Annotated in this window: 55 protein-coding genes and 1 pseudogene (1 of these 56 only partly in view); 23 read left to right on the forward strand and 33 right to left on the reverse strand. The window is 70.6% G+C overall.

Features of this window, described 5'->3' with window-relative positions; all coding sequences use genetic code 11:
* Positions 1 to 27 precede the first annotated feature (27 nt).
* A complete protein-coding gene (locus ABZT04_RS11015; RefSeq protein WP_356055347.1) occupies positions 28 to 771 on the forward strand; it encodes a GntR family transcriptional regulator in 744 nt (247 codons plus the stop codon).
* A 62-nt stretch (positions 772 to 833) separates the two neighbouring features.
* Here ABZT04_RS11015 and helR read toward each other — a convergent pair whose 3' ends face one another.
* Positions 834 to 3,008 (reverse strand): RNA polymerase recycling motor ATPase HelR, encoded by a 2,175-nt coding sequence (helR, locus tag ABZT04_RS11020; RefSeq protein WP_356055349.1) that lies wholly within the window; start codon positions 3,006 to 3,008, stop codon positions 834 to 836.
* 90 nt (positions 3,009 to 3,098) lie between these two features.
* Positions 3,099 to 4,343, reverse strand: a complete 1,245-nt coding sequence (locus ABZT04_RS11025) for a glycosyltransferase (protein WP_356055351.1) — start codon at positions 4,341 to 4,343, stop codon at positions 3,099 to 3,101.
* Positions 4,344 to 4,602: 259 nt separating this feature from the next.
* On the opposite strand from ABZT04_RS11025, the gene ABZT04_RS11030 reads away from it, so the two are divergent.
* The gene (locus ABZT04_RS11030; protein ID WP_356055354.1) at positions 4,603 to 5,022 is read left to right on the forward strand and encodes a YciI family protein; all 420 of its coding nucleotides are present in this window, start codon (positions 4,603 to 4,605) and stop codon (positions 5,020 to 5,022) included.
* Complete coding sequence (locus ABZT04_RS11035; protein WP_356055707.1) at positions 5,019 to 6,170, forward strand: DUF6596 domain-containing protein; 1,152 nt, start codon at positions 5,019 to 5,021, stop codon at positions 6,168 to 6,170. The genes ABZT04_RS11030 and ABZT04_RS11035 overlap by 4 nt, the downstream gene beginning before the upstream one ends.
* A gap of 22 nt (positions 6,171 to 6,192) precedes the next feature.
* On the opposite strand, the gene cynS is transcribed toward ABZT04_RS11035, so the two are convergent.
* From cynS to ABZT04_RS11050, 3 genes are all read right to left on the reverse strand, one after another.
* Positions 6,193 to 6,639 (reverse strand): cyanase, encoded by a 447-nt coding sequence (gene cynS / locus ABZT04_RS11040; RefSeq protein ID WP_356055356.1) that lies wholly within the window; start codon positions 6,637 to 6,639, stop codon positions 6,193 to 6,195.
* Positions 6,640 to 6,720: 81 nt separating this feature from the next.
* On the reverse strand, positions 6,721 to 7,446 hold the full coding sequence (locus ABZT04_RS11045; protein ID WP_356055358.1) for a class I SAM-dependent methyltransferase: 726 nt from the start codon (positions 7,444 to 7,446) through the stop codon (positions 6,721 to 6,723).
* A 5-nt stretch (positions 7,447 to 7,451) separates the two neighbouring features.
* Positions 7,452 to 8,015 carry a PadR family transcriptional regulator gene (locus tag ABZT04_RS11050; protein WP_356055360.1) on the reverse strand — a complete coding sequence of 188 codons (564 nt, stop codon included), beginning with the start codon at positions 8,013 to 8,015 and terminating at the stop codon, positions 7,452 to 7,454.
* 70 nt (positions 8,016 to 8,085) lie between these two features.
* Between ABZT04_RS11050 and ABZT04_RS11055 the strand changes: the two genes are divergently transcribed.
* Positions 8,086 to 8,484, forward strand: a complete 399-nt coding sequence (locus ABZT04_RS11055; RefSeq protein ID WP_356055362.1) for a nuclear transport factor 2 family protein — start codon at positions 8,086 to 8,088, stop codon at positions 8,482 to 8,484.
* A gap of 19 nt (positions 8,485 to 8,503) precedes the next feature.
* On the opposite strand, the gene ABZT04_RS11060 is transcribed toward ABZT04_RS11055, so the two are convergent.
* The 5 genes from ABZT04_RS11060 to ABZT04_RS11080 form a co-directional block, all read right to left on the reverse strand.
* The gene (locus tag ABZT04_RS11060; protein WP_356055364.1) at positions 8,504 to 10,414 is read right to left on the reverse strand and encodes a hypothetical protein; all 1,911 of its coding nucleotides are present in this window, start codon (positions 10,412 to 10,414) and stop codon (positions 8,504 to 8,506) included.
* A 302-nt stretch (positions 10,415 to 10,716) separates the two neighbouring features.
* On the reverse strand, positions 10,717 to 11,487 hold the full coding sequence (locus ABZT04_RS11065) for an SDR family NAD(P)-dependent oxidoreductase (protein ID WP_356055366.1): 771 nt from the start codon (positions 11,485 to 11,487) through the stop codon (positions 10,717 to 10,719).
* On the reverse strand, positions 11,484 to 12,785 hold the full coding sequence (hisD, locus tag ABZT04_RS11070; RefSeq protein WP_356055368.1) for a histidinol dehydrogenase: 1,302 nt from the start codon (positions 12,783 to 12,785) through the stop codon (positions 11,484 to 11,486). Before hisD ends, ABZT04_RS11065 begins: the two co-directional genes overlap by 4 nt.
* A 41-nt stretch (positions 12,786 to 12,826) precedes the next feature.
* Complete coding sequence (locus tag ABZT04_RS11075; RefSeq protein ID WP_356055370.1) at positions 12,827 to 13,762, reverse strand: VOC family protein; 936 nt, start codon at positions 13,760 to 13,762, stop codon at positions 12,827 to 12,829.
* Entirely contained in the window at positions 13,759 to 14,733 is a 975-nt protein-coding gene (locus ABZT04_RS11080; RefSeq protein WP_356055372.1) for a fumarylacetoacetate hydrolase family protein, read from the reverse strand. The genes ABZT04_RS11075 and ABZT04_RS11080 overlap by 4 nt, the downstream gene beginning before the upstream one ends.
* Before the next feature lie 253 nt (positions 14,734 to 14,986).
* Between ABZT04_RS11080 and ABZT04_RS11085 the strand changes: the two genes are divergently transcribed.
* The 8 genes from ABZT04_RS11085 to ABZT04_RS11120 all read left to right on the forward strand — a co-directional run bounded on the left by ABZT04_RS11085 (position 14,987) and on the right by ABZT04_RS11120 (position 22,762).
* The gene (locus tag ABZT04_RS11085) at positions 14,987 to 15,292 is read left to right on the forward strand and encodes an antibiotic biosynthesis monooxygenase (protein ID WP_356055374.1); all 306 of its coding nucleotides are present in this window, start codon (positions 14,987 to 14,989) and stop codon (positions 15,290 to 15,292) included.
* A gap of 45 nt (positions 15,293 to 15,337) precedes the next feature.
* Positions 15,338 to 16,462, forward strand: a complete 1,125-nt coding sequence (locus ABZT04_RS11090; protein ID WP_356055376.1) for an FAD-dependent monooxygenase — start codon at positions 15,338 to 15,340, stop codon at positions 16,460 to 16,462.
* Positions 16,459 to 17,466 carry an amidohydrolase family protein gene (locus tag ABZT04_RS11095; RefSeq protein ID WP_356055377.1) on the forward strand — a complete coding sequence of 336 codons (1,008 nt, stop codon included), beginning with the start codon at positions 16,459 to 16,461 and terminating at the stop codon, positions 17,464 to 17,466. Before ABZT04_RS11090 ends, ABZT04_RS11095 begins: the two co-directional genes overlap by 4 nt.
* Positions 17,463 to 18,443 (forward strand): cyclase family protein, encoded by a 981-nt coding sequence (locus tag ABZT04_RS11100; RefSeq protein ID WP_356055380.1) that lies wholly within the window; start codon positions 17,463 to 17,465, stop codon positions 18,441 to 18,443. The genes ABZT04_RS11095 and ABZT04_RS11100 overlap by 4 nt, the downstream gene beginning before the upstream one ends.
* Before the next feature lie 8 nt (positions 18,444 to 18,451).
* Complete coding sequence (locus ABZT04_RS11105) at positions 18,452 to 19,858, forward strand: FAD-binding oxidoreductase (RefSeq protein WP_356055382.1); 1,407 nt, start codon at positions 18,452 to 18,454, stop codon at positions 19,856 to 19,858.
* A gap of 3 nt (positions 19,859 to 19,861) precedes the next feature.
* The gene (locus ABZT04_RS11110) at positions 19,862 to 20,818 is read left to right on the forward strand and encodes a fumarylacetoacetate hydrolase family protein (RefSeq protein WP_356055384.1); all 957 of its coding nucleotides are present in this window, start codon (positions 19,862 to 19,864) and stop codon (positions 20,816 to 20,818) included.
* Positions 20,819 to 20,975: 157 nt separating this feature from the next.
* Complete coding sequence (locus ABZT04_RS11115; RefSeq protein WP_356055386.1) at positions 20,976 to 21,956, forward strand: LysR family transcriptional regulator; 981 nt, start codon at positions 20,976 to 20,978, stop codon at positions 21,954 to 21,956.
* 38 nt (positions 21,957 to 21,994) lie between these two features.
* Positions 21,995 to 22,762: an SDR family oxidoreductase gene (locus tag ABZT04_RS11120; protein WP_356055388.1), complete on the forward strand. Its 768-nt coding sequence runs from the start codon at positions 21,995 to 21,997 to the stop codon at positions 22,760 to 22,762.
* A gap of 82 nt (positions 22,763 to 22,844) precedes the next feature.
* Here ABZT04_RS11120 and ABZT04_RS11125 read toward each other — a convergent pair whose 3' ends face one another.
* The 6 genes from ABZT04_RS11125 to ABZT04_RS11150 form a co-directional block, all read right to left on the reverse strand.
* A complete protein-coding gene (locus ABZT04_RS11125; RefSeq protein ID WP_356055390.1) occupies positions 22,845 to 24,101 on the reverse strand; it encodes an RNA polymerase sigma factor in 1,257 nt (418 codons plus the stop codon).
* Positions 24,098 to 24,439 carry a YciI family protein gene (locus ABZT04_RS11130; RefSeq protein ID WP_356055392.1) on the reverse strand — a complete coding sequence of 114 codons (342 nt, stop codon included), beginning with the start codon at positions 24,437 to 24,439 and terminating at the stop codon, positions 24,098 to 24,100. The genes ABZT04_RS11125 and ABZT04_RS11130 overlap by 4 nt, the downstream gene beginning before the upstream one ends.
* Positions 24,436 to 25,164 carry a nuclear transport factor 2 family protein gene (locus ABZT04_RS11135; protein ID WP_356055394.1) on the reverse strand — a complete coding sequence of 243 codons (729 nt, stop codon included), beginning with the start codon at positions 25,162 to 25,164 and terminating at the stop codon, positions 24,436 to 24,438. The genes ABZT04_RS11130 and ABZT04_RS11135 overlap by 4 nt, the downstream gene beginning before the upstream one ends.
* A gap of 128 nt (positions 25,165 to 25,292) precedes the next feature.
* Complete coding sequence (locus ABZT04_RS11140) at positions 25,293 to 26,825, reverse strand: MFS transporter (RefSeq protein ID WP_356055396.1); 1,533 nt, start codon at positions 26,823 to 26,825, stop codon at positions 25,293 to 25,295.
* 11 nt (positions 26,826 to 26,836) lie between these two features.
* A complete protein-coding gene (locus tag ABZT04_RS11145) occupies positions 26,837 to 27,250 on the reverse strand; it encodes a VOC family protein (RefSeq protein WP_356055398.1) in 414 nt (137 codons plus the stop codon).
* A 6-nt stretch (positions 27,251 to 27,256) separates the two neighbouring features.
* Entirely contained in the window at positions 27,257 to 28,027 is a 771-nt protein-coding gene (locus tag ABZT04_RS11150) for an SDR family NAD(P)-dependent oxidoreductase (protein ID WP_356055400.1), read from the reverse strand.
* Between the two features lie 167 nt (positions 28,028 to 28,194).
* Between ABZT04_RS11150 and ABZT04_RS11155 the strand changes: the two genes are divergently transcribed.
* The 3 genes and pseudogenes from ABZT04_RS11155 to ABZT04_RS11165 form a co-directional block, all read left to right on the forward strand.
* Complete coding sequence (locus ABZT04_RS11155; RefSeq protein WP_356055402.1) at positions 28,195 to 29,022, forward strand: class I SAM-dependent methyltransferase; 828 nt, start codon at positions 28,195 to 28,197, stop codon at positions 29,020 to 29,022.
* A gap of 290 nt (positions 29,023 to 29,312) precedes the next feature.
* Positions 29,313 to 30,452, forward strand: coding sequence for a transcription termination factor Rho (gene rho / locus ABZT04_RS11160; protein ID WP_356055404.1), 1,140 nt, complete (start codon positions 29,313 to 29,315; stop codon positions 30,450 to 30,452).
* A 96-nt stretch (positions 30,453 to 30,548) separates the two neighbouring features.
* A pseudogene (locus ABZT04_RS11165) lies at positions 30,549 to 31,430 on the forward strand (D-alanyl-D-alanine carboxypeptidase); the annotation flags it as partial.
* An 11-nt stretch (positions 31,431 to 31,441) separates the two neighbouring features.
* Here ABZT04_RS11165 and ABZT04_RS11170 read toward each other — a convergent pair.
* The gene (locus ABZT04_RS11170) at positions 31,442 to 32,836 is read right to left on the reverse strand and encodes a glycosyltransferase 87 family protein (RefSeq protein WP_356055406.1); all 1,395 of its coding nucleotides are present in this window, start codon (positions 32,834 to 32,836) and stop codon (positions 31,442 to 31,444) included.
* Positions 32,833 to 34,227, reverse strand: a complete 1,395-nt coding sequence (gene mptB, locus ABZT04_RS11175; RefSeq protein ID WP_356055408.1) for a polyprenol phosphomannose-dependent alpha 1,6 mannosyltransferase MptB — start codon at positions 34,225 to 34,227, stop codon at positions 32,833 to 32,835. Before mptB ends, ABZT04_RS11170 begins: the two co-directional genes overlap by 4 nt.
* 164 nt (positions 34,228 to 34,391) lie before the next feature.
* Here mptB and ABZT04_RS11180 point away from each other — a divergent pair, with 164 nt between their 5' ends.
* On the forward strand, positions 34,392 to 35,162 hold the full coding sequence (locus tag ABZT04_RS11180) for an alpha/beta hydrolase (RefSeq protein ID WP_356055708.1): 771 nt from the start codon (positions 34,392 to 34,394) through the stop codon (positions 35,160 to 35,162).
* A gap of 6 nt (positions 35,163 to 35,168) precedes the next feature.
* On the opposite strand, the gene ABZT04_RS11185 is transcribed toward ABZT04_RS11180, so the two are convergent.
* From ABZT04_RS11185 to ABZT04_RS11230, 10 genes are all read right to left on the reverse strand, one after another.
* Positions 35,169 to 36,101 carry a glutaminase gene (locus tag ABZT04_RS11185; RefSeq protein WP_356055409.1) on the reverse strand — a complete coding sequence of 311 codons (933 nt, stop codon included), beginning with the start codon at positions 36,099 to 36,101 and terminating at the stop codon, positions 35,169 to 35,171.
* A gap of 35 nt (positions 36,102 to 36,136) precedes the next feature.
* On the reverse strand, positions 36,137 to 37,546 hold the full coding sequence (gene aspA / locus ABZT04_RS11190) for an aspartate ammonia-lyase (protein ID WP_356055411.1): 1,410 nt from the start codon (positions 37,544 to 37,546) through the stop codon (positions 36,137 to 36,139).
* Positions 37,547 to 37,596: 50 nt separating this feature from the next.
* Positions 37,597 to 38,616 (reverse strand): asparaginase, encoded by a 1,020-nt coding sequence (locus tag ABZT04_RS11195; RefSeq protein WP_356055413.1) that lies wholly within the window; start codon positions 38,614 to 38,616, stop codon positions 37,597 to 37,599.
* Between the two features lie 32 nt (positions 38,617 to 38,648).
* Positions 38,649 to 40,091 carry an amino acid permease gene (locus tag ABZT04_RS11200; RefSeq protein ID WP_356055415.1) on the reverse strand — a complete coding sequence of 481 codons (1,443 nt, stop codon included), beginning with the start codon at positions 40,089 to 40,091 and terminating at the stop codon, positions 38,649 to 38,651.
* Positions 40,088 to 40,765, reverse strand: a complete 678-nt coding sequence (locus ABZT04_RS11205; protein WP_019068931.1) for a FadR/GntR family transcriptional regulator — start codon at positions 40,763 to 40,765, stop codon at positions 40,088 to 40,090. Before ABZT04_RS11205 ends, ABZT04_RS11200 begins: the two co-directional genes overlap by 4 nt.
* 172 nt (positions 40,766 to 40,937) lie before the next feature.
* Positions 40,938 to 41,774, reverse strand: a complete 837-nt coding sequence (locus tag ABZT04_RS11210; RefSeq protein WP_356055417.1) for an undecaprenyl-diphosphate phosphatase — start codon at positions 41,772 to 41,774, stop codon at positions 40,938 to 40,940.
* 88 nt (positions 41,775 to 41,862) lie between these two features.
* Positions 41,863 to 42,237, reverse strand: a complete 375-nt coding sequence (gene crcB / locus ABZT04_RS11215; protein ID WP_356055419.1) for a fluoride efflux transporter CrcB — start codon at positions 42,235 to 42,237, stop codon at positions 41,863 to 41,865.
* Complete coding sequence (locus ABZT04_RS11220; RefSeq protein ID WP_356055422.1) at positions 42,234 to 42,605, reverse strand: DUF190 domain-containing protein; 372 nt, start codon at positions 42,603 to 42,605, stop codon at positions 42,234 to 42,236. The genes crcB (ABZT04_RS11215) and ABZT04_RS11220 overlap by 4 nt, the downstream gene beginning before the upstream one ends.
* Positions 42,602 to 43,063 (reverse strand): fluoride efflux transporter CrcB, encoded by a 462-nt coding sequence (crcB, locus tag ABZT04_RS11225; RefSeq protein WP_356055425.1) that lies wholly within the window; start codon positions 43,061 to 43,063, stop codon positions 42,602 to 42,604. Before crcB (ABZT04_RS11225) ends, ABZT04_RS11220 begins: the two co-directional genes overlap by 4 nt.
* A 164-nt stretch (positions 43,064 to 43,227) precedes the next feature.
* Positions 43,228 to 44,190, reverse strand: coding sequence for an SMP-30/gluconolactonase/LRE family protein (locus ABZT04_RS11230; RefSeq protein ID WP_356055427.1), 963 nt, complete (start codon positions 44,188 to 44,190; stop codon positions 43,228 to 43,230).
* Positions 44,191 to 44,395: 205 nt separating this feature from the next.
* Between ABZT04_RS11230 and ABZT04_RS11235 the strand changes: the two genes are divergently transcribed.
* Positions 44,396 to 45,256, forward strand: coding sequence for a ribonuclease BN (locus ABZT04_RS11235; RefSeq protein WP_356055429.1), 861 nt, complete (start codon positions 44,396 to 44,398; stop codon positions 45,254 to 45,256).
* 83 nt (positions 45,257 to 45,339) lie between these two features.
* Here the strand turns inward: ABZT04_RS11235 and ABZT04_RS11240 are convergent, their stop codons facing one another.
* On the reverse strand, positions 45,340 to 47,361 hold the full coding sequence (locus ABZT04_RS11240) for a beta-galactosidase (protein ID WP_356055432.1): 2,022 nt from the start codon (positions 47,359 to 47,361) through the stop codon (positions 45,340 to 45,342).
* 167 nt (positions 47,362 to 47,528) lie between these two features.
* On the opposite strand from ABZT04_RS11240, the gene ABZT04_RS11245 reads away from it, so the two are divergent.
* The 3 genes from ABZT04_RS11245 (at position 47,529) to ABZT04_RS11255 (ending at position 50,036) form a co-directional block, all read left to right on the forward strand.
* Positions 47,529 to 48,560, forward strand: coding sequence for a LacI family DNA-binding transcriptional regulator (locus ABZT04_RS11245; protein WP_356055434.1), 1,032 nt, complete (start codon positions 47,529 to 47,531; stop codon positions 48,558 to 48,560).
* A gap of 362 nt (positions 48,561 to 48,922) precedes the next feature.
* Positions 48,923 to 49,066, forward strand: coding sequence for a hypothetical protein (locus ABZT04_RS11250; RefSeq protein WP_356055436.1), 144 nt, complete (start codon positions 48,923 to 48,925; stop codon positions 49,064 to 49,066).
* Positions 49,067 to 49,388: 322 nt separating this feature from the next.
* The gene (locus ABZT04_RS11255) at positions 49,389 to 50,036 is read left to right on the forward strand and encodes a GntR family transcriptional regulator (RefSeq protein WP_356055439.1); all 648 of its coding nucleotides are present in this window, start codon (positions 49,389 to 49,391) and stop codon (positions 50,034 to 50,036) included.
* Here the strand turns inward: ABZT04_RS11255 and ABZT04_RS11260 are convergent.
* The 3 genes from ABZT04_RS11260 to ABZT04_RS11270 are packed head-to-tail and all read right to left on the reverse strand — an operon-like array spanning position 50,033 to position 52,607.
* On the reverse strand, positions 50,033 to 50,410 hold the full coding sequence (locus tag ABZT04_RS11260; protein ID WP_356055441.1) for a cupin domain-containing protein: 378 nt from the start codon (positions 50,408 to 50,410) through the stop codon (positions 50,033 to 50,035). The two genes, ABZT04_RS11255 and ABZT04_RS11260, sit on opposite strands and share 4 nt — an antisense overlap.
* Positions 50,407 to 51,210 (reverse strand): carbon-nitrogen hydrolase family protein, encoded by an 804-nt coding sequence (locus ABZT04_RS11265; protein WP_356055443.1) that lies wholly within the window; start codon positions 51,208 to 51,210, stop codon positions 50,407 to 50,409. Before ABZT04_RS11265 ends, ABZT04_RS11260 begins: the two co-directional genes overlap by 4 nt.
* A 38-nt stretch (positions 51,211 to 51,248) precedes the next feature.
* Positions 51,249 to 52,607 carry an MFS transporter gene (locus ABZT04_RS11270; protein ID WP_356055445.1) on the reverse strand — a complete coding sequence of 453 codons (1,359 nt, stop codon included), beginning with the start codon at positions 52,605 to 52,607 and terminating at the stop codon, positions 51,249 to 51,251.
* A gap of 132 nt (positions 52,608 to 52,739) precedes the next feature.
* Between ABZT04_RS11270 and ABZT04_RS11275 the strand changes: the two genes are divergently transcribed.
* The 3 genes from ABZT04_RS11275 (at position 52,740) to ABZT04_RS11285 (ending at position 54,384) form a co-directional block, all read left to right on the forward strand.
* Positions 52,740 to 53,426, forward strand: a complete 687-nt coding sequence (locus ABZT04_RS11275; RefSeq protein WP_356055447.1) for a DUF2848 domain-containing protein — start codon at positions 52,740 to 52,742, stop codon at positions 53,424 to 53,426.
* Between the two features lie 123 nt (positions 53,427 to 53,549).
* Positions 53,550 to 53,900, forward strand: a complete 351-nt coding sequence (locus ABZT04_RS11280) for a VOC family protein (RefSeq protein ID WP_356055449.1) — start codon at positions 53,550 to 53,552, stop codon at positions 53,898 to 53,900.
* An 82-nt stretch (positions 53,901 to 53,982) separates the two neighbouring features.
* A complete protein-coding gene (locus tag ABZT04_RS11285; RefSeq protein WP_356055451.1) occupies positions 53,983 to 54,384 on the forward strand; it encodes a MarR family transcriptional regulator in 402 nt (133 codons plus the stop codon).
* A gap of 22 nt (positions 54,385 to 54,406) precedes the next feature.
* Here ABZT04_RS11285 and pqqB read toward each other — a convergent pair whose 3' ends face one another.
* Positions 54,407 to 55,286, reverse strand: the 3' portion of a protein-coding gene (gene pqqB, locus ABZT04_RS11290; protein WP_356055453.1) for a pyrroloquinoline quinone biosynthesis protein PqqB. Its footprint extends 2 nt past the window's final position; the window shows 880 of its 882 coding nt (coding positions 3–882); only part of the start codon is in view: it crosses the right edge, with 1 base visible at position 55,286; the stop codon is at positions 54,407 to 54,409.

Below are 55,286 nucleotides of genomic sequence, written 5' to 3' on the forward strand. Positions count from 1 at the left end.
AGTCTTGTCACCAACAGGAGGCGCGGCATGGCCCGCACCACCCCCCACGACCACCCGACCGCCGACGACCAGCCCCTCTACGGGAAGGTGGCCACCCGACTCCTCGCCGAACTCCACGACGGCACCATCCCGCCAGGTGAACGCCTGCCCGGGGAACGGCAGTTGGCCGAGCACTTCCGGGTCAGCCGGGAGACCGTACGGCAGGCGCTGGAGGTGCTGCGCAGGGACGGTCTGGTCGCCACCGACCGGCGCGGCAGCCACGCCACGCTGACCGGCCTGCCGGTGGAGACGCCCTCGTCCCTCACCTTCCCGGTCGGCGCCCGGAGCACGGACCCGACCGGCTTCGACCGCACCTCGGTGGCCTGGGAGACTCCGCCGCCCGAGCACGCCGAGGCCCTGGGCATCGCGCCGGACCGCCCGACGCTGGTGCACCGGTACGCGTCCGCAGCGGCGGACGGCAGCGGACTGCGTACGGCCGTCACGTCCTTCTCGGCGGTGGCCCTGGCCGAGGTGGAGGAGCTGGCCCGCTACCGCGACCGGGCCGACGGCTCCGCCTCCGCCCAACTCCGGCGCACCTACGACTGGATGCGCCGAGCCGGTCTGACACTGCACCACCGGGACGCCATCACCCAGGTCGCGAACGCGCCCTCGGTGCGGGTGACCCGCCGCGTGCACGACCAGTACGCCCGTCCGCTGGAGATCACCGACCTGGTCGTGGAGGCCCAACAGGACGCCCTGATCTACGAGTTCACGGTGCCCTCGGCGGGCTGAACCCGGCCCGGGCTGTGGTGCGCGGCGGGCTCGATGCCGAACCCGCCGCGCGCCGACCGGCGTTACACGCTCGTGAGGACCACGAGCTGCTGGGTCGCCCGGGTCATCGCGACATAGTGGTCGACCGCTCCCTCGATGCCCTCGCCGAACGACTCAGGGTCGACGAGGACGACCAGGTCGAACTCAAGTCCCTTGGACAGCTCGGGAGTCAGCGACCTGACACGGGGCGTCGCCCGGAACGTCGGATCGCCGATGACACAGGCGATCCCGTCGTCGTGTGCGGCGAGCCAGGTGTCGAGGACCGATTCCAGGTCCGAGGCGGGGCCGTGGACGACGGGGATACCGCTGCTCCGGATGGAGGTCGGCACGTTGGCGTCCGGAAGCACGGCGCGGATGACCGGCTCGGCCTCCGTCATGATCTCTTCCGGGGTGCGGTAATTCACGGTCAGGGAGGCCAGGTTGATGCGGTCGAGCCCAATACGCTTCAGCCGTTCCTGCCACGACTCGGTGAATCCGTGCCGGGCCTGGGCACGGTCACCGACGATGGTGAAGCTGCGGGACGGACAGCGCTGGAGCAGCATCTGCCATTCAGCGTCGGTCAGTTCCTGGGCCTCGTCCACGACGATGTGCGCGAACGGACCGGCGAGCAGGTCGGGTTCGATGCCGGGCTGGGCAGCCTCGTCGATGAGGGCGTCGCGCAGGTCCTGCCCGTGCAGCATGCCCATCGCGCCCTCGCTCTCGTCGATCTCGACGTTCTGGAGCAGACTGTCGATGACATCGGTCCTGCGGGCGTGTTCGGCGGCGACGGCGGCCTCCTGCCGGCGCTTGCGCCGTGCCGCTTCCGGATCGCCGAGTCGCTGGCGCGCCGCGTCGAGCAGCGGCAGGTCGGACACCGTCCAGGCCTGGGCGTCCGCGCGCTGCAAGCGCTGCACCTCGTCGCGGCTCAGCGAGGGGGCGCACTTGCGCAGATAGGCCGGTACCGTCCACAGGTCTCCGACGAGGTCGGCCGCTTCGAGCAGCGGCCACGCGCGGTTGAAGGCGGTGAGCAGTTCGCGGTTCTGGCGCAGCGACTTGCGGAGCAGTGCGGGGGTGACCGCGCCGTCCTGGGCGTTGGTGGTGTCCTCGTGCTTGTCGACGAGGATGGTGAGCAGTTCCTGCCAGACCTGCTCGCGTCCCTCGTTGTGCGGGGTGCCCGGTTCGGCCGCCTCGAACGCCACGGACCAGTCCTCGGCGCTCAGCCAGATGTCGGACCAGTGCGTGGTGACATTCATGCCCTTGGTGGGCGGCTCCTCGTAGAACCGCACGGCCGGCTCGATCGCCCGCACCAGCTCCACGGACGATTTGAGACGGGCCACCTCCGGGTCGGCCTCCACGGCTGCGGCGGCTCCCTCGGTGACGAGGTCGCGCAGGATGCAGGTCTGTACACCCTCCTCGCCGAGGCTGGGGAGGACATCGGCGACGTAGTCCAGGTAGGGCCGGTGCGGACCGACGAACAGCACGCCGCCCCTGCGGTGCCCGAGGCGCGGGTCGGAGTAGAGGAGGTAGGCGGAGCGGTGCAGGGCGACGACGGTCTTGCCGGTGCCCGGGCCGCCGTCCACGACGAGCGCACCCCGGGATCCCGCGCGGATGATGGCGTCCTGGTCGGCCTGGATGGTGCCGAGCACATCGCGCATGCGGCCCGACCGGTTGCCGCCGAGGCTGGCGATGAAGGCGGACTGGTCGTCGAGGGCGGCGTGGCCGACGAACCCGTCCGCCGTGAACACCTCGTCCCAGTAGTCGCTGATCCGCCCGCGGGTCCAGCGGTACCTGCGACGGCTCGCCAGGCCCATCGGGTTGGCGTGGGTGGCCCCGAAGAACGGCTCGGCGGCGGGCGAGCGCCAGTCGAGCAGCAGACGGCGGCCCGTGCTGTCGGTGAGACCGAGCCGCCCGATGTACACGGGCTCGGCTGTGTTGGTGCCGACCATGTGGCCCAGACACAGGTCCAGGCCGAAGCGACGTAGGGTGCGCAGCCGTGTGGTCAGCCGGTGGATCTCCGTGTCCCGGTCCATCGCCGCCCGGCCGATGCCTCCGGGCGCCCTGCGCTCGGCGTCGAGCTGCTCGGTCAGGTCCGCGATCGACTGGTCGAGGCATTCCGCGATGGCCGCGAAGTGCTGCTCGTCGGCGGCGATCAGCGTCGGGTCGGCTTTGGCGGAGAGCCGGTCGGGAAGGTCGAAGGCGCTGGTGGTCAGGGGGTTCACGGCATCAATTCCGATCTGGGGTCCGCTCACGGCCGTGCGGGCGGCAGGGCGTGTGGACCAGTGCGTACGGGTTCTCGTGTTCCTGCTCGTTCACGCGGGTACGGACGGCACGGACGGCCGCTCTCCGCCGGTCGGGTCGAGGAGCATCTTCGCGGCCACCGTCGTCCCGTCGGTGCGGAGCGTGCCGGCCACCGCCTTCGCCCGGGCCCTCATTTCGGGCGCCAGGACGGTGGTGAGTGCGGCCGACAGGGAGTCGTAGGTCGGTGTCGGCCCGTCGTGTGCCACGCCGATGCCCAGTTCGGCCACCCCTGCGGCCCAGTATGGCTGGTCCACGATCTGAGGTACGACCACCTGCGGCACGCCGGCCAGGGAGGCGGTCTGCGTGGTGCCCGCGCCGCCGTGGTGCACGACGGCGGCGACGCGCCCGAAGAGCGCCTGATGGTTGACCTCTCCCACGACAAAGCAGTCGTCCCGGTCGTCGATCGGGGTCAGGTCCGCCCAGCCCCGGGCGAGCAGGACGCGGCGGCCCTGCGCTCGGATCGCCTCGATGGCTGTGCGGGCGAAGTCCGGCGAGGTGCTCAGGGCCATGCTGCCGAAGCCGACGTGCACCGGCGGCTCGCCGGCCTTCAGGAACGCCTCCAGGTCGTCCGGGAGCGGGCGCTCGTCGGGGAGGATCCACGGTCCGGTCGTCACGACGTCGAGATCCGTCAGGTCCTGCCACGGGACGAGGGCCGGTTCCGCCGCGAGCCACGGCCGGTCGGTGAAGACGTAGTCCCGGACGTTGCCCACCGGCGGCAGGCCGATCGCCGCCCGATGCCTGTTCTCCGCCTCGCCGTACAGGGCGTTCACGCGCTCGGCGTCCTGCTCCCACAGCACCTTGTTGTCGGTCTCCTCCGGCGGGGACGGCGTGCCCGGCCGCGCCGGGGGACGGCGCTGCAGCGACGGTAGGCCGACCGTGTGGAAGCAGGCGAAGACGTAGCGGATGCCCAGTTTCTCGGCCACCGAGCGGGCGCCGGCCGGCATCAGGCCGGTTGCCAGCAGCACGTCACAGCCCTCGGCCGCCACCATCAGCGTCTCGTACCGGGCGGCGACCAGCTCGGGCGCGAGCTGGAACGCGGCCCCCGGCTTCGGCGGCCGCGCGGCATTGACCACCGACCGCACCGAAGGACCGAGCGGCACCAGCGGCACCCCGATCCGGGCCAGCAGCTCGATGAACTCCTCGTCGGGCGGCGCGCAGACCCGTACCTCCGCGCCGAGTTCCAGCAGGCGCGACGCAAGGCCCGTGAGCGGTTCGACATCCCCGCGTGAACCCCACGTCGACAACAACACACGCATTCCGCGACTCCCGTTTCCGCAGGTCATGACCTCAGGCCGGACATTCTGCGACACAACGGGGGCCTTGCCGCAAGCCCCCCGGTGCGCTATACGTTAAGAAGGGAGGAGGAGTGAGTACACCTCCCTTCCCACCCTCTCCCGCGGATCTCGCGAAACTCGCTGAAGACAATCCGCCGACGATGTCGAGATCCCGTGCCCGGCTCCGTCCCCGAGGTGAACGCGTCCACAATGGGTCGCACCAGCACCGAGGAGATCGACCATGGCCAAGTACCTGCTGCTGAAGCACTACCGCGGCGCTCCTGCCGCCGTGAACGACGTCCCCATGGACCAGTGGACCCCCGAGGAGATCACGGCCCATGTGCAGTACATGAACGACTTCGCGGCCCGGCTGGAGCAGACCGGGGAGTTCGTCGACAGCAAGGCCCTCTCCCCCGAGGGGACGTTCGTCCGCTACGACGGCGAAGGGCGGCCGCCGATCACCGACGGCCCGTTCGCCGAGACCAAGGACGTCATCGCCGGCTGGATGGTGATCGACGTCGACAGCTACGAGCGCGCGGTGGAGCTTGCCGGTGAGCTGTCGGCCGCTCCCGGAGCCGGTGGCAGGCCGATCCACGAGTGGCTGGAGCTGCGCCCGTTCCTCGGCGCGCACCCCACCGTCACGGAGTGCACTCTGAAGTGAACGAGGTCCTGCTGAGAAGCCTCACGCCGAGTGTGCTCGGGATCCTCGTCCGTCGCGGAGCGGACTTCGCGGCGGCCGAGGACGCCGTACAGGACGCGTTGGTGGAGGCGGTCCGGGTCTGGCCGGACGATCCGCCGCGCGATCCGAAGGCCTGGCTGGTCACGGTGGCCTGGCGGCGGTTCCTCGACGCGACGCGGGCGGACACCGCGCGCCGCAGGCGGGAGGATCTGGTCGACGAGGAGCCGGTTCCCGGGCCCGCGTCCGCGACGGACGACACGCTCCAGCTCTATTTCCTGTGCGCCCACCCGTCGTTGACCCCGTCGTCGGCGGTCGCGCTCACGCTGCGCGCCGTCGGCGGGCTCACCACCCGGCAGATCGCCCAGGCCTATCTGGTGCCCGAGGCGACCATGGCGCAGCGCATCAGCCGGGCCAAACGCACGGTCTCCGGCGTGCGCTTCGACCAGCCCGGCGATGTGGCCACCGTGCTGCGCGTCCTCTATCTGGTCTTCAACGAGGGCTACTCCGGTGACGTCGACCTCGCCGCCGAGGCCATCCGGCTCACCCGGCAGGTCGCCGGCGCGATCGACCACCCCGAGGTCGCGGGGCTGCTCGCGCTCATGCTGCTCCACCACGCCCGGCGCGCCGCCCGGACCACACCCGACGGCACCCTGGTGCCGCTCGCCGAGCAGGACCGCGGCCAATGGGACACCACGTTGATCGCCGAGGGCGTCACGATCCTCCAAGCCGCCCTCGCCCGCGACCGGTTGGGCGAGTTCCAGGCCCAGGCAGCCATCGCGGCGCTGCACGCGGACGCGCCCACCGCCGAGGAGACGGACTGGGTGCAGATCGTCGAGTGGTACGACGAACTCGCCGGCCTGACCGACAACCCGGTCGTACGCCTCAACCGCGCGGTGGCGGTAGGCGAGGCCGACGGCCCGCGCGCCGGCCTTGCGATACTCGCCACCCTGGACGACTCACTGCCCCGCCACACGGCGGTGGCGGCCTATCTCCACGAGCGCGACGGCGACCTGACAACAGCGGCACGCCTCTACGCCGAGGCGGCGCACAAGGCCCCCAACCTCGCCGAACGCGACCACCTGACCCGCCAGGCAGCCCGACTCAACTCCCGCCGGACTCAAGGGCGTTGATACGCGCCGTCGTCCCTCTCCGTCACTCCCACTGATACGGGAGGTACTTGCCGTCGAGGGTGATGACGACCCGGTCACCTGCGGGGTCGGGCACGCGGCGGACGTCGAGACGGAAGTTGATCGCGCTCATGATGCCGTCGCCGCACTGCTCGTGGATGAGTTCCTTGATGGTGGGGCCGTAGACCTGGACGACTTCGTAGAGCCGGTAGATCGTGGGGTCCACGGGGACCGCCGCGTCCAAGGCACCACGTGTGGGCTGGAGTTGGAAGGCGAGGGCGGCATCTTCACCGAGTTCCAGGAGGGCCGCGGCCGTCGCCGCCTCGTCCTTGTCCATCGGGTGCTGGCCCAGCAGGGCCGCGGTGGTCCAGGCGAGCGGGCGGCCCACCGCCTCCGCCAACTGGACCCATGTGACACCGGTCTTCACCTTGGCCTGCCGGACGGCCTCGGCGGCTTCACCCTTGCTGAGCATGCACAACTCCGTTCCCGGACAGCGTGCTTGACCACACGCCGCTCAGCGTAGGAGATCACCCATGGCGCGACAATGGCACCACTACGGCAGCCGTCGCGCCGCGACCATCCGGACCCGGGGGCTGCCGTCGCCGCGATGCCCGAACTCGGGCAGGGCGTAGAGGTCGACATCGAAGCCGGTCCGCTCCAACTCCTGGCGCACGAGACCGAGTTGGAAGTCCCGGTAGTACATGACGAACGGCGGTCGCCAGACGGCGTTGCGTACCTTCATCACCGCGTCGAAGCCGGCCAGCATCCAGTACGCGGGAGTGGTGGGGCGCGGCGGTGCGATGAGCGGGAACGCGAAGCAGCCGCCGGGCCGCAACACGGAGTGCACCTGGTCGAACAGCCCCGGCAACTCGCCGGGCAGGAAGTGACCGAACGCCCCGAAGCTGACCACCAGGTCGAAGGCGGGTGCGAACGGCAGGGCCCGGGCATCGCCGCGCACCCATGCCGCATGCGGTTCGGCACTCCCCACCCGCCCCTGCGCGACCGCGAGCATGCCCGCGCTGAAGTCGACGCCGGTGACACTCTCCCGGCACACCTTGGTCAGCGCCTCGGCGCCCGCGCCGGTGCCGCAGCACAGGTCGAGTCCGTGGTCGAAGGGGCCGATGCGGCGCAGCATGGAGGCGACCGCGTCGAGCAGCGGGGCCGGGGTCCGGAAGGGGGTGTGGTCGAACTTGGGCGCGAGGAGGTCGTAGCCGTGCTCGACGGACGACAGTGCCTGGACGGCGAGTTCGCGCAGACTGGGGCCTTCGGGGCTGAACATCCGGGTCAGCCTAGGGCAACCCGCTGCTTCAGGACCGTGAGAACGCGCTCGCACCAGCGCAGGTTCTCCTCCTCGAAGGTGATCCCGGCCATCAGGGTGAGATACGGCCCGATGCGGTCGGCGTCCCGGAGGTACTCGTCCTCGGTCCGGCCGTCGAGGAGCCGGTCGCGCACCCACTCGTAGCGGTCGAGCTTGCCGCGCGCCCATGACCTGCGCTCCTCGATCAGCTCGCGGGTCACGGCGGGGTCCGTGCCGTCCATGGCCTGGATCTTGATGAGGAGTTCGTCCCGGATGGCGGTGGGGCGTCGCGGCGGCTCTGCGGCGAAGGTGTCGAGGTCGCGGCGGCCGGCCTCGGTGAGCGTGAACATCCTTTTGTTCGGCCTGCGTTCCTGCTGGACGACCCGTGCCTCGATCAGCCCGTCCTGCGCGAGGCGCTCCAGTTCGCGGTAGAGCTGCTGCGGTGTCGCGGGCCAGAAGTTCGCCAGCGACACGTCGAACACCTTGGCCAGTTCGTAGCCCGAGGCCTCCCCTTCCAGGAGAGCCGCGAGGACCGCGTACTTGAGGGACATGTGGACACGCTAACAGCCGTTGATTAGTCTCATCCACACCTACTCAACTAATTGACTATGAGGTGAGCCGATGCGTGCGTTCCGTGAGGCGGTCGAGGCGCAGGACATGGACGCCGTCGAGGCGCTGCTGGCAGAGGACGTGGTCTTCACCAGCCCGGTCGTGTTCAAGCCGTATCCCGGGAAGGCGATCACCGCGGCGATCCTGCACGCCGTCGCGCGGGTCTTCGAGGACTTCCGGTATCTGCGGGAGATCGGCGACGCGGACGGCGCCGACCACGCGCTGGTGTTCAGCGCGCGGGTCGGCGACCGTGAGCTGACCGGCTGCGACTTCATCCATGTCAACGAGGAGGGCCTGATCGACGACCTGATGGTCATGGTCCGTCCCCTGTCCGGCGCCCAGGCCCTCCAGGCGGCCATGGCGGCGCAGTTCGAGCAGATCGCCAAGGAGGCGGAAGCGCGGCTCGGTTGAGACCCGGCTCCGCCCTGGCTCACGCGATGCTCAGGGCGAGAGCTCCCGTGTAGGTCTGGCCGGGCGTGATGGCCGTGACCGTCCCGTCGACCGTCAGGGTGACCTTCTTGCCGCGGGGTGCCTTGACGGTCGCGTCGGCGGCCAGGGCGAGGCGCGTCAGGTACGAGGTGCTGGTGACCGTCCACGTCGAGCCACTGTCGAGCTGCACGATCGCGCCGTTGTTGACGGCCGCCTGCGTGGTGTTGGTGACGATGCCCAGCTCGTAGAAGGTCGACGCGTCGATGCTGGACACCCGGTGCTTGGCCCTGGTCGCTGAAATGACGCCCTCGACACGGGAGTTCTCGAAGGTGAGGACCATGTTCCTGCCGGTGCGCATGCCGTTGTAGAAGTCGCCCTTGAGGGCGATGGAGGTGAAGACGGCGGCTCCGTCGGTGGTGTGGACGGCGGTCGGGTCGAAGGTCGTGTCCTTGGCCGGGTCTCCGACGGGCTCGGTGTAGACGCCGATGTTCATCATCTTGCCGTTGACATTGACGGGGCCCGGGTCGTCGAGCTCGATCATCTGGAGGATGATCCCGTCGCGCGGGTTGAGCCGTGCGCCCTGGGAGCCGTCGACGCTGATCGTGGTCTGCTGGCCCTTGTTGAGGAAGGTCGCCCGCTCGGAGTTGATCACCGTGCCGCCGTCGAGGGTGAGTTGGCCGGCACCGAAGAACATATAGCCGAAGTGGCCGGAGTTCACGACGGTGTTGCGCACCGGAATCGACGCCAACTCGGCCTTGGACAGCCCGAGTTCCAGCTCGGTGTTGAGCGCGGATACGGCGGCCCCGCTGCTGTCGCCGTAGTGCACGACGGCCGCCGGGCCCGCGATGATGGTCGCGTAGCTGCCGACGTCGAGCCGGGAGCCGAGCACGCGCACGGTCGCGTCGCCGATGGCGTAGGTGCCGTAGCCGTACTCCCCCGTGTTGCCGAAGTGGCTGTTGATCACGGTCAGTTTGAGCCCGCTGCCGCCCTCCACCGACAGTGCACCCCAAGTCTCTGAGAACACGGTTGAGTTGAGGTAGGTGGCCTTGCTGTTCTTGCCGATCAGGTTGGTGGCGCGGACGTTGCCGTCGAGGCCGAGCATCCAGGGCACGGACTCCATGTAGGGCGTCTCGACGGTGGCCTGGTAGTCGGCGGGCAGTACGCCGTTGCGGGCGCGGAGGACGGAGTCCTTGACGATGACGTTGGCGCCGTCGTCGGCGATGACGGCGGTGCGGACGACTCCCTTGGTGTCGATCCGGGCGCCGTCCACGACCAGGGTGGTGGCCGGGCCGTCGCCGACGACCGCGGCACCGTAGCCCGCGAAGTCACAACGGCCGTTCCCGGTAAGGGAGATGGAGGGCCGGTCGAGCGTGTAGGTGGCGTCCTGGACGTACACGGCGTCGAAGCACTCGCCCGTCGAGGTGATCCTCACGTTCCTGGCACAGGCGTCGGTGAGCTTGCCGCCGAGCGCGGCCGCGAGGACGGACTTGTCCTTGACCACGCCGTCAGCGTCGACGTACAGCGCCTGCCGGAAGGGGAAGGTGAGCGTCTCGTACGTCACCTCGTTGGCCGCCGCGACGGTCAGGACGACATCGCCCCGGTAGGTACCGGGCTGGACGAGGGTGGCGGTGGCGCCGGTGGCGGTGAGCAGTTGGCCGGTCTCCACGCCGTCCACGGTCAGCGAGAGGCTGAAGCCGTCCGGGGCGACCATCTTCCCGCCGGACGCGATGGACAGCTCGCTCACGCGGGTGGTCGCGGAGACCTCGTACGTCTCACCGGATCCGACCGAGATCCGCGTGCCGGAAGCCTTCTCGGCCGTCGGCGCGGCGCCGGCGGAGACCGCCGGCACCAGTACGGCTCCGGCCGTGGCGGTACCGGCGATCAGGACCGAGCGTCGGGTGATCAGCGTCATTGCTTGCCTTCCCAGGGATCGATGCGCCGTCGCGCAGTGTGACCGGCCGGCCGTCGAACGCGCGATGCGGACGGCCCGGCGGAGGCACCGAAGGTGCGCACGAGGGAGTGAAGCAGCCTTGGGAACAAGGCAATAGGCGGCTAGCACACACATATGGGAGTCCGATGCCTCGGATCACGCCGACCATTTCATGGCGGTCACACAGAGTCGTCATAGCGGGTGGAAGTCCGCGGACACAACGGCGAGGCGGGCGGGCGGCCGGTCGGCCGTCCACCTCGCCGTTCACGTGCACGACTTGGTCGCTACGCCGGGGCGATCATCCCCGCCGACAGGTCGATGTCGGCCCCGCACAGACCGGGCATCGCGAGCATCGCCACCAGGGCCCGCGCGACCTCGTGCTCCTCGACGAGCCGGCCGAGGGCGGCCCGGGAGGCGAAGTCGCGTTCGGCCTCGGCCACGGTGCAGCCGGTCAGTTCCGCGGTGAGCCGGAAGTTGCGGTCCATGCGCGGGCCCCGAACCGGGCCCGGGGAAAGGGAGTTGACCGCGATCCCTTGCGGTCCGACCTCCCCGGCCAGGGTCCGGGTCAGGCCGAGCAGCGCCATCTTGGAGGCGGTGTACGGGGTGCGGTTGAGCAGCGGACGCTTGCCGCTGACCGAGGCCACGTTGACGATGTCCCCGTGCCCGGCCGCGATCATCGGCGGCAGGAAGGCCCGGCACATCAGATAGACGCCCCGGACGTTGGCGGCGAACACGTCGTCCCACTCGTCCGGCTCGATGTCGACGAGGGGGCGGACGGGGCCCGCGACTCCGGCGTTGTTGACGAGCAACGACACGTCCTCGTGCGCGAGTTCGGCGGCCAGGGTGCCGACAGCCGCAGGGTCGGAGACGTCACAGGAGGCCGTACGGGCCTGTCCGCCGTCCTTGACCACCCGTGCCGCCGACTCAGCGAGCGTCGCCTCGTTGCGCCCGACCAGGATCACCCGGGCTCCGGCGTCCGCGAGGGCCAGCGCGAAGGCGCGCCCCAGTGGCCCGCCGCCACCGGTGATCAGCGCCGTACGGCCGTCCAGGCTCATGGGGTGTTCCAGGGCAAGCCGTCGCCCGCGGCCTTCGCCGCCCGCACGTCACCCGAACGCGCGTGCCCCTCGAACAGCTCGACGCGGGCCGCCCGCCCGCACAGCCGGCCCAGCAGCGCCTGGGAGTCGGTGTCGGTGACCTCCTGATAGGTCACCGTCTTGAGGTACTTCCCCACCCACAGGCCGCCGGTATAGCGCGCGGCACCACGTGTCGGCAGCACATGGTTCGTGCCGATGACCTTGTCGCCGAACGACACACACGTGCCCTCGCCGAGGAACAGAGCGCCGTACTGGGTCATGCGCTCCAGCGCGAGGCGTGGTTCGGCGGTCAGCACCTCGACGTGTTCGAAGGCGAACTCGTCGGCGAGGGCGTACAGCTCGTCGAGGGTGTCGACGACATGGACCTGACCGTGGTCTCGCCAGGCGGGCTCGGCGAAGTCCCGGGTGGGCATGCCGGGCAGGAGCCGTTCCACCTCGGCGATGGTCTTCTCGGCGACCTCGCGGGAGGTGGTGATGAGGACGGCCGGGGAGTCCGGGCCGTGCTCGGCCTGGGAGAGCAGGTCGACGGCGCACACGAACGGGTCCGCCTGCTCGTCGGCGAGGACGAGGATCTCGGTCGGCCCGGCGAACAGGTCGATGCCGACCTCGCCGAAGAGCTGCCGCTTGGCCTCGGCGACATAGGCGTTGCCCGGCCCGGCGATCAGGTTGACGGGCCGCATCGAGTCGGTGCCGACGGACATGGCGGCCACCGCCTGCACTCCGCCGAGCAGCCAGATCTCGTCGGCGCCCGCGAGATGCATGGCGGCGACGGTGGCGGCCGGTATCTCACCGTGGATGGGCGGCGTACAGGCGACCACGCGCGGTACACCGGCGACCTTGGCGGTGACGATGGTCATGTGGGCGGAGGCGGTGAGCGGGTAGCGCCCGCCCGGGATGTAGGCGCCCGCCGCCTGCACGGGGATGTGCTTCTGACCGAGGCGCACACCCGGAAGCGTCTCCACCTCGAACTCCCGCAGGGAGTCCAGCTGATGGCGGGCGAAGCCGCGTACCTGGTCCTGGACGAAGCGGATGTCGTCGATGACCTGCTGCGGCACCGACGCGACGATCTTCTCGACCTCCTCGTCGGTCAGCCGGAAGGAGTCGGGGCTCCACCTGTCGAACTTCTCGGAGTAGGCGCGCACGGCGTCGTCACCGCGCCCACGGATGTCCGCGATGACGCCGGTCACGGTCTCGCGCACCTGGTCGAGGGAGGCGGCGACCTCCGCCCCGGGCACGGCATGCTTCAGGATCGTTGCCACAACTGCGGCCTTTCTGCGGGTGGTTGATCAGGAGGGGGCGCTCAGACAGGGGGCGCCACGAACAGCACATCGGGGTCGTTGAACTGCTCCTTGGCGACCGACTCGCTCATCGGGTCGGCGGTGCCCCACTGGTCCTGGGTGATCGGGTCGTCGACGTCATGGCGGCCCGGGTGCCACAAGTCCTCTTCGAGGACGGCGAGTTCGGTCGTGTACTCGACGGTGTTGCCGTGCGGGTCGTGGAAGTAGGAGAAGGTGTTGTCGCCCGCGAGATGCCGGCCGGGACCCCAGGTGAGCCGGGTCCCGGCGCGCAGCGCCCGCCCGGTGCCCCGCATGTACTCCTCGACGCCCCGCATCTCGAACGAGGCGTGGTGCAGGGAGACATGAGGTCCGCGGGCGATGGCGAACGAGTGATGCAGCGGGCTGCACCGCAGGAAGTACATGAGGTCGCCCATGTGCGTCGAGTACAGGGTGTCGGTGAGCCGGAACCCGAGGTGCTCGACGTAGAAGTCCCGAAGTCCTTCCGGGTCCTGGGAGTTGACCACACAGTGCGAGAGCCTGACCGGGATCGCCTCGCGCTCCTCGATCTTGCGGTGGATGCGGGTGGCGACGTCCGCAGAGACCTCTACGACCCGCCCGTCGGGATCGAAGAACCGGAAGCCGTAGCCTCCGCCCGGGGTGTCCAACACGCCTGGCTCTCCCAGGAGTTGGATGCCCGCCCGGCCTAGCCGTACATGCAGCTCGTTCACGGCGGTCGGCGATACGGCCCCGAAGGCGACCAGGTCCATCCGCTTCCGCTCGTCCTCGCGGATACGGACGACGTACTGCTCGGGACTGCCCTCGGCGGCGAAGAAGACGACCCCGCTGTCGCTCGCGACCTCGGTCAGGCCCCAGGTGGCGCCGTAGAAGGCGCGCTGCCGGGCGAAGTCCGGTACGGCCAGGTCGACATGGCGCAAGTGGGTGATGGGCTGAAAGGTCACTGTCCGCTCCCGACGGTGTTGCGCTGGTGGCCGAGGCCCGTGATCTCCGACTCGACGACGTCGCCGGGCTTCAGGAAGACGCCCCAGTGCGCGCCGTTGCCCGCCGGGGAGCCGGTGAGCAGCAGGTCGCCGGGGCGAAGGGTGGTGGTCGTGGAGACGTAGGCGATGAGCTTCGGGATGTCGAAGATCATGTCCTTCGTCGACTCGTCCTGCCGCACAACTCCGTTGTGGCGCAAGGTGATCCGCAGATCGCCGGGGTCACCGACGAAGGCCGTCGGCACGAGGAAGGGTCCGGTGGGCAGGAAGGTGTCGGCGTTCTTGGCCGTGAACCAGTCGGTTCCGATGGCCTTCAGGTCGGGCCGGTAGAGGCGGTCGCGGGTGGTGAGATCGTTCGAGATCGTGTATCCGGCGACATGGTCCATCGCCTCCTCGGCCGGGATGTTCTTGCCCGACTTCCCTATGACGAGGGCGAGTTCGAGCTCCCAGTCGTGCTGTTCGCCGAGCGCGGGGAGCACGATGTCGTCGTAGGGACCGCTGATCGCGCGCGGGGAGCCGAGGAAGACGTACGGCACTCCGTTGCGGGCGCGTTCGTCCATCATCAACTCGGCGTCGGCGCGGGCCTCTTCGGGGGTGGCGCCGTGCACGCTCTCCTTCTCGGCGGCGACCAGATCGACCACGTGCTTGCGGTAGTTGGCGCCGCTCTGCAGGATCTGGCCGGGCTCGACGGGCGTCAGGACGCGCAGCGCGGCCAGGTCGTGCCAGGTGCCGTCGGAGGACCGGGCTAGATCACCGAGCCGGGGCAGCCAGCCGTCCCAATCGTCGACGAGGGCCCGCACGGACGGCACGAGATCGGAGAGGTCACGCACGCGGGCGCCGGTGACCAGTCCCGGGAAGACCGCCTCCCCGGAAGCACCGGACGCGAACGTGCCGAGTGCGAAGGGTCCGGCATGGGTGGGCAGTTGATCGGGCACGGCGCTCTCCTCGTACGGGTGGGGGCTCGCTCTCGACGCTAGGCAGCCCGGGGACCCGGCGGAAATGGGGATCCGCGATGCCTGCCATCGCCGGCCGCGCGGGCCCTCACCGCATCAATGTGCGGCTCCGCCGCGTGGCGGCTCCATCGCCGTACGGGATGCATGCCGTCCCCCTTGCCGATGCCTCGATCCGTTGACCGTGGATCGACCGCCCACGCAGGCTCGGAGCACCCACTTTCCCGAGGAGAAGAACGTGATAGTCGAGCATGCCGAGCTGACCGTCGAGGCGGGTCGGGAGCGGGAGTTCGCGGAGTCGTTCGGCAAGGCGCGTGAGGTGCTGGCCGAGGCCGACGGTTTCCGCTGGGCCGAGCTGCTGCGCGGTGCGGAGCGGCCGACGAGCTTCCTGCTGCTGGTCGGCTGGGACACGGTCGCGGCCCACATGGTCGGCTTCCGGGAGTCCGAGGCCTTCGCGCGCTGGCGGGCCCTGGTCGGACCGTTCTTCGCCGAACCGCCGGTCGTCGAGCACTTCCATGAGCTCGGCCCGCGCTTCTCAGGGTGACGGGTGCCCCCCATACCTTTTCTTCTACGTTCGCAAGGATCGCCCATGCCCGTACACAAGGTGCTCGTCGTCGGCGGCGGCATCACCGGAAGCGTGCTGTGTCTCGCGCTCGCCCAGCGGGGCGCCGAGGTGGAGCTCGTCGAGATCTCTCCGCGGTGGTTCGGTGTGGGCCATGGCATCACCGTCCAGGGCAACGCGCTCAAGGCGCTGCGTTCCGTGGGTGTCCTGGACCGGGTGCTGGCCCGGGCGGTGCCCTTCGACATCCTGCGCCTGCGCCGCGCCGACGGCGTGCTGATCACCGAGTTGAACACCCCGCACACCGGCGGGCCCGAACTGCCGTCCACGGCGGGCGCGTTGCGCTCGGATCTGCAGGACGCGCTGTGCGACGCGGTGCACGCGCACGGGGTGCGGGTCCGCCTCGGACTGAGCGTGGACCGGCTCGACCAGTCGCCGGACCACGTGGATGTGGCCTTCACGGACGGCTCGACCGGCCGCTACGACCTGGTCGTGGGCGCCGACGGCATCAACTCGGCGATGCGCGCGCTGATCGGCATCGATGCCGGGCCCCGCCCCGTCGGCATGTCGATCTTCCGGGTCGTCGCGGACCGCCCGGCGGTGATGGACTGCGCCGAGGTGTACTACGGCGGCCCCCGCTTCAAGGCCGGCTACAGCCCGATCTCCCCAGACCAGTGCTACGCCTACCTCCTCGACGAGAACCTCGACACCTCCCTGATCGGCCCCCGCGCCCCGCTCGACCTGCTCCGCGAGCGCGGCGCCGGGTACGGCGGCACCTGGGGCAAGATCCTCGCCTCACTGCCGGACGACACGCCCGTCGACTACCGCTGGATCGAGGCGATCCTCGTCGACGAGCCCTGGCACCGGGGCCGCGCGATGGTCATCGGCGATGCCGCGCACGCCTGTCCACCGCTGATCGCGCAGGGCGCGGCCATGTGCATGGAGGACGCGGTGCTGCTGGCCGAGTTGGTGACGAGCGACGAGTCGACGGAGAAGGCACTGGACGTTTTCATGGCCCGACGGCTGCCCCGGGTGCGGATGGTCCTGGAGAACTCCCTCCAGCTCGCCGACTGGGAGATCCATCCCGGCACACCCGGCGCCGACCCGGCCCGGATCATGTCGGAGACGCTGGACAACCTGACGGCCGCCGCATGACCGGCTCACCCGTGGTCGACTTCCACGGCCACCTCGCCGTCCCCGCCGCCGACGCCCTGGTCGCAGGCACACCCGGTCTCGCCACCGAGCTCACGGCCGAGCAGCGCGCCCACTCCCCCGCGTCCCTGGCCGTCAACCGCGCCCAACTCCAGCGCCTGGCCCCCAGGTTGACGGATGTCACCACCCGCCTGTTGGACCTCGACGCGATGGGCGTGGACATCCAGGTGGTCGGCCCGATGCCGATGCACCACTACTGGGCGGACCCGGACCTCGCGATCCACCTCGCCCGTACCGTCAACGCGGCCGTGGCCGCCCACTGCGCCGTGGCACCCGACCGGCTGTACGGCCTCGGCACGGTCCCGCTCCAACACCCCGACCTCGCCGTCGCGTTGCTCGACCAGGCTGTCAACGACCATGGCCTGTACGGCATCAGCGTCTCCACGACGGTCGGCGGCCGCGAACTGGCCGACCCCGCGCACGACACGGTGTGGCAGCGGGCGGAGGAGCTGGGCGCGGTCGTCTTCGTGCACCCCTGGGGTTGCTCCCTCGGCGAGCGGCTGGCCACCAACTACCTGGGCAACACGGTCGGTCAGCCGGTCGAGACGGCGGTCGCGCTCTCGCATCTCATCTTCACCGGCGTCCTCGACCGCTTCCCCCGCCTGAAGCTGGTGGCCGCGCACGGCGGGGGCTACCTCCCGACGTACATCGGCCGCTCCGACCACGCCTGGCGGGTACGCCAGGACGCGCGCGGCTGCGTCGAGTTGCCCAGCGCCTATCTGCGGCGGATGTGGTTCGACGCGCTGGTGTACACCCCGCGCGCACTGCGGCACCTCGTCGAGGAGGTCGGCGCGGACCGGGTCGTCCTCGGCACCGACCACCCCTTCGACATGGGTGTCGACGACCCGGTGGCCCGGCTGGACGCGGCCGGGCTCGACCCGGCCGACCGGGCCGCCGTCGCCGGGGGCAACGCCCTCGACCTGCTGCTGAAAGGACGTATCCGATGACCACCGCAGGTGCCCTCGGTCCGATCGAGGAAGAACTCGCCAAGGCCCGTTCCGCCTACCGCAATTGGGGCCGCTGGGGTGAGGACGACGTGCTCGGCACGCTCAACTTCGTCGACGACGCGATCCGCGCCCACGCGGCGGGCCTGGTGCGTCGCGGGCGGTCCTTCTCGCTCGCCCAGGAGTTCAACGAGTCCGGCCCGCAGCGCGGTTTCCGCGGCCGTATCAACCCGGTCCACTATATGAAGGACACCGGTTCCGACGCGGCGGCCGGCACCCAGGGCTTCCCGCACGGTTTCGGCGGCGCCGACGACCATGTCGTGATGCCCTTGCAGGCCTCCACGCAGTGGGACGGCCTCGGCCACATCTACGACAACAAGCAGGCGTGGAACGGCCGTCCGTGCACCATCGTCAACGGCGACGGCGACTCGGTCACCGGCATCGAGCACATGAAGGACGCCTTCACCGGCCGCGGAGTCCTCCTCGACGTGGGCCGAACCATCGGCGACGAACACGGTGAACTCCCGGACGGATTCCCCATCCTGGAGGAACACCTGCGGGCCACGATCGAGGCGCAGGGCGCGACCTCGTCGGTCCGCCGCGGCGACCTCGTCCTGATCCGCACCGGCCAACTCGGCCGCGTACGACGGCTCGGCGACTGGGGCGGCTACGCCGCCGGTGACGCGCCCGGTCTCTCCTTCACCACCCTCGGCTGGCTGCACCGCACGGAGATCGCGGCGATCGCCTCCGACACCTGGGGACTTGAGGTGCGGCCGTACGAGTTCCCGCAGCCCGCGATGTCCCCGCTGCACCAGATAGCGATCCCCAACATGGGCCTCCCCCTGGGCGAGATGTGGGACCTGGAGGCACTGGCCGAGGACTGCGCGGCCGACGGCGTCCACGAGTTCCTGCTCGTCGCCGCACCACTGCCGGTGACCGGCGCGGTGGGCGCCCCTGTCAACCCGATCGCGATCAAGTGAGCCCGCACATGGCTGCATTCAATCGGGGGACGACCCCCGAACCCCCGCGAGGGAACCGCTTCTCCGGCACCCTCCACCTCCCCGACGACGAGGACTTCGAGGAGGCATGCTTCGGCCGGATCTTCAACGCCCGTGTCCCGCAAGACCGTTCACCGGCCGCCGTCCTGATGGCCGAGTCGGAGCGGGACGTCGTGGAGGGGGTACGACTCGCCCTGGAGCGGGGCTGGCAGGTCTCCGTCCGTTCCGGCGGGCACAGTTGGGCCGCCTGGTCGGTGCGCGAGGACGCGCTGCTGATCGACCTCGGGGGCTTCCGAGAGATGGCCTACGACCCACGGACCGGCCTTGTGACGGCGACCCCCAGCGTCAAGGGCGGCGACGAACTCAACCCCTATCTCGGGGAGTTCGGGCGCTTCTTCAACGGCGGACACTGCCCCTCCGTCGGCATCGGCGGTTTCCTGCTCCAGGGCGGGCAGGGCTGGAACGCGCGGGGCTGGGGCTGGGCGGCGGAGAACATCGTGGCGATCGATGTGGTCACCGCCGAGGGCGAGTTGGTGCGCGCCGACGAGACCCGGCACAGCGACCTGTTCTGGGCGGCGCGCGGCGCGGGACCGGGCTTCTTCGGCATTGTCACCCGCTTCCACCTGCGCACGCGCCCGCTGCCGAAGCACCTGGGCCACACCGTGCACGCGTATCCGCTGGGCCTGTTCGACGAGGTCATGACCTGGCTGCACGGTATGCACCACACCGTCTCGGACCTGGTGGAGATCGTCGCGCTCACCCAGACACCGCCCGACCTGGACGAACCGGTGCTGCTGGTCACCGGCGTGTCGATGACCGACACGGCCGAGGAGGCCGCCGAGGCGCTGGCGCCGCTGCACGCGAACCCGTACGCGGACCGGGCACTGTTCCGCGTGGAGGCCCAACACACCACGATCGCGGAGCAGTTGACGGGTCAGCGCACCGCCAACCCGGAAGGTCACCGCTATCTGGTCGACAACGCCTGGCTGACCGGCCCCGCCGACGAGGTCGTACCGGCGATCCGCAGGGCGTTCACCGAGCACCCCACCCGGCAGACCTTCACCATCTGGTTCTCCATGGCGCCGCTGCGCCAACTCCCCGACATGGCCTTCTCGTTGCAGTCGGAGATCTACTGCGCCACCTATGTCGTCCACGACGACCCGTCCCGGGACGCGGAGTTGCGTGCCTGGCTGGACGGCGCGATGGCGGACATGCGGCCGGTCACGGCCGGCCAGTACCTCGGCGACTCGGACTTCACCGTGCGGCAGTTGAGGTTCATGGGCGACGAACAGTGGCGGCGGCTGCGGGAGATCCGGTCCGCACGTGACCCCAAGGGGCTCTTCGCCGGCTATCTGAGCGCCGGGACCGTCACCAACACCAACCACTGGGAGCAGTGAGCGATGCGTTTCGCGACATACGAGCACGAGGGCGTGGAGCGCGCCGGAGCCGTCCGGGACGGGACAATCCATCCGCTGCCCGAGGGAGTCACCGTACTGACCCTGCTGGAACAGGAGGTATTGCACGCGGCCGGCACCGAAGCGCTGTGCCGGCCAAGTGACTTGACGGTGGATCAGGTGCGGCTGCTGCCTCCGCTGAAGCCGCCCTCCATCCGGGACTTCGTCGGTTTCGAGGCGCACATCGAGGGAGTCTCGAAGTCCCTGGACGGACTGGAGCACGTACCCGAGGAGTGGTACCGGGCGCCCAACTTCTACTTCACCAACCCCCATGCCGCGTACGGCGCGCACGACGACGTGCCGGTGCCTGCGGGCTGTTCAGTGCTGGACTTCGAGTTGGAAGTCGGTGTGGTGATCGGCCGGAGCGGACGTGATCTCACGCCGGAGCGGGCGCGCGAGCACATCGTCGGTTACCTGGTCTTCAACGACTGGTCGGCGCGGGATCTGCAGAAGCCGGAGAAGAACCTCGGGCTCGGCTTCTCCAAGGGCAAGGACTTCGCGAACACGCTGGGCCCCTGTCTGGTCACCGCCGACGAGGTCGAGGACCGGCGCGACCCGGACGGCTTCCTTGATCTGGAGATGACGGTCACCCTCAACGGTGAGCTGATCGGCCGCGACACCCTGGCCAACGTCTCCTGGACCTTCGAGGAGATGATCGCCTACGCCTCCCGGGACGCCTGGGTGCGCCCCGGGGACATCCTCGGCTCGGGTACCTGCGGCTGGGGCGCGCTGGCGGAGTTCTGGGGCCGGGTCGGCGAGCGCACCCCGCCGCCGCTGCGGCCGGGCGACGAGGTGACGCTCGCGGTGGAACGCCTGGGCACCCTCTCCAACCGGGTTGTGCCGGGCCGCAGGGACGTGTATCTGCCGCGCGCCCGCAAGCGCGGCCGGACCCCTCGGCCGTAGCCCCACCGCGAAACCGCTCCGACCTGCACACATCCAGGGATCCGATGGCATGTATCGGATCCCTGTGACTTGCCGCCCGGCCTCTTCCTCGGCGGGAACCCGGTCGTTACGCTCCGGTTTCACCGAGCTTCAATGACGCGGCCGGAAGGACACACGCATGGGTCTGGGAGCGATCGACCTGAATCTTCTGGTGGCGCTGGAAGCCCTCCTGGAGGAGAAGAACGTCACCCACGCGGGGGTGCGGCTGTCGACCAGCCAGTCCGCGATGAGCGGCTCGCTGGCCCGGTTGCGGCGGCACTTCAACGACGAGCTGCTGGTGCGGGTGGGCCGCGAGTACGAGCTGACCCCGCTCGCGGAGCGGCTGCTGCCGGTCGTCCAGTCGTCCCTGCACAAGGCGGAGGAGGCGCTGTCGCTGACCCGTCACTTCGATCCGGCGCGCAGTCGGCAGCGGTTCTCGGTCGTGATGTCCGACTACGTCATGTCGATGTTCGTGGAACCGCTCCTGCGGGCCCTCGCTCGGGAGGCCCCCGGTATCCGGATCGACTTCCACCCGATCGTCGTAGGGCAGTTGGAGACGGAGACCCATCTGCGCTGCCACGACCTGATGATCGTGCCCCTCGGCTACCAACTGCCGGGAGTGAGCGAGGCCGTGATGCACGACCGGTTCGTGTGTCTCGTCGACCCGGACAACCCCCGTCTGGTGGACGGGCGGCTCTCGTTGCGGGACCTCGCCGAGATGCCCCACGCGGCCTGCGGGATCGGCAAACTCACGCCCGCCGACCGGCAGTTGGAGACCCTCGGCATCACACCGAGGGTGCAGGTCAGCACGCCCGGCTTCAGCGTGCTGCCGTTCCTGATGAGCGGCACCGACCTGGTCGCCCTCGTGCCCGAGCGGCTCGCCCGGCGCTACGAGGGCTTCGCGCGCTGCGCCGTCGTACCGACGCCGTTCCCGGACGTACCCCTGGTGGAGGCCATGTACTGGCACCACAACCGGCACGCGGACCCGGCGCACCGCTGGCTGCGGGAGACGGTCCGTGCGGTGGGCGCGTCGCTGGAGGATCCGGTGGCCCGGGAGATCGCCGGCGCGGATGCCACCCATGCCGATCGTGCGTTTCCGGAGCTGACCCCGGCTTCCTAGCGTGGGCGGGAGACATCCCGCACCCCCTGGAGGCAATCGTGAGCCGCACGCGTCTGGCCGGTCGTACCGTCGTCGTCACCGGGGCCGCGCAGGGCCAGGGAGCCGCCGAGGTGGCGGCCGCCGCCCGCGAGGGAGCGATCGTGGTGGCGACCGACGTCCTGGACGAGGCGGGCGAGAAACTGGCCGCGTCCCTGCGCGCCGACGGCCTCGACGTGCGGTATCGGCACCTGGACGTGTCGTCGCCGGAGGGCTGGACGGACCTCGCCGCCGGGCTGGACGTCGTGCACGGGCTCGTGAACAACGCGGGCATTCCCATGCGGGCGCGGCTCGGTGACGTCCAACTCGCGGACTGGAACCGGGCGTTCGCGGTGAACACCACGGGCGCGCTGCTCGGTATCCAGGCTCTCGCCCCGCTGATGCCGGCCGGTTCCTCCATCGTGAACGTCGGCTCGGTCGCGGGTCTCACCGCGCATCACGCGGTCGCGTACACGACCAGCAAGTGGGCGCTGCGCGGCCTGTCCAAGGTGGCCGCGCTGGAGCTGGCCCCGCGCGGCATCCGTACGAACGTGATCCACCCCGGCTACATCGAGACCCCGCTGATGGCGTCCGCCAACCCGGTGTTCGTCCAGGCCCATCTGTCCCTGACCCCGCAGGGCCGGGCGGGCACGGTCGACGAGGTGGCGCCGCTGGTCGTCTATCTGCTGTCGGACGAGGCGTCGTACGTCAACGGGGCGGAGATCACGGTGGACGGGGGGTATGCGGCGCACGGCGGGGTGAAGGCGATCACGAACGCGCTGGACGCGTAGCGCTCCGCTGGAGGTGCGCAGCGGGTTGTCGGTCGGCTGCGGCGCCGTCGTAGCTGATCGCGCCGCTTGAGGGAGCTGCTGCTCAGGGTGCCTGGCACTCCTGGAGCCGCTTCTCAAGGAATCTCCGCTCCGCGCCGTTCTCCACCAGCTCCAGCGCCCGCTCGTACGCCTCGGCCGCCTCCGCCGTACGCCCGTCGCGCCGCAGCAGGTCGGCACGGGTGGCGGGCAGCAGGTGGTAGTCGGCCAATTCACCGCCCCGCTCCAGCTCCGCGACCAGGGTGAGTCCGGCCTCCGTTCCGTCCGCCATGCCCACGGCCACCGCTCGGTTCAGGCGCACCACCGCCGAGGGCACGAAGCGCTCCAACTCGCCGTACAGGCCCGCGATATCGGCCCAGTCGGTGTCGGCGGCGGTGGGCGCGGTGGTGTGGCAGGCGGCGATGGCGGCCTGGATCTGGTAGGGGCCGGGCCTGCCCCGGCGGAGGGCCCTCTCCAGGAGGGCGGCGCCCTCGTCGATCTCGGTGCGGTCCCAGGCCGTACGGTCCTGGTCCTCCAGGGTGACCAGTTCGCCCTCTGCGTCCACGCGCGTGTGGCGGCGGGCGTCGTGCAGCAGCAACAGCGCCAGCAGGCCGAGCACTTCGGGCTCGTCCGGCATCAGACGGGAGAGGACTCGGGCCAGGCGGATCGCCTCGGCGCACAGGTTCGTGCGGACCAGGTCGGTGCCGGACGTGGCCGCGTACCCCTCGTTGAAGAGGAGGTACACGACACCGAGTACGCCCGTCGTGCGCTCGGGCAGCAGATGCGCGGGCGGGACACGGTAGGGGATGCCGGCGTTGCGGATCTTCTTCTTGGCGCGCACCAGGCGTTGCGCCATGGTCGCCTCGGGGACGAGGAAGGCGCGGGCGATCTCCGGGGTCGTGAGACCCGCGAGGGTGCGCAGGGTGAGGGCGACCCGGGCCTCGATGGGCAGCGCGGGATGGCAGCAGGTGAAGATCAGCCGCAGCCGGTCGTCGTGGACCCCGCTGTCGTCGCCTTCGTACTCCGGGTCGTACGGTCCCTCGTCCCGTGCCAGCACCGCGACCTCCCGCAGTTTGGCCGCCCCGACCGCCTCCCTGCGCAGTACGTCGAGGGCGCGGTTGCGGGCGGTCGTGGTGAGCCAGGCGCCGGGGCGGCGCGGGATTCCGTCGCGCCGCCACCGGTCGAGTGCCTGGGCGAAGGCGTCCTGCGCGCACTCCTCCGCGAGGTCCCAGTCGCCGGTCACCCGGATCAGGGTGGCGACGACCTGGCCCCATTCCTCGCGGAAGGCGGCGGCGACCGCCTTCTCGACATCGGGCACGTTCACTCCCAGACCGGCCGCACCTCGACCGAGCCGCCGGCGAGCGCGGCGGGGTGCCGGGAGGCGAGCGAGATCGCCTCGTCGAGGTCGGCGACCTCGATGATGTCGATGCCCGCTACGTACTCCTTGGACTCGACGAACGGGCCGTCGGTGAGCAGGACTTCGTCGCCCTGGACGCGCACGGTGGTGGCGTCGCTGGCGGGCCGCAGCCGGGCTCCGCCGCGCATGAGGTCGCGGCCGCGGACCTCGTCGATGTAGGCGGTGAAGCGGGGGTCGTCGGCGATCTCGGCGGGGCTGAGTTCCTCGCCGTCGACGGGGGCGCAGATGAGCAGGACGTACTTCATGACCGCTCCTCGGTCGATGTCTCGGTGGAGACGTGTTCGTGGACGATCTGCCAGCGCGGGCCGGCGTTGCGGTAGCCGGTGGTCACGCGCAGGACGTCGTTCAGCGGGCCGCCGTCGGTGCGGGTGCCGCGCAGTCGGACGAGGGCGTTGCCGAAGGCGATGGACTCGTCGATGTGGACGCGGAACTCCAGCACCTCGCGGGTCAGGGGTCCGGTCACGTCCGAGAGGACGTCCTCCACGGCCTTGCGGAGGGCCGCGGTCCCGTGCCGTTCGGTGCCCCCCTTGAAGGCCGTCACGTCGGGGGCGTAGCAGGCGAGGACGCGGTCCGCGTCCCGCTCGCGGAGGGCCTCGGTCAGTTCGGCGTCGAGCGCGCGGATCTCGGGCTCGCCCTCCTCCTCGCCGTCCATGGGCCAGAAGGGGCGCACCTCCATCGCTCCGATGGTGGCGACGGGGTGCTTGGCGGCGGCCTCGACGGCCTCTTCCAGGGTGTCGCACTCCAGGATGTCGAATCCGGCGACGTACTCCTTGGTCTCCGCGAACGGCCCGTCGGTGCGCAGCACCTCGCCGCCGCGCACCCGGACGGTGACGGCGTCGGCGGGGAGCGCGAGGCGGTGACCGTGCAGCCGTACATTGCGGTCGCCCAGGTCCTCCACCCACGGTTCGACGGGTGCCATCCCGGAGCTGTCGGCCGTGTCGTCGCCGCACACGAGCAGCATGTACTTCATGGTTCCTCCCGGTCCTCATGAGCTTCCTACACCCCACCGACGAACACGGCCGAGACGAATCGACACCCCGCGCGGAAAAACACGGAGAGGCCGGGGCACAGGCCCCGGCCCCCTTCCGACGTAAGCGTTTACGCGGTCGCCGCCTGCACCGACGGCTCCCCCGCCCCCACGGTCGAGCGCTCGGTGTTCCTGCGCACCAGCAGCAGGGTGACCACCGCGCCCAGCAGGGAGGCGCAGCCGCAGATCACCACGCCGAGGGCCATGCCGTGGCCGAGGGCGGTCTGCGCGGCGGCCTTGGCCTGGGCGCTGCCCGCGTTGACGACGGCCAGGGGTCCGGCCGCCTTCTCCATGCCCGCGTCGGCGCCGCTGAGCTTGCCGACGAGTGCGGAGGAGGCAGCGCTCATCGCGATGGTGCTGATGACGGCCGGGCCGAGGCCCTGGCCGAACTCGCGCACCAGGCTCGTCGCGCCGCTGGCCATGCCGGTCATGTTGATCGGTACGGCGTTCACAGCGGCGGAGGTCAACGAGGACACCACGCAGATGAAGCCGATACCCAGGAGCAGCACCGGGCCGATGAAGGCCGCGAGGGAGGTGGTGGTGATGGGCAGGGCGGCGATCCAGAACTGTCCCGCCGCCATGGGCAGCAGGCCGCCCATCAGGAGCCAGCGAGCATCCACGCGGGTGAGCATCCTGCTGAGCACCGGTGCCAGCAGCAGCGGGATCAACTGCAGGATCACGAACGGCATTCCGGCCCGCAGCGCGCTCAGGTGCATGACCGCGCCGAGGCGGATCGACACGCAGTAGGCGGTGCCGATGAAGCCGAACATGCCGGCCAGTGCCACGACGGCGGCTGCCGCGAACGAGGGGATCTTCAGCAGGTCGAGGTTGAACATCGGTGAGGTCGCGCGGGTCTCCGCGACGACGAATCCGGCGAGTGCCACGGCCGCCAGGGTCAGCGAGCCCACGATCGCCGCGCTGCCCCAGCCGCGGTCGCCGCCCTCGATGATGCCCCAGAGCAGGGCGGTGAGTCCGACGGCGATGGTGATCTGGCCCGGCCAGTCCAGGGCGCGGCCCTCGGGTGCCTTGGAGTCGGTGACGAGCTGCCGGCAGGCGATCGCGACGACGAGGCCGAGGACGACCGGCGGTACGAACGCCCACCGGAAGTCGGCGACCGTGGCGAGGATCCCGGAGGAGAGCGGGCCGAGCGCGGAGGCGAGGGAGATGCTCAGCGCCCAGGTGGAGACGGCTTTCGCCCGGTCCTTCCCGTCCGGGGTGGCCGCCGCGATGACCGCCAGGGAGCTGGGGAAGAGCGCGGCGGCGCCGATGCCGGCCAGGGCCTGCCCGGTCCACATCATGGTGATGTTCTGCGAGGTGGAGTTGAGGAGTTCACCCAGCGCCAGGACGAGTCCGCCGAGGACCAACAGCCGCTTGCGCCCGAAGAGATCGCCCACCACACCGAAATTCAGTTCCAGAATCGCGGTGGGGAGAATGAAGGCGGAGGTGACCCAGGCGACCTGGGAACCCGAGGCGCCGAATGCGGCCTGAATTTCTCCGTTGATGGGCGAGGGAACGGTAATGCACAACTGTGCCGCCGCGACCGCGAGACAGCACGCTATGAGTGTTCCGGGGTCCAGTTTTTTCAAGGAGATCGAATCCGTCATCGTGCGTGCCCTCACTCTGCGTTTTTCTCTATGAGTTCGATGAGATTTCCCTCGGGGTCGCTGACCCAGGCCATGCGCACTCCGGGCTCGGGGGACGGCCCGGGTGCCATGACCTCGCCCGCTCCTTGGGCCAGCAAGGCGCCGTGGACGGGGTCGAGTTCGGGGGTGGTGACCGCGAAGTGCCCGTATCCCTCGGTGAGTACGGCGGTCATCGGGTCCGGCGCGCGAAGGCCGGGGGCGGAGCCGGGCCGGGCGAGCAGCTCGATGCGCCAGCCCCGCGGATGCTCCAGCACGACGCCTCGCAGACCGGGTCCTTCGAGGTGGAACTCGAAGACGGTCTTCAGGCCGAACGCGCCCTTGTACCAGGCGGTTTGGGCGGTCAGGTCGCGTACGTTGACGCCCACGTGGTCGAGTCGGACGGTCACGGCGCCTCAGCCCGCCATCGCGCTGTCGCCGCCGTCGACCATGAGATTGGCGCCGTTGACGAAGGCCGCCTCGTCGGAGCAGAGGAAGGCGGCGGCCCGTGCGATGTCCTCGGGCTGCCCCACGCGCCCGACCGGTATGCGCGCCTCCAACTGGGCCTTGGGGCCGTCCGGATCGTCGAGGAAGGGTGCGGTGGCGGAGGTGCGGGTCATGCCCGGGGCGATGGTGTTGACGCGGATGCGGTGCGGGGCGCCGGCCGCGCACAGGTGCATGCTCATCGCCAACACCCCGCCCTTGGCGGCCCCGTGGGGCACCATCGGCATGAAGGGCGCCCCGCGCACGGCGGCCACGGACGCGACGTTGAGGACGGCGCCGCCACCCCGCGCGATCAGATGCGGCCAGGCGGCCTGCGTACAGAAGTAGGGGATGTCCAGCTCGTTCTTGATGGTGAAGTACCAGTCCTCGGCGGGCATCGTCTCGAAGGGACCGTTCCGCAGCGCGGAGGCGTTGTTGTAGAGGATGTCGATCCCGCCGAACGCCGCGATCCCGGCTTCGATCCACTCCCTTGCGCCGGCCTCGGTGGACAGGTCTACGGGTGCGAGCGACCGCATGATTCCACCGGCCTTCTCGACGAGTTCCACGGTCTCGGCCGCGTTGTCCTCGTCGATGTCGCAGCCGAAGACCTCGGCGCCCTCCGCCGCGAATATCAGCGCCGCGGCCCGCCCTATTCCCGCCCCCGTTCCACTGATGAAAGCGATTTTCCCGGCCAGTCGACCCATGATTCCCAAGTCCCTTGTCCCGTGCCGCCGTAGTGCGGTGGTGGCAGCGTAGGTACGGCCATTGGCGAGAACAAGAAATGGGTCGGCGAAGGGCCATCGGGGGTTTGTATGGCTGGTATGAGGCGCGGAGCGGGGAACTCCTCACCGGTTCACGAGAGGATGTCCCCATGAGCACCGACGAGCACGCTCGGCTGATGCGCGCCAACCAGGCGAACTGGGACGCCCGCACCCCCGTCCACCTCGCCAGCCGGTTCTACGGCCTCGACGACGACCCGGACCCGGAGCGCTGGTTCGCCGCCTTCGAGTGGGACGACCTCGGCGACCTGACCGGCCGTGACGTGCTCCACCTCCAGTGCCACCTCGGCACCGAGACCCTCGCGTTCGCGCAGCGCGGGGCCCGCGCCATGGGCCTCGACTTCTCCGAGGCGTCCGTGGCGGCCGCGAACGCCATCGCGGCGGAGGCGGGCCTCGACGTCGGCTACGTGCGGGCGAACGTGTACGACGCCGTGCAGGCCCTGGGGCAGCGGCAGTTCGACGTCGTGTACACCGGCAAGGGCGCCCTGTGCTATCTGCCGGATCTGCCGCGCTGGGCGGATGTCGTGGCCCAACTCCTGCGCCCCGGTGGCCTGTTGTACGTGGTCGAGTTCCATCCCCTGCTCAACTCGCTGGGCCCGAAGCCGGCTCCGGACGAGGGGCCCGAACTGGTGCTGCGCCACGACTATCTGGGCGGCGGCGGTCCCGTGCGCCGGGACGCGACGTTCACGTACACCGACGGTCCGGCTGTCGCTGGTGCGACCGACAGTTACGAGTGGATGCACGGAATAGACGAGGTCATCAACGCGTTGACGACAGCGGGACTGAACATCCGGCGGCTCCGTGAGAGCGACGAACTCCCGTGGCCGCGCTGGCCGCGGATGGTCCGGACTCCCGGCGGCTGGTGGCGACTGCCCGAGCCGCGGATCCCTCTCCTGTACGGCCTGCTGGCGAACCGCTGAGCCGTATCTCACAGCCGGAGTCGCAGCCGGTGTGCTACGGTGCGATCAGCACTTGTGTACGCCCCACTGTGGGCGCCGGTGCCAGTACCACTTCACCTTCGCCGAACGGCCCGTCGATTCCCGACCGGCTCATCGGCTTCTCCACACCATCTCGTGACCGGCGCTTTTCCGCCGTACCCCGAGGTGATGTTCCCCGCCGCCCCGAGGAGCGCTCGTTCGCCCTCCGCTCGCGGCTTCTCCCCCTTCCTTCCGCATGACACATGCATCCGTCCTTGAAAGGACCACCCATCATGACCACCACACTCGAACCCCCAGTACAGGAACGGCCCCGTATCCAGACCGCGACCGGTGTCCTCGACATCGACGGCAACGGGAAGGGGCACCTGCGGGCACTGGACTGTGCGCCCTCGCCCACCGACCTCCAGGTCTCCCCCGCGCTGATCCGCCGTCACGGCCTGCGCAAGGGCGACCTCGTCGAAGGCGTCCGCGGCGGGCAGCGCGCCCTGACCGAGGTCGCGTTCGTCAACGGACGCACGCCCGCCGAGCTGCGCGGCCGACGCCACTTCCGTGACCTCACTCCGCTGCACCCGCGTGAGCGGCTGCACCTCGAACACCCGGCGGCCGGCCTCACCGGACGCGTCGCCGATCTGATCGCCCCCGTCGGCAAGGGCCAGCGCGGGCTGATCGTGGCCCCGCCGAAGACCGGCAAGACCGTGCTGCTCCAGCAGATCGCGGCCGCCGTCGCCGGCAACCACCCCGAGGCCCGCCTCATGGTGGTGCTGCTCGACGAGCGCCCCGAGGAAGTCACCGACATGCGGCGCTCCGTGCGCGGCGAGGTGTACGCCTCCACCTTCGACAAGGCGCCCAAGCAGCACATCGCGCTGGCCGAGCTGGTCATCGAGCGGGCCAAGCGGCTCGTCGAGGCCGGCGAGGACGTCGTGATCCTGCTCGACTCACTGACCCGGCTGTGCCGGGCGCACAACAACGCGGCCGCCTCCGGTGGCCGTACCCTCAGCGGCGGTGTCGACGCGACCGCGCTGATCGGCCCGAAGAAGTTCTTCGGCGCCGCGCGCCTCGCCGAGGAGGGCGGCTCGCTCACCATCCTCGCCACCGCGCTGGTCGAGACCGGTTCCCGTGCCGACGACTTCTACTTCGAGGAGCTGAAGAGCACCGGCAACATGGAGCTGCGCCTCAGCCGCGAGCTGGCCTCCCGCCGGGTGTTCCCGGCCGTCGAGATCAACCCGTCCGGCACCCGACGCGAGGAACTCCTGCTCACCCCGGCCGAGTTGACGGCCGTACGCGGTCTGCGGCGGGCCCTGCAGACCAGGGACGGCCAGGGCAGCCTGGAGACCCTGCTGGAGCGGATGCGGGACACCCCGGACAACGCGACCTTCCTGCGGCGCATCCAGCCGACGCTGCCTTCTGACTGACCGGCACGTCCGTGGGACTAGGGCATCCGGGTGCTCGCTCGCCCCGCGCGGCCCGGCCAGCACCTTCTACGGCGCCTCCGTTTCTAGCTTTGCGGTATGACTATCGGATTCCCCTCCCGGATCGCCGTGTCAGCCTGCGCCCTCTGCCTGGCGGGTGTCCTCGCGTCCACACCCGTCGCCGCGGTGGCCCACTCCGGGTCGGGTCCCGGCACACCGGGCGGAGCGGGAGCCGCGGCACCGCCGTCTGCGCTCCTGAACGGCCCCGGGACCCAGGTCCGGCCGCACCCCGGAGCACCCGGGATCCCGGACGTCTCCGCCCTGTCGTGGCTGGTGGCGGACGCCGGCACCGGTGACGTGCTGGCCGCGCACGACGCACACCGCAGGCTCCCGCCCGCCAGCACCCTGAAGACCCTGTTCGCCCTGACCGTCCTCCCCGTACTGCCGGGCGGCCTGCTACACCGGGTCAGCGAGCAGGACCTGGCCGGCATCGGCGAGGGAAGCAGTCTGGTCGGCATCGAGGAAGGCCACACGTACCAGGTCGCCGACCTGTGGCGCGGGGTCTTCCTCAACTCCGGGAACGACGCCGTACATGTCCTGGCAGCCCTCGACGGCGGCTGGGACGCCACGGCCGCCCGGATGCAGGCCAAGGCCCGCGCCCTGGGCGCGCTCGACACCCATGTCGTCTCACCGGACGGCTACGACACCGACGGCCAGGTGTCCTCCGCCTTCGACCTCGCGGTGTTCGGGCGGGAGGGGCTGCGCAACGCGGACTTCGCGCGGTACTGCTCCACCGCCGAGGCGGAGTTCCCGGGCGACGGGTCCTCGTACGCGATCCACAACACCAACCGGCTACTGACCGGCAACGACGGCGTCGAGCCGTACCCCGGTCTCATCGGCGTGAAGAACGGTTACACCACCCACGCGGGCAACACGCTCGTCGCGGCGGCGCGCCGGGGCGGGCGGTCGCTCGTCGTCACGGTGATGAACCCTCAGGCGGGCGGTGGCTTCACCGTGTACGAGGAGGCGCGCGAGCTGCTCGACTGGGGTTTCGCGGCCGTCGGGCGGGTCGATCCGGTGGGTTCGCTGGACGCGTTGCGGGCCGGGCCGACACCGGGTCCGGCCCCCGCGCCGGTGACCGCCGTACCGGTGGCCGCCGCGGTCGTACCGGAGGACGACGGTCCGGGCTGGGCGGAGACCGCGGCGATCGTGGCCGCCGCGGCGCTCGGCGCGGGTGCGGTGGTGGTGGCGTTGCGGCTCAGGGGCGCGCGGTCGTCCAAGGCCTGACCTGTCGGCAGCCACAGCAGCAGACCGAGAGTGATCCAGGTGTACGTGTTGCTGCCGAGGAAGCCGTCGATGCCCGAGGCGTCGTTGAACCAGAGCCACACGACACTGGTGCACATCACCGCGTACAGGCCGCCCGCGATCCGCCGGCGCCCGGTGCGGATCAGCACGGCGAAGGACGGCAGCAGCCACACGAGATGGTGCACCCAGGTGATCGGGCTGACCAGACAGGCGGTCAGCCCGGTCAGCGCGAACGCGGCGATCCAGTCCCCGGCGACGACCGCACGCCGTGCCCGCACCGCCCACACGCACAGCACGATGAGGACGACCGTCGCCCACAGGGGGCGGCCGGTCTCGCCGAGCCGGGCCAGGACGCCCTGCAGGGACTGGTTGGAGACGTAGTCGAGGCGGCCTACGCGGGTTGTGTCCCACATCGCCCGGGTCCAGTAGAAGCGTGAGGCGTCCGGGACCACCAGGGCCGCGAGCCCGGTCGCCCCGAGGGCCACGGCGGTCGCGACCGCGGCGGCCCTCCAGCGTCTGGCCACCAGCAGCAGGCCGATGAAGAGCGCCGGCGTGAGCTTGACCGCCGCCGCGAGTCCGATGCCCACGCCCGCCCAGCGGCCCCGGCCGGTGGAGAGCAGCCAGCCGTCGCCGAGGACCAGGGCGAGCAGCAGGAGGTTCACCTGCCCGAAGCTGAAGGTGTCGCGCAGCGGCTCGAACAGCGCCAGCCCGCAGGCCACCAGCGCCCAACCGAACCAGCCGTGACGCCGCCAGTCGGGCCCGGCCAGGATGCGCAGCACGGCGGCGAGCGCCGCCAGGTTGAGGACGAGCGCGCCGGCGATCGCGGTGCCGAGCCCGAGGTATCCCATCGGGGCCATGCTGACGGCGGCGAACGGCGGGTAGGTGAAGCCGTACGTCGTCCCGGGGACCTGGTAGTCGTAGATCCGGCCGCCGTGGTGGAGCCAGGTGTGGACGGTGCCGTAGTAGACGCGCAGGTCGAACCAGTCGCGCAGCAGCGGGACGGTCGCGGTGAAGACGGCGACCACGGTGGCGAGGGCCAGGACCAGGAGGAGCCGGCCGCGGTCGGTGCGAGGTGTTCTCATGCCGTACGTCCCAGGGCCGGGGCCTGTGCCGCCAGGCGGGCCTGCCACAGGACGACGACCGCGAGGACACCGCCGGAGACGGCCAGGACGAGCTGTCCGATGTCGGCGGGGCCGCCGCTGGGCAGGACGGCGAGCGCGAGGACACCGGTAACCGCCGCCACTCGGTGGCGTACGGAGGTGCTGGGCGCGGCGGCGGCGATGAGGAAGAGGCCCCAGAGGGCGTACCAGGGGCGGATCGCCGGGCCGAAGGCGGCCACGACCGCGAGGCTCAGGCCGAGCGCGTAGACCGGGCTGGGGCGCAGCCGCAGCCATATGGCGAGGATGGCCGCGCCGGTCACCGCGAGTCCGAGGGCGTGCCAGGCCGGGATGGCGAAGGGGGCGAGATCGCTGCCCAGGTGTTCCAGCAGGGCGCCGGTGGCGCGGCCGAGGAGGCTGGTGAGCGCCCAGTTGTGCGCCGAGACGGGTGTGTCGAGGGCGCCTATCCAGCCGTAGCCCGTGCCGGCGATGGCCGTGGCGGCGATCGTGGTGGCCGCGGAGGCGACGACGGTCGTGGTGACGGCCTTGGCGGGGCGGTGGCCCGCGCGGATCTGGAGGAGCACGACCGCGGCGAGGCCGAGCGCGGCGGGGGCCTTGACCAGGGCGGCGAGGGTGACGAGTACGGCGCCGAGGACCGGCCAGCGGCCGAGGGCGGCGACCAGACCGACGCCGAGCAGCCCGAGCATGATCGCGTCGTTGTGGGCGCCCGCGACGAGGTGGAGCAGCACGAGCGGGTTGAGGGCACCGAGCCAGAGCGCGGCGGCCGGGTCGGCGCCGCTGTTCCGGGCGAGCCTGGGCAGGGCGGCGGCCATCAGGCCCACCCCGAGGAGCGCGACGAGCCGCATCCCGAAGAGCCCGGCGGGGAGTTCTCCCCGGGTCAGTCCGGAGAGCCCCGAGGCCATCGCGAGGAACACCGGGCCGTAGGGCGCTCCGGTGTGCTTCCACAGCGGGGCGACCTCGTCGGCGAGGGGGCCGCCGAGCGTGGCGGGGCCGTGTGCGTACACGTCCATGTGGGCGTCGACCATGGCGCCCTGCGCGAGATAGCTGTACACGTCCCGGCTGAACAGCGGCGGCGCGAGCAGCAGCGGGGTCGCCCACACGGCGAGGACCAGCAGCAGGGAGCGCGGGGTCGGCGGTTCGGCGCTGCGGATCAGCTTGCCCAGCAGCAGCCAGGCCGCTATCAGCAGGACGACACCGAAGTAGACCCCGACCAGCCCCAGCGCGGCCTGCGCGGAGGCCGGGGAGAAGAGATCCTCGGCCGGGAGCGCTCCGGCCGTCTCACCGCCCAGGGCGAGGACAGCGGTTCCGGCCAGACCGAGCACCTGGCAGCGGCGGAGATCGACGGGAAAAGCCATGGCCAACACTCGCCAAGCGTGTCAACGCCGGATGGCGGGAAAGCGACGTGCCGCCCTCCGTGCGGCGGACTGCTCGTGACCTCCGTGTGATCAGGCCTCGGTACCGATGAGTTCTCTGTCCTCGACCGGTCTCCCCCATGACCCGCTTTCACCGAACGGATGTGATGACCGTGCCGCACAGTTCCGCCCACGCCAAGGTGAACGGCCTGGAGATGTACTACGAGATCCATGGCGCCGAACACAAGGGCCGGCGTCCGCTGGTGCTGCTGCACGGCGGTGTCCTCACCATCGGTCTGACCTTCGGGAGCGTGCTTCCCGCGCTGTCCGCCGACCGGTACGTCATCGCCCCCGAACTCCAGGGCCACGGCCGCACCGCGGACACCGACCGCCCGATGACCGTGCCGGACCTCGCCTCCGACGTGGTGGCGCTGCTCGACGAACTCGGCCTCGAGCGGGCCGACTTCATCGGCTTCAGCCTCGGCGGACTGACCGCGCTGGAGATCGCGGTCCGGCACCCGGAGCGCGTCGGACGGCTCGTACTGGCGGCCACCCAGTACGCCCAGGACGGCTACCACGACGACGTCCGCACCCCCGACTACAGCTCGCCCCGGCTGCCCAGCCGGGCGGACTTCCAGGAGATGGCCGACGCCTACGCGGCCGTCGCCCCGCACCCCGAGCACTTCCAGGACTTCCTGGCCAAGGTCTCGGCGGCGGCGAACGGGCCACTGCCATGGACCGCCGACGACCTGCGCGCGCTGACCGCGCCCACACTGCTGGTCGTCGGCGACGGGGACTTCGTGCGCGTCGAGCACGCCGCCGAGATGCAGCGGCTCATCCCGGACGCACGGCTCGCCGTCCTGCCCGGCACCACGCACATGAGCCTCATGCGGCGGACATCGCTGCTCACGCCGCTGCTGGACGAGTTCCTGGACTGACGCCGGTCAGAACACCGACACCCCGGTCAACGTGGTGAAGCGGTCGAGGGCCGCGACCCCGGCCACCGAGTTCCCGCGCTCGTCGAGTCCCGGGCTCCATACGGCGAGGGTGCACCGGCCCGGTACGACGGCGATGATGCCGCCGCCCACTCCGCTCTTGCCGGGCAGGCCCACCCGGTAGGCGAACTCGCCCGCCGCGTCGTACGTCCCGCAGGTCAGCATCACCGCGTTGACCTGCTTGGCCTGCGTGAGGGTGAGCAGCCGGCTGCCGTCGGCACGACTCCCGTGCCGGGCCAGGAAACCGGCGGCGAGGGCGAGATCGGCGCAGGACGCCTCGATGGAGCACTGCCGGAAGTACTGGTCCAGGAGGACGGGTACCTCGTTGTCGATGTTGCCGTAGGACTTCATGAAGTGGGCCAGGGCCGCGTTGCGGTCGCCGTGCGCGGACTCGGAGGCGGCGACCCCCTTGTCGAAGTCCAGGCCCGGGTTGCCGCTCTCCGTGCGCAGGAAGGCCAGCAGCTCGCCCGCCGCGTCTCCGGTACGGGTCTGGAGCCGGTCGGTGACGACGAGCGCGCCCGCGTTGATGAACGGGTTGCGCGGGATGCCGTTCTCGTACTCCAACTGGACAAGGGAGTTGAAGGGGTTGCCGGAGGGCTCGCGGCCCACGTGCTCCCACAGTTCGTCGCCCTCGCGGGCCAGGTCGAGGGCGAGGGTGAAGACCTTGGTGATGGACTGCGTGGAGAAGGGCTGCCGCCAGTCCCCCACGCCGTACACCGTGCCGTCCGGCTCCGCGACGGCCATGCCGAAGCTGCGCGGGTCGCAGGCCGCCAGCGCCGGGATGTAGTCGGCGGGCCGGCCACGCCCGGGCGTCCGCTCGATCTCACCGGCGATACGCTCCAGGACCGGCTGGAAAGTCATCGACGAGGGCATGATCACCATTGTGCCTCCGGGCCGGTCCTGGTGCGCGTCCGCGGTCAGACGGCCACGGGACCGCTGCCGGCCAGGACCTCGGGCCGCAGCAGGGCAGCGAGGGTCTCGGCGGGCAACAGGCCCTTCTCCAGGACGAGTTCGGCAACGCCCCGGCCGGTGGCGAGGGCCTCCTTGGCGATGTCGGTGGCGGCCGTGTACCCGATGTGCGGGTTCAGCGCGGTCACCAGGCCGATGGAGTTCTCCACGCTCGCGCGCAGCGCCTCGGTGTTGGCGGTGATGCCGTCCACACAGCGCTCGGCCAGCGTCAGACAGGCGGCGCGCAGATGCGTGATGCTCTCCGACAGCGAGTGCAGGATGATCGGCTCGAAGGCGTTGAGCTGGAGCTGTCCGGCCTCGGCGGCCATCGTGATGGTGACGTCGTTGCCGATCACCTCGAAGGCGACCTGGTTGACGACCTCGGGGATCACCGGGTTGACCTTGCCGGGCATGATGCTCGAACCGGCCTGCACCGGCGGCAGGTTGATCTCCCCCAGCCCCGCGCGCGGCCCCGAGGACAGCAGCCGCAGGTCGTTGCAGCTCTTGGAGAGCTTGACCGCGACCCGCTTCAGCACCCCCGACATCTGCACGAACGCACCGCAGTCCTGCGTGGCCTCGACCAGGTTGGCCGCCGTCACCAACGGCAGGCCGGTGATCCCGGCGAGGTGTTGCCGCGCCGACTCGGCATACCCGGCGGGAGCATTGAGTCCGGTGCCGATGGCCGTGGCGCCCAAGTTGATCTCATGGATCAACTGCACAGCCTCGTCAAGACGTTGACGATCCTCGTCCATCATGACGGCATACGCGGAGAACTCTTGACCGAGCGTCATGGGCACCGCGTCCTGCAACTGTGTACGGCCCATCTTGAGCACGTCACGGAACTCGACGGCCTTACGGGCGAACGCGTCCTCCAGTACAGACATTGACTCGATCAATCCATGGACGGCGAAGACCGTCGCTATCTTGACCGCGGTCGGATACACGTCATTGGTGGACTGCCCGAGGTTGACGTCCTCGTTGGGGTGCAGGAACTGGTACTCGCCCTTGCCGTGTCCGAGCAACTCCAACGCCCGGTTGGCGATCACCTCGTTGGCGTTCATGTTGGTCGAGGTACCGGCCCCGCCCTGCACTACGTCCACGACGAACTGGTCGTGCAGCTTGCCGCCCCGGATCTCCCGACAGGCGGCGACGATGACCGCCGCCTTCTCCGGCGGGAGCAGCCCCAACTCCTCGTTGGCGAGAGCGGCGGCCTCCTTGACGGCGGCCAGTGCGTTGATCAAGTGCGGGTAGGCGGAGATCGGAGTCCCGGTGATGGCGAAGTTCTCGGTGGCACGCAGGGTGTGAACACCCCAGTACGCATCGGCGGGAACGTCCCGGTCGCCGAGCAGATCATGTTCGCGACGCGTTACGACGGCCATGAAGGTACAGCTCCTCTTTCCAACGGGGCGAAGGACAGTCTTGGGGCGATCTAGGCACACGCGGACAACGGCGGCACCGGGTCCAGAGCCCGCACAGGCCGCACACACCCCACCGGCTCCCCACCCCCGAGCAACGCCTCCCCCGCGAACTCGGTGAGCAGCGAGGGGGACACCCCGGCCCGCGCCAACGCGGCCGCCGCGACAGGAATTCGCGCCCGGTTGGCCCCGTCCGCGATCTTCACGGCAACGGCCCGCCCGTCAGGCAACGCGGCGACCTCGACACCCTCGAACCCGTCCTTGGCCAGCAGCCCTGGAACGGCCCGCATCAGCGCGGCCACGTCCCGCCCGGACCCGGACGCCATCTCGGCGTACTCACGCATCGCGTCAGCGACCCGCGCCTCGGGCGTACCGGGCGCGCCGGTGACGACCCGTGACACGGCCCGCGCCAACCCGTGCAGGGAGATGGAGAACAAGGGAGCCCCGCATCCGTCGACACTCACCCGCGCGATCCGCTGCCCGGTGAGGTCCTCGACGATCTCGGCGATCGCCTGCTGGAGCGGGTGCGCGGGGTCGAGATAGTCGTCCAGGGACCAGCCGTTGAGCTTCGACACGTACAGCATCGCCGCGTGCTTGCCGGAGCAGTTCTGGGCGAGCCGGGACGGTGGCCGTCCTCCGCGCACCCAGGTGTCCCGGACGACGGGGTCGAACGGCAGGTCGGGGACGTTGCGCAGGTCGTCCTCGGTGAGGCCGGCGAGTTCGAGGATGCGCCGGGTCCCGGCGAGGTGGCGTTCCTCGCCGGAGTGGCTGGCGGCGGCGAGGGAGAGCAATTCGCCGTCCAGCGGCAGCCCCGCCCGCACCATGGCGACGGCCTGTACGGGCTTGATCGCCGAGCGCGGGTAGAACGCGGCCTCGATGTCGCCGAGTTGGAGTTGGACCTGTCCGTCGGTGTCGAGGACGACGACGGAGCCGTGGTGGATGCCCTCGATCAGTCCGTCGCGGATGAGGTGGGCGACGGGTGCGTGGACGGGTTCACGGACGAGGGGTGGGTCCGCGAGGGGACTGCTGTACATCACTGCCTGTCGGGGTTCGGACGGCGTGGGTCTCACGCGTCGGTCGTCGGGGTGGAGGTGTGCGCGACCCGGCGGCGGACGGCGAACCATCCGGCGACCAGTGCGGCGGCGATCAGCGGCAGGCACAGCACGGTGGTGCGTCCGGCGCCGCCGTCGGCGTACATGAGGACCAGGACGGAGGCGAGGAAGGCCAGCGTCACGAGTTCGGTCCAGGGGGAGCCCGGCAGGCGGTAGCCGGGGCGGGTGAGTTCGCCCTTCTCGGTCTTCTGCCAGAAGAGGAGGTGACAGAGCATGATCATGCCCCAGGTGGCGAGGATGCCGATGGCGGCGAAGTTGAGGACGATCTCGAACGCGTCGGCGGGGACCACGTAGTTGAGGCCGACGCCGAGGACGCAGATGCCGCTGGTGAGCAGGATGCCGCCGTAGGGGACCTGGTTGCGGCTCATCACCGAGGTGAACTTGGGGGCGGAGCCGGACATCGCCATGGAGCGGAGGATGCGGCCGGTGGAGTAGAGGCCGGAGTTGAGCGAGGACATGGCCGCGGTGAGGACGACGAGGTTCATGACGCCGCCCGCCGCGGGGATGCCGATCTGGGAGAGGACCGTCACGAAGGGGCTCTGGCCGGCGCTGTATTTGTTCCAGGGCAGCAGCATCGACAGCAGGACGACCGAGCCGACGTAGAAGAGGCCGACGCGCCACATGATCGAGTTGATCGCCTTCGGCATGATCTTCTCGGGGTTCTCGGTCTCTCCGGCGGCGACGCCGACCAGTTCGACGGAGGCGTAGGCGAAGACGACGCCCTGGATGATCAGCAGCATGGGGAGCATGCCGTTCGGGAAGATGCCGCCGCTGTCGGTGATCAGGGACGGGCCGGGGGTGTGGCCGTCGACGGGGTGCTGGGTGGCCAGCAGAAAGATGCCGATGAGCATGAAGACGACGAGCGCGCTGACCTTGATGATCGCGAACCAGAACTCGAGCTCGCCGAAGAGCCGTACAGAGATCAAGTTGACGGTCAACACGACGGCGAGGGCGATCAATGCGATCAACCATTGAGGGATGTCGGAGAACATGCCCCAGTAGTGGGTGTACACGGCCACGGCGGTGATGTCGGCGACGCCGGTGGTGGCCCAGTTCAGGAAGTACATCCAGCCCGCGACATAGGCACCCTTCTCGCCGAGGAACTCCCGGGCGTACGACACGAAGGCTCCGGACGAGGGCCGGTACAGGACGAGTTCGCCCAGGGCGCGGACGACGAGGAAGGCGAAGAGTCCGCAGACCGCGTACGCGATGAAGAGCGAGGGGCCGGCGTCGGCGAGGCGGCCGCCGGCGCCGAGGAAGAGGCCGGTGCCGATCGCGCCGCCGATGGCGATCATGTTGACGTGCCGGGACTTCAGGGACTTGCTGTAGCCGGCGTCTCCGGCGTCGACATGGCCGGATCGTTTCTGCACGCCGTCGTGCAGGGACTGCTCGCTCACGCCTCGGGTCCGCCTTCCGTGGGGGTGTCGGTGCGCGCGGGGCGCACGATGTCGGTGAGGGTCGTCTCGACCCGGTCGAGGTGGTGGGACATGGCCTCGACGGCGTCCGGCTCGCTGCCGTCGATCAGCGCCTCGACGATCGCCCGGTGCTCGCGGTTGGACTGCTCGCGCCGGCCGCCGAGTTCGTTGAGGAACGCGGACTGGCGGGCCAGCGCGTCGCGGATCTCCTCGATGACCCGGCGGAACACCGGGTTCTGGGCGGCCTCCGCGACGGCGAGGTGGAAGAGGGTGTCCATCGCGACCCACGCGGTGGTGTCCGTCTCCCGCTCCATGCGGTCCAGGAGATGGGCCAGGTGGTCCAGGTTCTCCGGGGTGCGACGCAGGGCCGCGTACCCGGCGACCGGGATCTCGACATGGCGGCGCACCTCCAGGAGGTCGCTGGCCGCGTAGTCGCCGAAGGTGGGGTCCTCGACGGCGTTGGCGACGACGAAGGTGCCCTTGCCGGTCTTGGAGACGGTCAGGCCCATGGTCTGCAGGGCCCGCAGGGCCTCGCGCAGCACGGGCCGGCTGATCTCCAGCGTGCGGCACAGCTCGGCCTCGGAGGGCAGCTTGTCGCCGATCGCGTAGTCGCCGCGCTCGATGGCGCCGCGGAGGTGGACGAGCACCGCTTCCATGGCGCTCACGCGCCGCGGTCCGACTCCACCTGTCTGGCTGTCTGACAGGTTCACGGACGTGATCCTGCGGGTGACGGGACAGTGCTGTCAAGCGATCGGAAAAGAAAAATTCAGAGGGCGTGCGGCCTGAAATTCCGGCTGCACGCCCTCCGTGACGGTCGTCCGCCCGGTGTCAGCTGTCGAGGACACCCGCGCCGAGCAGCCCGAACAGCAGGATGCCGATGACGATCCGGTAGATCACGAAGGCGTTGAAGGAGTGCTTGGCGACGAACTTCAGCAGCCAGGCGATGGAGCCGTAGGCGACCACGAACGACACGATGGTGCCGACGGCCAGCGGGGCGGCGCCCACGCCCGCCCCCAGGGCGTCCTTCAGCTCGTAGATGCCCGCGCCGGTGAGGGCAGGGATGCCGAGGAAGAAGGAGAGCCGGGTGGCGGCGACGCGGTCCAGGTCGAGGATGAGGCCGGTGGACATGGTGGCGCCGGAGCGGGAGAAGCCGGGGAAGAGCAGCGCGAGGATCTGTGAACTGCCCACCAGCATCGCGTCCTTGAACGTGGTGTCGTCCTCACCACGCTTGTGCCGGCCCATCTGGTCGGCCGCCCACATCACACCGCTGCCGACGATCAGCGAGGCGGCGACCACCCACAGCGAGCCGAGCGGGCCGTCGATGAGCGGCTTCGCGGCGAGGCCCACCAGCACGATCGGGATGGTCGCGTAGATCACCCACCAGGCGAACTTGTAGTCGTGGTGATAGCGCTCCTCGCGATTGCGCAGGCCACGGCCCCACGCGGTCACGATCCGCACGATGTCCTTGAAGAAGTACACGAGCACGGCGGCGATGGCGCCGACCTGGATGACGGCCGAGAACCCGACGACGGCGTCGTCGTCCACGGGGATCTTCATCAGCCCCTCGACGATCTTCAGATGGCCGGTGGAGGACACGGGCAGGAACTCGGTCACCCCCTCCACGACTCCGAGGACGGCGGCCTGACCGACGCTGATGACGCTCATGAGATCCAGTTCTTGGGAGTTGGTCGACAGTGCTGTAGACAATAGCGCTCCGGAGCGTGCCGCTCGGGCCCGGGAGCCGCCCGATCTCTTACGCCCACAGGCCCTGCGCGATCGCCACCCCGGCGAATACCGCACCGAGGCCCGCCATCACGCTGCCGACGACGTTGGCGGCAGCGTAGAGCCCCGCGCCCGTCTCGGTCAGCCGCAGTGTCTCGTACGAGAAGGTCGAGTACGTCGTCAGGGCCCCGCAAAGGCCTGTCCCGACGAGGAGTTGGAGATGTGAGCCGGCCGCCCCGGCGGACACCGCACCGGTCAGCGTGCCCAGGATGAGGCAGCCGGTGACGTTCACCACGAAGGTGCCCCACGGGAAGACGGAGTCGTGTCTCGACTGCACGGCACGGTCGGTGAGATAGCGGAGCGGGGCACCGACCACGGCGCCCACGACGACCAACAGCCAGTTCACAACGACCTCTTACCCTTCCCGTCCGCCTCGTCGGTGCGGCCCACGTACCGGATGACCTCGCACGCGTCGAGGGTCACCAGACCTTCGGTGACGAGTTCGTCGAGCTGCGGCAGGAAGGCCCGTACGCGCTCCTCGGTGTCCACGATCACGATCGCCACCGGCAGGTCCTCGCTGAGCGACAGCAGCCGCGAGGTGTGGATCAGGGAGGAGGCGCCGAAGCCCTCGATGCCCCGGAAGACACTGGCGCCGGCCAGCCCGGCCGCGTGCGCGCGGTGGACGATCTCCGTGTAGAGGGGCTTGTGGTGCCAGGTGTCGTTCTCGCCGATGAAGACGGTCGCGCGCAGGGCGCCGCCGGTCAGCCTGGTCATCGCTGCCTCCACTTCAGGACGCGCCGGGTCACCGTGGCCGCGAGCCACACCGCCGCGAGAGCCGCGAGCAGGGTCGCGGCGAGATAGGCCAGTGCGGTGCGCGGACGGCCCGCGTCGACCAGTCTCTGGATGTCCACGGCGTACGTCGAGAAGGTGGTGAAGCCGCCGAGCACACCGGTCCCGAAGAACGGCCGCACCAGCCTGTGGGCGGCCCACATGTCGGTGATGACCACCATGAACACGCCGATCACGGCGCACCCGACCACATTGATCCCGAAGGTCGTCCAGGGAAATCCGCCGCTCCGGGCGGGCCACCACAGGGAGGCCGCATACCGGGCCACGGCACCGATCGCGCCGCCGAGGGCGACCACCGCGACCACGGGTCCCTGACCGCGCCAGACGGACGGGCGCGGGGCCTGTGGCCGGGTGCGCAGGCTCTCGGCCTCGGGAGCTGTCATGGCCGTACGTCTCCTACTCGTCGGGGGCCCTGCGGGCACACGCCTTCACAAGTAGGGACCGTTGGCGGCACCACTGCCGCGGTTCGGGTACGGCGGGCCCCACCGCCGCGCCGCGAGGGGTGATCGCGGCCGGGGAACAGGTTAACGCCGGTGGCGGGCCTGGGTCACTTCGGGGCGGGCGGCTCGCACAGCGCGACACCGGGCTCCCGCAGGCTGCCCAGGACGAGGTGGCCCGCCGCCTCGCACACGCTGGTGACCATGCGGAAGGGAGAGCCGCGCGCGATGAGGTGGTGATCCACGCGTCCCTCGTCGTCGACCGCGAGGGCCCCGATCATGCCCGTGGGCCGGAAGGGCACCCGCGCGGCGATACGTCCTGCGGTGTGCCGTACGGCGTCCGGGCCACGGTGCAGGACGTCGAGCGGGGGCACGCGGGGGCCGGCCAGCGCCACCCAGAGCGGGCCGTCGGGTCCGGCGCGCCAGATGTTGTCGGGCATGCCCGGGAGATCCTCCACGAAGGGTTCGCCGCGGCCGGCCCCGGGCCCGGTGAGCCAGTAGCGGGTGAGGCGGCAGGCGCCGCTCTCGGCGATCACCAGGAAGGATTCGTCGGCGCTCGGGGCCAGCCCGTTGGCGAACTGAAGCCCCTCCAGCAGCACTTCGGGGGTGTCGCTGCCGGGTGCGAGGCGCAGCAGCCGTCCGGTGCCGGTGTGTTCGACGATGTCGCCGAGCCACTGGTGGAGCGGGTAGCGACGGCTGGCGACGGTGAAGTACACGCTGCCGTCGGACAGCGCGACCACGTTGCTGCAGAACCGCAGCGGCTCCCCCGCCACCGAGTCGGCGAGGACGCGTACGGAGCCGTCGCCGAGGTCGACGCGGAGCAGTCCGCGTTCCGCGTCGCACACCAACAGGCCGTTGTCCGGGAGGAGTTCGAGTCCGAGCGGGCGTCCTCCGGTGTCGGCGAGGGTCTCCACCCGCACCGCCTCGGGGTCGAGCAGTCCGTCGAGACGGAGGATGCGGCCGTCCTCGACGCCGGTCAGCACCCGACCACGGGCGTCGGCCACCACGTCCTCCGGGCCACGGCCGCCGATCGCGACGTAACGGCGGGCGAACAGTGCCTCGGGTCGGTCCACGAAAACCTCCTGCGTGGGGTCGGACAGGGCGTACCGGTACGCGTACGCTTGCTTCTCTTCCCGGTCATCGCGTCCCCACGTCACGTCTGGGGTCAGGTTTGCCGAGCGTATTCCCGGTGACCCGGATCATGCTGCCGGTCGGTGAGAAGGGGGCCCTCATGAGACGGTCGGCCACCCGCCCTGCGGGATCTCCGAGGTGAGCTGGATGCGTACCGCGTGGCAGCGACTCGGACTCGCCGAACTCCACCGGCGCGGGCGGGAGTTGGAACTCCTGCACCGGGCCATGGGGTTCGCGACGCTCGCCCTGGTCACGCTGGCTCCCCTGCTGATCGTGGTGGCCGCTGCCGATCCGCTCGGGCACGGCGGGTTCGCGCTGTGGCTGGTGGACGGCATGGACCTGTCCGGCCGCTCCGCCCGCGCGCTCACGGACGTCTTCACCCCGCCCCGCAAGGTGATCGGCACCACCAGCGCCTTGAGCGTGGGGCTGCTCGCACTGTTCGGCCTGTCCTTCGCGTCGAGTGTGCAGAACGGCTACGAGCGCGTATGGCGCCCGACCGGCGCCCCGTGGCATCGCATCTGGCGGCAACTGATCTGGCTGTTCATGCTCATGGTCTACCTGTACGCGCAGGTGCAGACCCGCAATGTCCTCGAGGGCACGCCCCGCATCCTGCTGAGCATGGCCGCCGGCCTGCTGTTCTTCTGGTGGGGCCCGCACTTCCTGCTCAACCGCCACGTCCAATGGCGCTACCTGCTCCCGGGCGCGCTCGCCACGATGGCGGGCCTGGTCGGCCTGCGCTGGTTCTCCTACCTGGTGTTCACCCCGCTCCTGGTCACCAACGCGGTGAGCTACGGTCCGGTCGGCACGGTCCTGGTGGTGGAGTCCTGGCTGGTCGGCGTGGGCTTCGTGCTCTACGGCGGCGCCCTGGTGGGCCGCCTGCTGTGCGAGCGGTTCGGCGACCCGGACGCGTCGTTCCGCGTGCAGCCGGAAGACCTGGACGCGGCGGACGCGGCGGACGCGGCGGACGCCGAGCAGGAGGAACCGCCGACACGTTCCACACCGCCGTAGCCGAGCAGGCACACAAGCCCAAGTAACGGGAAGGTCCCCCTCCGCCCGCCGCTCGCGGCTCTCGCGGGCGGAGGGGAGTCCGTTCAGCCGTCGAGTCGCACGACCCGCACGGCGCCGGCGGGCACCGCGAGGCGGCCCGCGGCACGCTCACCGGTCAGCAGCTCGGTGCCGTCGGCGCCCAGCGGCACCTTGACGTCCGCGGCGCTGTGGTTGATCGCGAAGAGGTAGGCACCCGACTCTCCGTCGCGGCGGACGACCTCGACGTCGTACGGCAGGTCGGCGCGCGGGGCGATCCGGGCGTCCTCGGTCGCCCAGCCGAGCAGGGCGTCCAGGCCGTGGGCGTCGAGCCGGGTCGACACATACCAGGCGGTGCCCTCGCCGAGGCGGTGCCGGGTGACGGCCGGGTGGTCGGCGGTGAGGCCTTCGGCGTACGTCCACACGGTCTCGGCACCGTGCGGGACCACGAACTCGGTCCAGACGTCGCCGGTGAGTTCGGAGCCGTCGGGGCCGGTGATGCGGACCCGCTCCCCGGCCAGCAGGGGTGAGAACTCCTCGACGGTCAGGCCGAGCACGTCGCGCAGCGGCCCGGGGTAGGCGCCCTCGTGGACGGCGTCGTGCTCGTCGACGATGCCGGAGAAGTAGGAGACGACGAGGGTGCCGCCCCGCTCGACGTACCGCTTCAGGTTGCGGCCGGCCGCCTCCGTCATCAGGTACAGGGCGGGTACGACGACAAGGGGATAGGCCGACAAGTCGGCTTCCGGGTGGGCGAAGTCGACCGTGAGGTGGCGGTCGTAGAGGCCCTCGTAGAAGGCGTCGGCGCGCTCGCGGGCGTCGTGGTCCTCGCTGGGGCGCCACTCCAGTTTCTGCGCCCACCACGACTGCCAGTCCCACAGGACGGCCACGTCGGCCTGCGTTCGGGTGCCGCTGATCGGGGTCAACTTGTCGACGGACGCGCCGAGTTCGACGACCTCGCGCCAGACGCGGGTCTCGGTGCCGCCGTGCGGGAGCATCGCCGAGTGGAACTTCTCGGCGCCGCGCCGGGACTGGCGCCACTGGAAGAACATCGCGCCGTCCGAGCCGCGCGCCACGTGGGAGAGCGCGTTGCGGGCCATCTGGCCGGGGGCCTTGGCGGGGTTGCGGGGCTGCCAGTTGACGCCCGAGGTGGAGTGTTCGAGCAGCAGCCAGGGGGCGCCGCCCGCCACCGAGCGGGTGAGGTCGGCGGCCATCGCGAGGTTGACGTGGGTGCGGCGGCCGTCGGTGATCAGGTAGTGGTCGTTGGTGACGAGGTCGACCTCGCGGCCCCAGGCCCAGTAGTCGACGGACTCGCACTGGCTGAGGGCGGCCATGAAGTTGGTCGTCACCGGGATACCGGGCGCGAGGCGGTGCAGGATGTCCCGTTCCGCGACGAAGTTCTCGCGCATTGTGGCGTCCGCGAACCGCTGGTAGTCCAGCGCCTGGGCCGGGTTGACTGCGGTCGGGGTGAGCCGCGGCGGGTTGATCTGGCCCAGGTCCGCGTAACGCTGGCCCCAAAAGGCAGTCCCCCAGGCCTCGTTGACGCCGTCGACGCTCTCGTACGTCCCGGCCAGCCAGCGGCGGAAGTGGGTGGCGCAGGAGTCGCAGTAGCAGGCGGAGACGGGGACGCCGTACTCGTTGAAGACGTGCCACAGCGCGAGGGCGGGGTGGGCGCCGTAGCGCTCGGCGAGCCGTGTGGTGATGTTCGCGGCGGCGGCACGGTAGTCGGCGTTGCTGTGGCAGATCGCGCCGCGCGAGCCGAACTCGTAGCGGGTGCCGTCGGCGGTGACAGGCAGGGCCTCGGGGTGGGCGCGGTAGAACCAGGCGGGCGGGGCGACCGTGGGGGTGCCGAGGTCGGCGCGGATGCCGTTCTCGTGCAGCAGGTCGAGGAGCCGGTCGAGCCAGCCGAAGTCGTACACACCGGGCTCGGGTTCCAGCAGTGCCCAGGAGAAGATCCCGACGCTCACCATGGTGACGCCGGCCTCCCGCATCAGCCGGACGTCCTCCTGCCAGACGCTCTCCGGCCACTGCTCGGGGTTGTAGTCCCCACCGAAGGCGAGCCCGGTGAGGCCCCTGGGTGTGGTCTCCGGCATGGATCTCTCCCGTAGTCGATCATTTGGGAACGTGCACACAGCGCGCCCAACAGCGCAGCCCCAACATAATCGCACGCCCATGACTGCTGACAAGGGTGCCTGATGGTTCTCTGCTGTGAACGCTCCCATGTCGCTGCTTCTGGCTCCGGTCCGGGAGCCGTAGAGTCTTGACCATGAGCAATGCGGGGGGTCGGCGCAGGGCGCCGACGATCCATGACGTGGCGCGCGAGGCGGGCGTCTCGCGGGGCACGGTGTCGCGCGTCCTCAACGGCGGGCACTATGTCAGTCCGGCCGCGCAGGAGGCCGTCAACGCGGCCATCCGCAGGACGGGTTACGTGGTGAACCGGCACGCCCGCTCGCTGATCACCGGGCGCTCGGACTCGGTCGGTTTCCTGCTGACGGAACCGCAGGAGAAGTTCTTCGAGGACCCCAACTTCAACATCCTGCTGCGCGGCTGCACCCAGGCTCTGGCAGCGCACGACATCCCGCTGCTGCTGATGCTGGCCGGCACCGAGGACGAACGGCGGCGCATCACGCGGTACATCACCTCCGGGCACGTCGACGGGGTGCTGCTGGTCTCCAGCCACTCCGGGAGCCCGGTGGCGGAGGAACTGAGCGAGGCGGGCGTGCCGTTGGTCGCGTGCGGCAAGCCGATCGGGCTCGGCTCCAAGATCAGCTATGTCGCCGCCGACGACCGGGACGGCGCCCGGGACATGACCCGGCACCTCCTCTCCCTCGGCCGCCGCCGCATCGGCACGGTCACCGGACCGCTGGACACCCCGGGCGGTGTCGAGCGCCTCGCCGGTTACAAGGAGGTGCTCACCGAGGCGGGCGTCGAGGTGGACGACCGTCTCGTCGTCTCCGGTGACTACAGCCGCCTCAGCGGCGAGAAGGGTGCCGAGCGCCTGCTTGCCCAAGTCCCGGACCTGGACGCCGTGTTCGTCGCCTCGGACCTGATGGCCCGGGGTGTGCTGACGTCGTTGGAGCGGGCCGGGCGGCGGGTACCGGAGGACGTCTCGGTCGGCGGTTTCGACGACTCCCCCGCCGCGCTCGCGTCCAGCCCCGAACTCACCACGATGCGGCAGCCGTTCGACCGCATCAGCGCGGAGATGGTGCGGGTGCTGCTGGCGCAGATCGGGGGCGAGGACACGGCGGCGGTGATACTTCCTACGGAGTTGGTGAAGCGGGAGTCGACGTGAGGGCGCGGGTCCTCATGAGGAGCTCGGTCAACAGCTTGGCGTGGCACGGGAGTTGACGTACGAGGCGGTGCCGGGTGACGGCTGAGCCTCAGCGGTGAGGCCTTGGGCCTACGCCCATACGGCCTCGGCGCCCGGCGCGGCCACGAACTTGATCCAGACCTCGCCGGTGAGTTCGGAGCCGTCGGTCGGGGCCGCTGATGCGTACCCGGTTGCGCGCGCTCGTCCGTCTCGCCGGTGTCTCTCCTCCCCCACCTGGACTGGCCGAGGCCGGCGTTGAAGGTGACGCCGAACAGGGCGATTGCTCGGCGACGACCCGCACGCAGGCACCCCGCGCTCCGCGGCCCTCTGGTCAGCCCGGAGACGTGGCCGCCACAGTCGCCGACACGATCGAGGACCCCGCCCCTCCCCTGCACGTACCGGCCGGCGCACCGGCCGAACAAGCCCTGCGGGCCCGCAAGAGGGCGCCCGAGGACGAGCCGTTCCTGCTGACCGACATCGATTGGTAGGGCGGCGGTAGGCGCCGCACAGCGGGATGCCAGACCTCGGTGAGATTGTGCAACGAGTTCGGAGGAGGCGAAGCCGTGGTGCACGCCTCCGGGCCGGACGACGATGCTCTCTTCAGGGCCATGGAGCCGATCCTGCGGAGTCTGCCGTTCAGGCCGGCGCACGTTCTTCTCCGGCTCGGCGGCGGTACATCGCGGGTGGGCCTGTGAGCGGCGCGAAGCAGACACGAGGGACCTCCCGAATGTCCCTCCAGGGTTCCCCGTCGAGGGCCGCCGCACCCAAGCCGACCGCCGACGCCCGTGGTAACTTCCGTATACAAGATGTATGCGATCTCTGGGGGCAGCGGTGACATCCGGTCGGGAGAAGGCCTACGCGTACCTCAAGGACTCGGTGCTCACGGATCCGGCGATGCAGGGCGCGTTCCTCTCGGAGCAGGACATCGCCGATCGGATCGGGGTGTCGCGCACTCCGATCCGTGAGGCGCTGCTCCTGCTGGCTGCCGAGGACCTGGTCGAGCTGGTGCCGAAGCGGGGTGCCCGGGTCGCACCGCTGTCTGGCCGGGAGATCAGCGAGCTTATGGAGCTGCGCGGGATCGTCGAGCGGTACGCGGCGCAGCAGGCCATCGGCGCGAGCACGGCTCCCGTGCGCGAACTGGGCGAACTCCTGGAGCGGCAGCGTGTGTTGAGCGGCCCCAGCCAGGCCAAGGAGTTCATCGCCGTGGACCATCTCTTCCACGCGACGCTCGTCTCGGCCGTGGGCAACGCGCTCCTCGACCGGCACTACGACGGGCTGCGCAGCCGCCAGGTCCGGGCCGGGGTCGTGGCCCTGTTCAACCAGCGAGGACGCCAGGAAGCGGTGCTGGACGAGCACCAGGCGATCCTGGACGCCCTCGCCGCCGGTGACGCGGAGGCCGCCTGCGCGGCGATCGACAACCATCTGGGCTCGACCTTGAAGGTGCTGCTCGCCGGTTAGGCCGCCGTGCCCGAGTCCGTATCCATGTCCGTATCCGCGGGATAGGTGAACACGAGCATGGTGACGCCGTCGGGTGCCGTCCACGGGCCGTGCGGCATGCCGGGCGGGCGGCACGCGTACGTGCCCTGCGCGAAGGTCTCGTCGAGCGACAGATCGTGCAGAGCGCCTTCGAGGATGTAGACCTCCTCCCAGAACTCGTGGTGTGCCACGCCCTGTTCGGAGGTGTCGGTGCCCGGCTCCCAGCGGACGAGTGTGGTGCGGCGCTCGCCTCGGGCATCCTCGGCCAGCACCTGTTCCCGTACGCCGACTCCCGCTCCCGGCGGGGCAGTCCACGGCGCGGCGGGGAGGTGGAACTCCAACTCCGGCTTGCTCATCGCTGTACCCCAAGTCGTCGGTTGGCGAGCACCGAGGTCTTCTCACGGACCGCCGCCACTTCGTCCACGTCCACATCCGCCACCAGGATTCCCGGTTGCGCGCCGAGGTGCTCGCGCACGCTCCCGTCGGGGCCCACGACCCTGCTGTGGCCGATGCCGGTGGGCACGGTCCCCTGGACGACGGCACCCTCGGCGGCCGGGTCGGCCTGGTCCACGGCTACCACCCACACCGTCGCGTCCAGGGCCCTGGCCCGCACCAGCAGCTCCCACTGGTCGAGCTTGCCCGGTCCGGCACCCCAGGAGGCCGCCAGCAGCGTCGCCACGGCCCCCGCGTCGGCATGGGCCCGGAACAGCTCCGGGAAGCGGACGTCATAGCAGGTGGCAAGGCCAAGTCGGACGCCGTTCACGTCGATCGTCACGATCCGCGAGCCCGCCGCGACGGTCTCGGACTCGGCGTAGCCGAACGCGTCATAGAGATGGATCTTGTCGTACGACGCCTCGACGCCCGGTCCCGTGGCCAGCAGGGTGTTGGTCACCCGGCCGTCGGTGGCCGGGGTGAACATGCCCGCCACCACCACGATGCCGGCGGCTGCCGCGATGTCGCGGACCGCGTTGGCCCAGGGGCCGTCAAGGGGTTGGGCGACCTCTGCCAGAGGGGTGCCGAAGCAGGCCATGGACGCTTCGGGGAACACGACGAGGTCGGCGCCGGCCTCGGCGGCGCGCGTCGTCGCGTCCTCGATGAGCGAGAGGTTCTTCTCGGGTTCGGGTCCGGTCACCAGTTGGCCGAGTGCGATGCGCACGGAGTGCCGCCTTTCTCGGGCGAGTTGGAGGTGGAAGGTCACGGGACGCGCACGGCGGGCTCGGTCTCCTGGGCGTCGGCCAGTCGTACGTCCTCGTCCACCGCCTGGGCCGAGTCGCGGCCCAGGGACAGGCCGATGACGGTCACGGCCGAGGCGACGGCGATGTAGAGCGCCAGCGGGACCCAACTGTCGTAGGAGCTGAGCAGTGCGGTGAACAGGAGCGGGGCGATCGCGCCGCCGATGAGGCCCGCGAGGGTGTAGGCGAGCGAGGAGCCCGTGTAGCGCAGGCGGGGCGAGAACTGCTCGGCGATGAAGGCCGCCTGCGGTCCGTACATGAGGGAGTGGATCGCCAGGCCCACGACGACGCCGAGGACGAGCAGGACGCGGTTGCCGCCGTCGATCAGGACGAAGAACACGAATGGCCAGACGCCTGCGGCGAGGGCGGAACAGCCGTACAGCAGGCGCCTGTTGACGCGGTCCGAGAGGGCGCCGGCCAGCGGGATGAGGAAGATCTGGAGCGAGGAGCCGACGAGTACGGCGGTCAGGGCCGAGCCGCGTGACATCCCCAACTCGTCGGTGGCGTAGGTCAGTACGAAGACGGTGAACATCGCGTAGAGCACGTCGGGGCCGACGCGGCAGAGGATCGCGGCACACAGGGCGCGGGGCTGGGTGGTGAAGACCTCGCGGACCGGGGTCTGCGGGCGGCTGTGTTCGGCCTCCAGGGCCTTGAACACCGGGGTCTCCTCCAGTTTCGCCCTGATCCACAGGCCGAAGCCGACCAGGACCCCGGAGAGCAGGAAGGCGACCCGCCAGCCCCAGGACTCGAACTGGCCCTCGCTGAGCGTCGCCCCGAGGACCGCCAGCACGCCGTTGGCCAGGAGGTTGCCGGCGGGTGGGCCGACCTGGGCGGCGGAGGCGTAGAACCCGCGGCGGCGCGGATCGCCGAACTCGCTGGACAGCAGGACGGCGCCGCCCCATTCGCCGCCGACCCCGACGCCCTGCGCGAACCGCAGCACGACCAGGGCGATGGGGGCGGCGATGCCGACCGTGCCGTAGGTGGGCAGGACGCCGATCAGGAAGGTGGCCGCTCCGATCAGGACCAGGGTGGCGATGAGGACCTTCTTGCGGCCGATCACATCGCCGAGGCGGCCGAAGACGAAGCCGCCGAGCGGGCGGGAGACGTAGCCGACGGCGTAGGTGGAGAACGCCAGCAATGTGCCGGTCAGGGGGTTCTTCGAGGGGAAGAAGAGATCGCCGAAGACCAGGGCGGCGGCCGCGGAGTAGACCGCGAAGTCGTACCACTCCAGTGCCGTTCCGGTGAGGCTGGCGATGAAGGCCCGGCGGATGCCGGAGCGGCCGGCCGGTACCGGCGCGGCGGCCTGCTGGGGGTGTTGCATGCTTCCCGTCCTTGCGTCGTCGAGGGGACATCGAGACATCGACCTTTCGGCATACTTCTTGTATACAGGTCGTATGCGCAACCCCCGCGCCGGAAATTGACCAGGCCGAAACACGCCTACCCAGGAGTACTCGTGGCCCTGCTGACCTTCGAACTGCCCGACGGTTCGACCCGTGACGTCGATGTCGTGCACGTGCTCAACGCCGGTTACGCCGGACGCAGCCAGGACGATGTCGCCGCACATGTCGCGGAACTCGCCGAGCTCGGCGTCCCCGCGCCGTCCGTGACCCCGGCCCTCTATCCCGTCTCCCCCTACCTCGCCCAGCAGACGGACCGCGTCGCCGCCCAGCACGCCCGCACCTCCGGAGAGGCCGAGTGGGCCCTGGTCGTGGCCGCCGACGGGGAGCTGCTGCTCACCGCCGCCTGCGACCACACCGACCGCGATCTGGAGGTGCACGGCGTGGCCTGGAGCAAGAACGCCGGACCCGACGTGCTCGCCCGGCGCGCCTGGCGACTGGCCGAGGTGGAGTCCCGCCTCGACGACCTGACGCTCCGCGCGTGGGTCACCCACGCCGGCGAGGAGACCGAGATCCAGCACGGCACACTCGCCGAACTGCTCACCCCGGGATACTGGGCCGAAGTACTGCGCTCCCGGGGCGACTTGACCCCCGGCACCGTCCTCATCTCGGGCACGATCCCCATGGCCGAGGGAGTGGACCAGTTCGCCGAGTCCTGGCGGGTGGAGCTGGGCGACCCCGTCACGGGCGACACAATCCCTCTCTCCTACGACGTGGTGCCGATGCCGGAGCCGATCGGCTGAAGCGGGGCTCTACGGCCGTCCGGCCCACCCGGTCAGGATTGAAGAAGCCCCCGCCCTCTCCCCCGCCCTAGCCTGAATTCACCGGCGAAATCCGTCGGACCACGCTTCACGGAGGAGCTCGCCATGACCGACGGACTGAACACGATCATCTACCCCGTCAAGGACCTCGACAGGGCGAAGGCCCTGTTCGGCGCACTGCTCGGGGTCGAGCCGTACGCGGACGAGCCGTACTACGTCGGCTACAAGGCCGCCGGGCAGGACGTCGGCCTCGACCCGAACGGGCACGCCAAGGGCATGACCGGACCGGTGCCGTACTGGACCGTGGACGACATCCGGACCCGGCTCGCGGCCATGGTGGCGGCGGGGGCCGAGCTGGTCCAGGACGTCCAGGACGTCGGCGGCGGCAAGCTGATCGCCTTCGTGAAGGACGCGGACGGCAACTTCGTCGGGCTCACCCAGAATCCGGCCGCCTGACACCGGTGCCGTAGCGACCGCTACTTGTACATGCACTAGTTGCGCGCTCAATGACTGGCCGGATCGGTGTTACCGTTCAGTTATGGCAGTGAAAACAGCCGGCGCCCGGCGGCTGGAGGAACAGTGGCGGGACATCCTGTCCGTGCACGCGCGCACGATGTGCGAGATCGACCGCGTGCTGCATCCGCACGGTCTGGGCGCGAGCGACTTCGAGGTGCTCGACATCCTGGCCTCCGAGTCGCCCGAGGACGGTGACCAGTGCCGGGTGCAGAACCTGGTCGGACGGGTCCATCTCAGCCAGAGCGCGCTCTCCCGTCTCATCGGACGGCTGGAGAAGGACGGCCTCGTGGCACGTTCCGTCTGCGTGGAGGACCGACGCGGGGTGTGGGTCGCGCTCACCCGTAAGGGCCGCGACCTGCACGCGGAGGTGCTGCCGCTCCAACGGGGCGTGCTGGCACGGATGTTGGACGACGCGCGGGAGTAGCGGCCGGGTCCCTGGTCCTGTCTCACACCACGAATTCGGCTCCGTCCATGAGCACTTCGACCCCCGCCCCGTTCACCTGCGCCCGCGCCTTCGAATCCGCGTCGAGCAACGGGTTCGTGTTGTCGAGGTGGGTGTAGATCCGGCGGACACCGGGGTGACGGGCGAGCGCGTCGAGGCTGCCCCGGGGGCCCGAGACCGGCAGATGCCCTTTCGTCGCCGTCCCGTCGGCGGTGAAGAAGGTGCCGTCGAGGAGGGCGCAGTCCGCCGAGGTCAGCAGGTCGTCCAGGGTGTCCGTCCAGGCGGCGACGCGGGGTGCGTAGACGAGGGCCCCGCCGCCGGCCAGGTCCTCGATGCGGTACGCCGTCACCCAGCGGTCGTCCGACGGGCGGGGCGGCACGTACCCGGGGGCTTTGGCGCCCACCGGGTGGGCGGTGACGACGAGGCCGCCGGCCAGCACGAACCCGCCCTCGGCGAGGCTGTCACCCCACTCCCACGGGGCGTAGCGGTCGAGGACGAGCCGGGCCGGGGTCAGCGCGGCGAGGGCGGGCGACGGGGCGTACACCTTGAGGCCCGCCACCCCGCGCAGCACGGTCAGGCCCGCCACATGGTCGGGCTCGGCGTCGGTGAGGAGCACACCGCGCACGGGGCTGTCGCGCGGGCCGGGACCCGGCCGGAGCGCGGGGGTGGCGGTGAGCTGGGAGCGGATGTCGGGCGAGGCGTTGAGCAGCCACCAGTCGCGCGCGTTGCCGGTGACGGCCACACAGTCCTGGGTGCGCGCGGGCAGCTTGCCGTCGCGGGCGGCGGCGCACAGCGCGCAGGCGCAGTTCCACTGCGGGAAACCACCGTCGGCGGCGGTACCGAGCAGGACGACCCTCACGATGATCGCGCCCCCTTGCAGAGTC

The organism is Streptomyces sp. NPDC005492 (assembly GCF_040605995.1).
Lineage (GTDB): Bacteria > Actinomycetota > Actinomycetes > Streptomycetales > Streptomycetaceae > Streptomyces.

Bases quoted from the DNA above. Each gene is read 5' to 3' on its own strand.
- ABZT04_RS11015 (WP_356055347.1), top strand. From the start codon at position 28: ATGGCCCGCACCACCCCCCACGACCACCCGACCGCCGACGACCAGCCC.
- ABZT04_RS11025 (WP_356055351.1), bottom strand. From the start codon at position 4,343: ATGCGTGTGTTGTTGTCGACGTGGGGTTCACGCGGGGATGTCGAACCG.
- ABZT04_RS11030 (WP_356055354.1), top strand. From the start codon at position 4,603: ATGGCCAAGTACCTGCTGCTGAAGCACTACCGCGGCGCTCCTGCCGCC.
- cynS (WP_356055356.1), bottom strand. From the start codon at position 6,639: ATGCTCAGCAAGGGTGAAGCCGCCGAGGCCGTCCGGCAGGCCAAGGTG.
- ABZT04_RS11045 (WP_356055358.1), bottom strand. From the start codon at position 7,446: ATGTTCAGCCCCGAAGGCCCCAGTCTGCGCGAACTCGCCGTCCAGGCA.
- ABZT04_RS11050 (WP_356055360.1), bottom strand. From the start codon at position 8,015: ATGTCCCTCAAGTACGCGGTCCTCGCGGCTCTCCTGGAAGGGGAGGCC.
- ABZT04_RS11055 (WP_356055362.1), top strand. From the start codon at position 8,086: ATGCGTGCGTTCCGTGAGGCGGTCGAGGCGCAGGACATGGACGCCGTC.
- ABZT04_RS11060 (WP_356055364.1), bottom strand. From the start codon at position 10,414: ATGACGCTGATCACCCGACGCTCGGTCCTGATCGCCGGTACCGCCACG.
- ABZT04_RS11065 (WP_356055366.1), bottom strand. From the start codon at position 11,487: ATGAGCCTGGACGGCCGTACGGCGCTGATCACCGGTGGCGGCGGGCCA.
- ABZT04_RS11090 (WP_356055376.1), top strand. From the start codon at position 15,338: ATGCCCGTACACAAGGTGCTCGTCGTCGGCGGCGGCATCACCGGAAGC.
- ABZT04_RS11095 (WP_356055377.1), top strand. From the start codon at position 16,459: ATGACCGGCTCACCCGTGGTCGACTTCCACGGCCACCTCGCCGTCCCC.
- ABZT04_RS11100 (WP_356055380.1), top strand. From the start codon at position 17,463: ATGACCACCGCAGGTGCCCTCGGTCCGATCGAGGAAGAACTCGCCAAG.
- ABZT04_RS11105 (WP_356055382.1), top strand. From the start codon at position 18,452: ATGGCTGCATTCAATCGGGGGACGACCCCCGAACCCCCGCGAGGGAAC.
- ABZT04_RS11110 (WP_356055384.1), top strand. From the start codon at position 19,862: ATGCGTTTCGCGACATACGAGCACGAGGGCGTGGAGCGCGCCGGAGCC.
- ABZT04_RS11115 (WP_356055386.1), top strand. From the start codon at position 20,976: ATGGGTCTGGGAGCGATCGACCTGAATCTTCTGGTGGCGCTGGAAGCC.
- ABZT04_RS11130 (WP_356055392.1), bottom strand. From the start codon at position 24,439: ATGAAGTACGTCCTGCTCATCTGCGCCCCCGTCGACGGCGAGGAACTC.
- ABZT04_RS11135 (WP_356055394.1), bottom strand. From the start codon at position 25,164: ATGAAGTACATGCTGCTCGTGTGCGGCGACGACACGGCCGACAGCTCC.
- ABZT04_RS11140 (WP_356055396.1), bottom strand. From the start codon at position 26,825: ATGACGGATTCGATCTCCTTGAAAAAACTGGACCCCGGAACACTCATA.
- ABZT04_RS11150 (WP_356055400.1), bottom strand. From the start codon at position 28,027: ATGGGTCGACTGGCCGGGAAAATCGCTTTCATCAGTGGAACGGGGGCG.
- ABZT04_RS11155 (WP_356055402.1), top strand. From the start codon at position 28,195: ATGAGCACCGACGAGCACGCTCGGCTGATGCGCGCCAACCAGGCGAAC.
- rho (WP_356055404.1), top strand. From the start codon at position 29,313: ATGACCACCACACTCGAACCCCCAGTACAGGAACGGCCCCGTATCCAG.
- ABZT04_RS11170 (WP_356055406.1), bottom strand. From the start codon at position 32,836: ATGAGAACACCTCGCACCGACCGCGGCCGGCTCCTCCTGGTCCTGGCC.
- mptB (WP_356055408.1), bottom strand. From the start codon at position 34,227: ATGGCTTTTCCCGTCGATCTCCGCCGCTGCCAGGTGCTCGGTCTGGCC.
- ABZT04_RS11180 (WP_356055708.1), top strand. From the start codon at position 34,392: ATGACCGTGCCGCACAGTTCCGCCCACGCCAAGGTGAACGGCCTGGAG.
- ABZT04_RS11185 (WP_356055409.1), bottom strand. From the start codon at position 36,101: ATGGTGATCATGCCCTCGTCGATGACTTTCCAGCCGGTCCTGGAGCGT.
- aspA (WP_356055411.1), bottom strand. From the start codon at position 37,546: ATGGCCGTCGTAACGCGTCGCGAACATGATCTGCTCGGCGACCGGGAC.
- ABZT04_RS11195 (WP_356055413.1), bottom strand. From the start codon at position 38,616: ATGTACAGCAGTCCCCTCGCGGACCCACCCCTCGTCCGTGAACCCGTC.
- ABZT04_RS11205 (WP_019068931.1), bottom strand. From the start codon at position 40,765: ATGGAAGCGGTGCTCGTCCACCTCCGCGGCGCCATCGAGCGCGGCGAC.
- ABZT04_RS11210 (WP_356055417.1), bottom strand. From the start codon at position 41,774: ATGAGCGTCATCAGCGTCGGTCAGGCCGCCGTCCTCGGAGTCGTGGAG.
- ABZT04_RS11220 (WP_356055422.1), bottom strand. From the start codon at position 42,605: ATGACCAGGCTGACCGGCGGCGCCCTGCGCGCGACCGTCTTCATCGGC.
- crcB (WP_356055425.1), bottom strand. From the start codon at position 43,063: ATGACAGCTCCCGAGGCCGAGAGCCTGCGCACCCGGCCACAGGCCCCG.
- ABZT04_RS11235 (WP_356055429.1), top strand. From the start codon at position 44,396: ATGCGTACCGCGTGGCAGCGACTCGGACTCGCCGAACTCCACCGGCGC.
- ABZT04_RS11240 (WP_356055432.1), bottom strand. From the start codon at position 47,361: ATGCCGGAGACCACACCCAGGGGCCTCACCGGGCTCGCCTTCGGTGGG.
- ABZT04_RS11255 (WP_356055439.1), top strand. From the start codon at position 49,389: ATGCGATCTCTGGGGGCAGCGGTGACATCCGGTCGGGAGAAGGCCTAC.
- ABZT04_RS11260 (WP_356055441.1), bottom strand. From the start codon at position 50,410: ATGAGCAAGCCGGAGTTGGAGTTCCACCTCCCCGCCGCGCCGTGGACT.
- ABZT04_RS11270 (WP_356055445.1), bottom strand. From the start codon at position 52,607: ATGCAACACCCCCAGCAGGCCGCCGCGCCGGTACCGGCCGGCCGCTCC.
- ABZT04_RS11280 (WP_356055449.1), top strand. From the start codon at position 53,550: ATGACCGACGGACTGAACACGATCATCTACCCCGTCAAGGACCTCGAC.
- ABZT04_RS11285 (WP_356055451.1), top strand. From the start codon at position 53,983: ATGGCAGTGAAAACAGCCGGCGCCCGGCGGCTGGAGGAACAGTGGCGG.